We start from the raw sequence: 55275 nt of genomic DNA on the forward strand, positions 1-55275 counted from the left end.
GCACCGCCTCGACATCCGCCGCATCGCCGATGTCGCGGATCACCCGGTATTCGGCGGCAAGCCGGTCGGCCATGTCCTGCGGCTTCAGCTCGGCCAGGGCCAGGATGCGCGGCCGGGTCATGCGATCTGGCCCAGGAAGTTCTGCAACCGCTCGTTCTGGGGATTGCCAAAGAACTGGTCGGGCGCGTTCTCCTCGACGATCACGCCCTTGTCCATGAAGATCACCCGGTCGGCCACGGCGCGGGCGAACTCCATCTCATGGGTGACGCAAAGCATGGTCATCCCCTCGCGCGCGAGGTCGATCATGGTGTCCAGCACCTCCTTGACCATTTCCGGGTCCAGCGCCGAGGTCGGTTCGTCGAACAGCATGATGCGCGGCTTCATGCACAGCGCGCGGGCGATGGCGACGCGCTGCTGCTGGCCGCCGGAAAGCTGGGCCGGATATTTGTCGGCCTGTTCGGGAATGCGCACCCGCTCCAGGTATTTGCGCGCCGTCGCCTCGGCCTCGGCGCGCGGGATCTTGCGGGTTTTCATCGGCGCCAGGACGCAGTTCTCCAGCACGGTCATGTGCGGGAACAGGTTGAAGGACTGGAAGACCATGCCGACATCCTGCCGCACCCGGGCCACGTTCTCGCCGCCGGCGGTCAGCTCCACCCCGTCCACGATGATGGTGCCGGATTCGATGGGCTCCAGCTGGTTGATGGTGCGGATCAGCGTCGATTTGCCCGAGCCCGAGGGCCCGCAGATGACGATGCGCTCGCCCCGCGTCACGGTCAGGTCGATGTCGACCAGGGCGTGATAGGCACCGTAATACTTGTTCACGGCACGCATGATGATGGCATGTTCGGTCATGTGGCTTTCCCCTGGGATGGCACGCGGCCGGGGCACGGCCGCGCGGCGCGCGTCACTGGGCGTTCTTGACGAAATCGGGCAGCGGCTCGCCCAGCCATTTCTGATGGATCTGGTCCAGCGTGCCGTCGGATTTCGCCTGGTCCACGAAGGCGTTGACCTGTTCCAGCAGCGCATCCGACCCCGGCGCAACGGCGATGCCCTGCACCTGGCTCGACAGGTCGAACTTCTTGTCGAAACGGTCGCCCGCGACGGTCGAGACCTGCGAGAACACCACGTTCGACAGCCCGATCAGCCTGACCTGCCCCGACATCAGCGCCTGCACCGCGCTGGCGTCGTCGTCAAAGCGGCGGATGTCGGTGCCCTGCGGCGCAACCGCGCTGACGCCGGTGTCCTGGGTCGAGGCGCGGGCGACGGCGAGGGACTGGCCCGCCAGCCCCTCGGGCGCGGCGATCTCCAGCCCGCTGTCGCCATAGACGGCGATGCTGATCCCGGCATAGGGTTTCGAGAAGTCGACCTTCTCTGCCCGCTCCTCGGTGATGCCCAGCGAGGCGACCAGTACATCGACCTGGCCCGAAAGCAGATAGGGGATGCGGTTCGGCCCGGTCACCGGAACGATCTGCGCCTGCACGCCCAGGAATTCGCCAAGCGCCTTGGCCACGTCGGCATCATAGCCATCGGGCTTGCCCGAGGCGTCCTGGATGCCGAAGGGCGGGAAATCGACCAGCATGCCCACCCTGACGGTGCCGGCATTCTTGACCGCGTCAAGATCGGCGGCGCTTGCGGGCGGGGCCAGCCCCATGGCCAGCGCGCCGGCGGCCAGGGCGGTAAAGATGCGACGGTTCAGTTTCATGGTTTCCTCCTCCGTGAAATCCTCTGCGCGGGGCTCTAGCGGGTGATCGCCAGCCGCATGCGCGCCTCCATGTGCCGGGCCAGAAGCGACAGGGGCCAGCACAGGACGAAATAAAGCGCGGCCACCGTGCCGAAGACCAGGAACGGCTTGAAGGTCGCGTTGTTGATGATCTGCCCGGCGCGGGTCAGCTCGGTGAAGCCGATGATCGAGGCCAGCGAGGTGCCCTTGATCAGCTGCACCAGGAAGCCCACGGTCGGCGCGGTCGCCAGCCGCAGCGCCTGCGGCAGGACGACATGGCGCATCCGGTCCCGGTAGGACAGCGACAGCGCCACCGCCGCCTCGGTCTGGCCCGGCGGCACCGCCTCGATGGCGCCGCGCCAGATCTCGCCCAGGTAGGCGCTGGCATGCAGCGTCAGCGCGACGGCGGCGGCCAGCAGCGGGTCGATGGGCAGGCCAAGGACGGCAAGGCCGAAATAGACCAGGAACAGCTGCATCAGCAGCGGCGTGCCCTGGAAGACCTGGATGAAGCCCGCCGCGATCCGGCGCGGCAGCCGGCCCTGCGCGGTCCGCGCCAGCGCGACGGCCAGCCCGCCGATAGCACCGCCAAGAAAGGCGATGGCCGAGAGGATCAGCGTCCAGCGGACGGCCGAGACGATGAACAGGATGTCGGCAGAGGAAAATTCGCGGATCATCTCAGCGGCTCGCAGGATAGGTGAAGAAGGCGCGGCGGATGGCGGCGAACAGGGTCGAGAACCCCAGCGCCAGCAGGAAATACAGGATCGTCAGCACCAGGTAGATCTCGAAGCTGGCGAAGGTGCGGGCGTTCAGGTCCGCCCCGGCCGAGGCAAGGTCGTTGGCCGAGATGACCGAGACCACGCTGGAGGTCAGCATCAGGTAGATGAACTGGCTGGTCAGCGAGGGGTAGATGTTGCGCAGCGCCGGGATCATCACGACATAGCGAAAGATCTGGGCGGGGCCGAGGCCAAGCGCGCGGCCGGCCTCGATCTGGCCGCGGGGGATCGATTCGATGCCGGCCCGGATGATCTCGGTGCCATAGGCGCCGACATTGACCACCAGCGCCACCAGCGCGGCGGTGTTCGGCGACAGGCTGATACCGGCAGCGGGCAGGCCGAAGAAGATGAAGAAGATCTGCACCAGGAACGGCGTGTTGCGGATCACCTCGACATAGACATCGGTCAGCCAGCGCAGCGGCCGGATGCCCGAGGTCTTGGCCACCGCGCCCAGGACCGAGACGACCAGCCCCAGCACCATGGCCATCAGCGACAGCCGCACCGTCAGCCAGGCGCCGTAAAGCAGCAGGTCGAGATTGCCGAAAACCGGCTGGAAATTGAACTGATACATCTGCCCTCCCCTGCGGATGCGTCGATTCCTGTTATTTAGAACGATCTAAAAGAAGCAAATGCAAAAGTCAACCCGCTTCCCGCCCGCTGCTTTCCCGGATCACCAGCCGCGGCGCCAGGATCGCGCGCTCGACCGGCGCGCCGGCATCGGCCAGCCGCCGGGCCAGCAGGCGCGCGGCGGCAGCGCCGATCCCGGCCGGGTCCATGGCGACGCTGGTCAGCGGCGGATAGGTCAGCTCGGCCAGCGGCAGGTCGTCCAGGCCGACCACGCCCAGGTCGCGCCCCGGTTCCAGCCCGGCGCGGCGCAGGCCCAGCATCAGACCGGCGGCAAGGACATCGTTGAAGCACAGCACCGCCTCGGGCCGGCTTTGCAGCGCCAGCACCTCGGCGGCCGAGCGCGCCGCGCCCTCCCAGGTCAGGTCGGCCTCGACGATACCGGCATCCTCGGCGCCGGTCTCGGCCAGGGCGCGGGCAAAGCCGGCCAGCCGCTCCTCGCGCGCCGAGGTGCGGGCGCCGACCGACAGGAAGGCAATGCGGCGACGGCCGAGGCCGACCAGGTGCTGCACCGCCAGCCGCACCCCCTCGATATAGTCGGCGCCGGCGTAATCGGTGGCACCCCGGTCGATCTCGCGCAGCGACTGCACCATCGGCAGGCCCCAGCGGCGCATGCGCGCGGGCAGGCCCGGATCGGTCCCCGCCGCCGGGCACAGGATCACCCCATCGACACCATGGCCGCGAAAGCGTTGCAGGATGCCCTCCTGGCGCCGGGGATCGTCCTGGCTGTTGGCCAGCAGCACGACCCGGTCGTCCTCGCCCATCACCCGCTCGACCCCGGCCAGGAACTCGGTGAAGAACGCGTTCACCAGATTCGGCACGATCACCCCAACGGTGCGGCTGCTGTTGTTGCGCAGCCGCGCGGCGCCGATGTCGCGGACATAGTCCAGGTCTGCCATGACCTGCTCGACCTTTTCGCGGGTGTGATCGGCGACCAGGGGCGATTTGCGCACCACCAGCGACACGGTGGCGCGCGACACGCCGGCGATCCGCGCGACCTCGTCCAGCGTGACCCGTTTGCGCTGCATGGCGATCCCCCTCTCTCATGGCTCTCTCATGGCATTCGTGCCGGGGGGCGGGATGTCAAGCCCGCAGCGGATCGCCCCTCAGCGCGGCGGGCCGGCGAACCGCTGGATCGCGGCCAGGATCGCCTGGAAGCTGCGCCGCGCGCGGTCGCTGTGGCGGCGGGCCCGCAGATAGCCGTGGGGCAGTTCCGGCTCGTTGCGCCAATGCGCCGCGACGCCCTCGGCCCGCAGCCGCCGCACATAGTCGCGCCCGTCGTCGCGCAGCGGATCGACATCGGCGGTGACGACGAAGGCCGGCGCCAGCCCGGCCAGGCTGTCGGCCTGCAAGGGATGCGCCAGCGGATCGGCCGGCCCCTCGCCATGCAGCGCGGCGTGATAGCCGGCCAGATCCTCGGTGCGCAGCAGGGGCGCCTCGGCATTCTCGCGATAGGAGGGCGCGCTGCCGTCGCCGCCCAGGCCGGGATAGACCAGCACCTGCCCCAATGGCTGCCGCGCCCCGCGCCGCGACAGGCAAAGCGCGGCGGCCAGCAGCCCGCCCGCGCTGTCGCCCGCGATGACGGCGGGACGGTCCAGCGCGTCCCAGACCGCCTGCACATCCGCGATCTGCGCCGGCCAGCGATGCTCGGGCGCCAGCCGGTAATCGACCGCGACGACCTGCAACCCGGTGGCATCGGCGATCTCGGCGCAGACATCGTCATGGCTGTCGAGCCCGCCGACCACGAAACCGCCGCCATGCACATAGGCCACGGCCACGGGGGTCTCGGGGCCATAGACCCGGCAGGGCACGCCGCCGATGCGGCGATCCTCGACCTTCAGGCCCGGCGGGCGCGGGGCGCGAAAGACGGCGCACATCGCATCGTAGAAGCGGCGGTTGTCGGCGGCGCTGGCGCCGTTCGCCTCGGGCGGATAGGCGGCCTCGGTCCGGGCGATGAAGTCCAGCACCTGCGGATCGCGGATCATGCCGCGCCCTCGGCGATGCGGCCCTCGGCGATACGACGCGTCAGCCAGTCCGGGTCCATCTGCGGCACCGAGGCCAGCAATTCCCGCGTATAGGCATGGCGCGGCGGGTCCAGCACCTCGGCCTTCAGGCCCTTGTCCATGACCCGTCCGCCCCTCATCACCACCACCTCGTCGGCGATGGCGCGGACGGTGGCGATGTCATGGGTGATGAACATGTAGCTGACGCCGGTTTCGTCCTGCACCTTGCTGAGCAGCCGCAGGATGCCCTCGGCCACCAGTTGGTCCAGCGCGCTGGTCACCTCGTCGCAGATGATGAATTCGGGATCGGCGGCCAGCGCCCGGGCGATGCCGATGCGCTGCTTCTGTCCGCCCGACAGCTCGCCCGGCAGGCGGTCGAGAAACCGCGCCGGCTCCAGCTCGATCTGCTCCATCAGCGCGTTGAGCCGCGCCTCGCGCGCCCGGCCGGTCAGGCCCAGGTAGAATTGCAGCGGCCGCGACAGGATCTGCCGGATGGTCTGGCGCGGGTTCAGCGCCGTGTCGGCCATCTGGTAGATCATCTGCACCGCCCGCTTCTGTTCCAGCCCGCGCTGCGCCAAGCGCGGCGGCAGGGGCGTGCCGTTCAGCGCGATGCTGCCCGCGCGCGGCGGCAGCAGCCCGGTGATCGCCCGCGCCGTGGTGGACTTGCCCGAGCCGGATTCGCCCACCACCGCCACGGTGGCGCCGCGCGGGATGTCGAAGCTGACCTCGCTGAGCACGTCCAGCGCGGAATAGCCCGCCGTCACCTCGCGGATGCTGATCGTCGGCGCGCTGGCCTGCGGCAGGGCGCGCGGCGGCCGGCGGAACGCGCGCACCGCCCAGAGCGAGCGGGTGTAGTCCTGCGCCGGCGCCTCGATCATCCGGCGGGTCGGCGCATCCTCGACCTCGCGGCCGTGGCGCATGACCTTGATGCGGTCGGCCATCTGGGCGACCACGGCCAGGTCGTGGGTGATGTAGATCGCCGCCGTGCCGGTGGTCTCGACCGCCTGCCGGATCGCCGCCAGCACGCCGATCTGCGTGGTCACGTCCAGCGCCGTCGTCGGCTCGTCAAAGACGATCAGGTCGGGCTTGCAGGCCATGGCCATGGCGACCATGGCCCGCTGCAACTGCCCGCCCGAGACCTGATGCGGAAAGCGCAACCCGAAATTCTCCGGGTCGGGCAGGTGCATGGCGGCGTAGAGCTGGCGCGCGAAGGCTTCGGATTCCGCGCGGTCCGCCGTGTGGTGGATCGCCGGCCCCTCGCAGAACTGGTCCAGAAGCCGCCATGCCGGGTTGAAGCTTGCCGCCGCCGATTGCGCGACATAGGCGACGCGGCGGCCGCGAAAGGCGCGGCGCTGGCGCTCGGGCAATTGCAGCAGGTCGGTGCCGTCGAAGATCACCCGCCCGCCGGCAAAGCGCAGCCCGCCCTGGGCGAAACCCAGCGCCGCAAGGCCCAGCGTGGATTTCCCGGCCCCGGATTCGCCGATCAGCCCGACGACTTCGCCCCGGGCGACCTGCAGGTCGACGCCGTGCAGGATCGGGGTCCAGCCTTCCTCGCCCCGCGCCTCGACCTTCAGCTTCTCGATGTTCAGCAGCATGGTTCAGTCCTTCAGACCCGAGGCGCGGTGCAGCATCCAGTCCACCACGAAATTGACCGAGACCGTCAGCACCGCGATGCAGGCGGCGGGCATAAGCGGCGTGATGTCGCCGAAGGTGATCAGCGCCGCATTGTCGCGCACCATCGCGCCCCAGTCCGCCATCGGCGGCGGCAGGCCGAGGCCCAGGAAGCTGAGCGCCGAGATGGTCAGGAACACGAAGCAGAAGCGCAGCCCGAACTCGGCGATCAGCGGCGCCGAGATGTTCGGCAGCACCTCGCGGCTGATGATCCACCAGGTGCCCTCGCCGCGCAGCTGCGCCGCCTCGACATAGTCCATCACCATGACGTTCATCGCCGTGGCGCGGGCCAGGCGAAAGACCCGGGTGGAATCGAGGATCGCCACCACGACGACCAGGTTCGCCACCCCCGGTCCCAGCGCCGACAAGGCCAGCAGCGTCAGGATCAGCGCCGGCACCGCCATCAGCACATCGACCAGCCGCGACAGCGCCAGATCGACCCAGCCGCCAAGCGCCGCCGCCAGCAGTCCGGAAATGGCGCCGATGCCGAAGGCCAGCGCCGTGGTGACCAGCGCCACGCCCACGGTATTGCGCGCGCCCCAGATCAGCCGCGACAGCATGTCCCGGCCCAGCGTGTCGGTGCCAAGGGGATAGGCGGCGCTCCACGGCTCGAACTGGGCGCCGACGATCTGCGCCTCGGCATGGGGCGCCAGCAGCGGCGCGAAGAGCGCGATCACCGCATAGGCGGCGATGACCAGAACCCCAAGGATCGCGGTCGACGGCATGGTTTTCAGCATCCGGATCATGGCCTTACCTCGGATGCAGCAGGCGGGGGTTCGTGGCGATCGCCAGAACGTCGGCCAGCAGGTTCAGCAGGATATAGACCGCGGCAAAGATCAGCGCGCAGGCCTGCACCACCGGAATGTCGCGATTGGTGACGCTGTCCACCATCAGCTGGCCGAGGCCGGGATAGACGAAGACAACCTCGACGATGACGACGCCGGTGATCAGCCAGGCCACGTTCAGCGCCACCACGTTGACGATGGGCGCCAGCGCGTTCGGCAGGGCGTGGCGGGTGACGACGCGCCAGCGCGACACGCCCTTCAGCCGCGCCATGGTGACATAGGGCGCGCCCAGCACGTTGACGACCGCCGCCCGCGTCATCCGCATCATGTGGGCGGTGACTACCAGGACCAGGGTGATCGCGGGCAGGAAGGCGCGGCCCAGCATCTCGCCCAACCGCGGCGCGGCGCCGGGATCGGCGATCGAGGGAAACCAGCCCATCCTGACCGACAGCCAGAACATCAGGATATAGGCGATGAAAAACTCGGGGAAGGAAATCGCCGACAGCGTCGCCACATTGGCGATGCGGTCGAACCAGCTGCCGCGCCACAGGGCGGCGAGCAGGCCCAGCCCCACCGCCAGCGGCACCGCGATCACCGCCGCATAGGCGGCCAGGAACATGGTGTTGCCCAGGCGCGCGGCCAGCAGATCCGCCACCGGCCGGCCATTGGCCAGCGAGCGGCCGAAATCGCCCGACAGCACCCCGCCGACCCAGTCGAGATAGCGCCAGGCCAGCGGCTGATCCAGCCCAAGCTCGCGCCGGAAGGCCGCGACGGTCTCGGGCGTGGCGGACTGGCCCAGCACCTGCTGGGCGATGTCGCCGGGCAGCAGGCTGACGGCCAGGAAGATCAGCACCGAGATGACGAAGAGCGTAAAGACCCCGATGCCCAGCCGGCCCGCGATCATCCGCAGGATGGGCCGCCGCCGGGCCTCGGCGGCGCTCATGCGGTGGCCTCCTTCTGGCGGATCGGGCGGATGCCGGCGCCGGCATGATCAGGATGCGGCGCGCCGTCCTGCGCGGCCACCCGGTCCAGCGCCTCCAGCAGCGCGGACGGCATCGGGATGGCGCGCCCCTCGCCGGTATCGACATGCAGCAGCATATGCTCGCCGGTCGCGACCTCGCTGCCGTCCTCGCGCAGGATGGCGTGATGCAGGCGGAAGCGTTTCGCGTCATGGCCCAGCAGCCGGGTCTCGACGGTCAGCAATTCGCCCGCCCTCACCTCGGCCAGGTGGCGGATATGGGTCTCGACCGTATAGGCCGAGCGGCCCTGCGCCCGGTAATCGGCATCCAGCCCGATATGGATCAGGAAGGCGTCGGTCGCATCGCCCAGCACCTGCAGATAGCGGAACTCGGTCATGTGGCCGTTGTAATCGACCCAGCCGCCGGTCACGCAGGCCTGATGGATGCGCAGCGGATAGCCCGTCGCAGGCGTGGGCGCGCGGGCATAGAAGCCGTCCTCCTGCGCGCGCACGGTCTGGCCGACGCCCCAGTCGTTTGCCTTGAGCGCCTGGAAGATGCCGACCAGGTTGTCGTCGCGGATCCGCTCCAGCTCGCGGATCGAATGCCGGCCCGACTGCGCGTCGGACTGGCCGGCGATACGGTCGATCAGCGCCTCGTCGAGGTCGGGCACCTCCATCAGCTTGGTCCAGGGCCATTTCAGCGCCGGGCCGAACTGACCCAGGAAATGCCGCATCCCGGCCTCGCCGCCGGCGATGCGATAGGTCTCGAACAGGCCCATCTGCGCCCAACGCAGGCCGAAGCCGAAGCGGATGATGTCGTCGATCTCCTCGGTGGTGGCGATGCCGTCATGGACCAGCCACAGCGCCTCGCGCCAGACGGCTTCCAGCAGGCGGTCGCCGATATGGGCGTCGATCTCGCGCGCGATCCGGACCGGCTTCATGCCGACCGCCGCCAGGATCTCGCAGGCGCGATCCGCCGCCTCGCCGCCGCCCACGACCTCGACCACGGGCAGAAGGTAGACCGGGTTGAAGGGATGGGCGACGAGGATGCGGGCGGGATGCCGCGCCCCCTGCCGCAACTCAGACGGCTTGAAGCCCGAGGTCGAGGAGCCGATCAGCGCCGTCCCGGGCGCGGCGGCCTCGATCTCGGCGATGATGCGGTGCTTCAGCTCCAGCCGCTCGGGCACGCTTTCCTGGATATAGTCGGCGTCCCGGACCGCCTCGGCCAGCGAGCCGGCCCAGAGGATGCGCCCCGGCCGGGGCAGCGGCGCCTGGAACAGCTTTTCCCAGGCGCGGGTGGCATTCGCCAGCACCTCGCCGACGATGCGCTGCGCCTCGGGGTGGGGGTCGTGGACCGCCACGTCATGCCCCGAGAGGATGAAGCGGGCGATCCAGCCGCCGCCGATGACCCCGCCGCCGATTGCCGCGATCTTCATGCCTGCCACCACCGTTCCACGATCTTCCAGCCGTCGAGGAAGCGGTTCGACGCCACCTCGCCATGCGCCACCTTGTCATTGGCCACGTCGATATAGTTCACGAAAATGGGGATGATCGTGCCGCCATCCTCGGAGACCAGCCCCTGCATCTCGCGATACATCTCGGCGCGCAGGCCGTCGTCCAGCTCGGCCCGCGCCTTCAGCAGCAACTCGTTGAAGCGCTCGTTGTCCCAGTGGCTCTCGTTCCACTCGGCGCCACGGGCATAGACCAGGCTGAACATGTCGTCCTCGGTCGGGCGGCCGTTCCAGTAGCTGACGCAGAAGGGCTTCTTCAGCCAGACATTGGACCAATAGCCGTCGTCCGGCTCGCGCTTGACGGTCAGCTCGATCCCGGCCGCCTTGGCCGATTGCTGGAACAGCTGCACCATGTCGAGCGCCCCGACCGAGGCCGCGTCCGAGGCGGAAATCTCGACCTTCAGCCCCTCCATGCCGGCCTGTTTCAGGTAATGTTTCGCCTTGTCCGGGTCATAGGCCCGCTGCGGCAGGTCGGCGGCAAAGAAGCGGTTCGCCGGCGCGATCGGACTGTCATTGGCGATCTGGCCATGGCCGCGCAGCACCTTGTCCAGCACCTCCTGCCGGTCGATGGCGTATTTCAGCGCCAGCCGCAGGTTCGGATCGGTAAAGGGCGCCTGGTCGCAGAACATCGGCATGGTGTAATGCGCGGTCCCCGTCACCTCGACCAGTTGCAGGCCCGGACGGCGCTGCAACAGGTGCAACGTAGCGAGGTCGGGCGAGTTGATGACATCGACCTCGCCGGTCATCAGCGCATTCTGCCGGGCGGTGGCGTCGTTGATGGTCAGCAGCACCGCCTCGTCGAACCAGGCGCGGTCGGGCTTCCAGTAATCGTCGCGGCGCTTGAGCGTGATGCGCACGCCCGGCTCGAAATTCTCCAGCACATAGCCGCCGGTGCCCAGGCCCGACTGCCAGTCCAGCGTGCCGTCCTCGTTCGCCGGCATGATGACGAAGTGATAGTCCGAAGTCAGATAGGCGAAATCGGCATTGCCCGAGGTCAGCTCGAACACCACCACATTGTCGCCATCGGCGCGGATCTCCTTGACCTGTTCCAGCGAGCCCTTGGCGCCGGACTTGGTATCGGCGCCGCGATGGTGGTCGAAGGAGGCGATCACATCCCGCGCCGTGACCTTGCGCCCGTCCGAGAAGGTGACGCCATCCTTCAGGCGGAAGGTCCAGATCCGGGCCTCGGCATCGGGCTCGAACTCGGCCAGTTCGGGCACGGCCTGGCCCTTGGCGTCGATCTCGACCAGGTTGTTGCAGACCGCCAGCATCGCCGTCACCACCGGGCCGGCAGCATAGGTCGCCGGGTCCAGCGTGTCCGAGGTCGCCCCGCCCAGATGGCCGATGCGCAGCCTGCCGCCGCGCCTGGCCTCTTGCGCCCGCGCGCCGCGCGGCAGGATCAGCCCCGCCGCCGCCACGCCCGCCGCGCCGGCCAGCAAGCCCCGCCTCGTCAGCCCCCGACTCGTCAGATTGATGCTCATGGTGGACCCCCTGTCTTGTGTTATGGATTGGTTCGGCCTGCGGCTCAGCGCCGGGTCAGCTTCAGCTTGTCGCGCACCTCCTGCGGACCGAGGATGCGGCAGCCCATCGCATTCAGGATCGTCGCCGCCCGCTCGACCAGATCGCCGTTGCGGGCCGGCACGCCCTTGTCCAGCCAGATGTTGTCCTCAAGCCCGACGCGCACATTGCCGCCGGCCAGCGCCGCCTGCGCGACATAGGGAAGCTGCATCCGCCCGATCGAGAACATGGAATAGACCCAGCCGGGCGGGATGTTGTTCACCATCGCCATCAGGCTGTTCGGATCGGCCGGCGCACCATAGGGGATGCCCATGCACAGCTGGATCATCACCGGATCGTCGATCAGCCCCTCCTCCACCAGCGTCTTGGCCAGCCACAGATGGCCGGTGTCGAAGACCTCGATCTCGGGCCGCACCCCCGCCGCCTGGATGCGTGCCGCCATGGCGCGCAGCGTACCGGGGGTGTTGGTCATGACGTAATCGGCCTCGGCGAAGTTCATCGTGCCGCAATCGAGGGTGCAGATCTCGGGCAGCAGTTCCTCGACATGTACCAGCCGCTCGCTGGCGCCGATCAGGTCGGATTGCGGCGACAGCGGCAGCGGCGCCTCGGCCGAGCCCAGCACGATGTCGCCGCCCATGCCCGCCGTCAGGTTCAGCACCACGTCGGTGCCCGCGGAGCGCACCCGCTCCACCACCTCGCGATACAGCGCCGGATCGCGCGATGGGGCGCCGGTATCGGGATCGCGCACATGCACATGGGCGATGGCCGCACCCGCCTTCGCCGCCTCGATGCAGGCTTCGGCGATCTGGCGGGGCGTGATCGGCACCAGGTCGGACTTCTTGTGGCTCTGCCCCGATCCGGTCACCGCGCAGGTGATGAAGACGTCACGGTTCATTCATGGCTCCGGCAATGTGTGATTTCACCGCAGCCTGACAGCTATTTGGCTGGCATGATGTGCAGTTTACGCCATAATCTTTGCCCATGTCGCCAAAATCGCCGCTGCACCTGACCTTCCTGCTGTTCGACGGCTTCTCGAACATGGTGCTGGCCAGCGCCATCGAGCCCCTGCGGGCGGCCCGCGACCTGTCGGGGCGGCGGCTGTTTTCCTGGCAGGTCAGCTCGCTGGACGGCGGGGCGGTCACCAGCTCGTCGCGGCTGGCGATCGCGGTCGATCTGCCGCTGGAACGGGTGGGGGCGACGGATGCGCTGATCCTGGTCTCGGGCTACGGCATGCGCGACCATTTGCAGCGCGACTCGATGCGGGCGGTGCTGCGCAAGGCGCGCGGGCTGCCGGTGTTGGGCGGCCTCGACACCGGGGCGTGGCTGCTGGCGCAGATGGGCCTGCTGGCCGGGCGCCGTGCCGCGATCCACTGGATGGAGCGCGAGGCGCTGGCCGAGGCCTTTCCGGAAATCACCGTGGTGCCCGACCCCTATGTCGCGGACGGCAATATCGTCACCTGCGGCGGCGCGCAAAGCGTACTCAGCTGGTCGCTGGACCTGATCGGCGCACAGGCAGGCGAGGCGCTGCGCTTCGACGTGGCCAACATGTTCGGCCGGGTCATGGGCCGCAGCACCGATCCGGTGGAATGGCAATTGCCCAGCCGCATGACCGACAGCGCCCTGCCACCGGCGCTGCAGCGCGCCATCGTCGCCATGCGCGAAACCGCCGAACAGCCCTTGCCCCTGCCCCGCATCGCCGAGCGCGCGGCGCTGTCGCCGCGCAGCATGGACCGGCTGTTCCATGCCCATCTGGGCCTGTCGGCCGGCGGCTATTACCGGCAGATCCGGCTGTCCCATGCCCGGGCGCTGGCGCTGGAAACCAAGCTGTCGCTGGGCGAGATCGCCTCGCGTACCGGGTTCTCGTCGCCCGCCACGCTGGCACGCGCCTATCGCCGCGCTTTCGGGGAAACCGTGCGGAAAACCGGGACGCGATAGCGGTCAAAGCCGCGATATGCGGCGATGCGGGGGATTTCCGTCGATCGGCCCGCTGCCCTGGCCCATCCCGTGATCGCGCTGCCTCGAAGCGATCGCGCCTTCGCTGCCCACATGATGCATCTTTTTTATTTACTAGTATGCAAGTATGCAATACATCCGGCCCAGGGGGAAGAATCATGTCCATGCAGCCCAATATCGACTTCACGCTTTCAACCGCGCCGCAGGTCTATGACTGGCTGCGGGACGCGATCCTGCGCGGCGCGCTGCCGCCCGGCACCCGGCTGAGCGAAACCGAGATCGCCACCCAGGTCGGCGTCAGCCGCCAGCCGGTGCGCGAGGCCTTCATCCGCCTGACCGCCGACGGGCTGGCCGAGGTCCGGCCCCAGCGCGGCACCTATATTCGCCGCATCTCGGTTTCGGCGGTGCTGTCGGCGCGGCTGATCCGCGAGGCGGTCGAGAGCGATCTGATCCGCATGCTGGCCAAGCAGGCCGACGACCGGCTGCTGGCCCATCTGGACCGCGAGATCGAGGAACAGGCCCAGGCCGTCGCCCGCAACGATGCCGAAACCTTCGTGCGGCTGGACGACCGCTTCCACCGGCTGCTGGCCGTGGCCGCCGGGCAGGAGGCGGTCTGGGAGGTGCTGGAGGGGCTGAAATCGCAGATGAACCGCCTGCGCTACATCACCGCGCGCACCTTCGACATCCAGAAGCTGATCGGCCAGCACGCCGAGATCGTCGAGGGCCTGCGCAACCACGATCCCGGCCTGGCCGAAGCCGCCATGCGCCGCCACCTGCGCGAATTGCTCAACGACCTGCCCGAGATCGCGCGCGCGCGCCCCGAACTTTTCATACCCTGACCCCGCATCATCCCGGAGGAGAACCATGATCACCCTGAACCGTCGCCGCTTCGCGGCGCTGGCCGTGGCCTGCATGACCGCCGCTTCCGCCATGGGCGCCTCGGCCGCAGAACTGACGCTGAAGCTCGGCCATCTGGCGAACGAGCAGAACTCCTGGCACAAGGCGTCGCTGAAATTCGCCGAGGAGCTTGACCGCCTGACCGAGGGCCGCATCGCCGTCGAGGTCTTCCCGAACGACTCGCTGGGCCGCGAGATGGACCTGATCAACGGCATGCAGCTCGGCACGGTCGAGATGACCATCACCGGCGAAAGCCTTCAGAACTGGGCGCCCATGGCGGCCCTGCTGGCCATTCCCTATGCCTATCAGTCGCTTGAACACATGGACGCGGTCGCCGGCGGCGAGATCGGCCAGCAGATCGAGGCGCAGATCATCGAGCGCGCGCAGGTCAGGCCCATCGCCTATTTCGCCCGCGGCCCGCGCAACCTGACCGCGAACCACCCCATCACCACCCCGGCCGAGCTGAACCGCATGCGGCTGCGGGTGCCCAACGTGCCGCTCTTCGTCGACACCTGGACCGCGCTCGGCGCCCAGCCGACGCCGATGGCTTTCTCGGAAGTCTTCACCTCGCTGCAGAACGGCACCATCGGCGGGCAGGAAAACCCGCTGGCGCTGATCCAGGCCGCCTCGCTGAACGAGGTGCAGAGCCATGTGAACCAGACCGAGCATGTGCGCAGCTGGATCTACCTGACCATCGCCGAGCAGGTCTGGCAGCGCCTGTCCGAAGAGGACCAGGCCCATGTGCTGGAGGCCGCCCGCATCGCGCAAGAGTTCGAGCGCGAGCAGTTCCTGCAGGACGAGGACGCCATCCGCGCCGATCTGGAGGCCAAGGGCATGACCTTCGTCGAGGTCGACCAGCAGGCATTCGCCGAGGGCTCGCGCGATGCGGTGATCAAAAGCGTCGACGAAAGCATCAGGCCCATCGTCGAGGATCTGTTCAACCACTGAACGGCAACGGGACGGAGCCGGCGCGCAGCCCGCGCCGGGGCCTTCCCCAAGGGTTTGGAACCATGAAAAACCTGGCACTCTTGCAACGCGGCGTCGCGGCGGCCAGCCGGTTTGCGGTGGGCATCGCCTTCTTCGCGCTGATCGTGGTGGTCACGCTTCAGATCGCCACCCGGACCTTCGGCCTGCCCTCGCCGGTCTGGACCGAGGAACTGTCGCGCTATCTGCTGCTCTACATGACCGCCTTCGGCATCGGCCTGTCGCTGATGACGGGCGAGCTGGTGAACGTGGACCTGCTGCAGGAAACCGTCTCGGAGGCCCGCGCCTGGTGGATGCGGCTGATCGCGGCGATCTGCACCGCGGCGCTTGGCGCGGTGATGGTCTGGCCGGCCTGGAAATTCACCACCATCGGCGCCTTCCAGCGCTCGCCCAGCCTGCGCTGGCCGATGGACATCATCCACGCTTCGGTTCTGGTGCTGTCGGTCCTGCTGTTCCTGTTCGCGCTTTTGCGGGTGATCGGCATGATCGCCGGCACCGATGACGGGCGGCCCCACCTTGCCGAGGAAGCCTGATCCATGGACCTTTTCCTGCTTCTAACCACCTTCATCGTGACGCTGGCGCTTGGCGTGCCGGTCGCGGTCTGCCTGGGGCTGGCCTCGCTGGCCTATATCCTGTCAGCGGGGCTGCCGGTCGTCATCATCCCGCAGCGCATGTATGCGGGCATGGACGTCTTCGTGCTGCTGTGCATTCCCGGCTTCATCCTGGCCGGCAACCTGATGAACTTCGGCGGCATCACCGAACGCATCATCCGCCTGGCCAATGCCATGGTGGGCTGGATGCGCGGCGGGCTGGCCATGGCCAATGTCGCGGATTCGATGATGTTCGGCGGCGTCTCGGGCACGGCGGTCGCCGATGTCGCCGCGACCGGCGGGGTGATGATCCCCGGCATGAAGAAATCCGGCTATCCCGGCGATTTCGCCGCCGCGATCACCGCCGCCTCGGCGACGGTTGGACCGATGCTGCCGCCCAGCGTGCCGATGATCATCGTCGGCGCCCTGTCGGGCATCTCGGTCGGGCAGCTGTTCCTGGCCGGTGCGGTGCCGGGCGTTCTGATGGGCATCGGCATGGCGATCACCTGCTATATCCTTGCCGTGCGCCGCAACTATCCGCGCCAGCAATGGCAGGGCTTCGGCGAGCTGGTCGCGGCCTTCCTCGCCGCCTTCTGGGCGCTGGCCATGACCGGGCTGATCATCGGCGGGCTGCTGACCGGCATCGCGACGCCGACCGAGACCGCCATCGTCGCCTGCCTCTACGCCTTTGTCGTCGGCGCCTTCGTCTATCGCGAGTTGCCGATCCGCGCGGTGCCGCGCATCGTCGTCAACAGCGCGATCTCCTCGGCCGGCATCCTGGCGCTGGTGGGCTTCGCCAATGTCTTCGGCTCGATCCTGGCCTCCGAGCGCATCCCGCAGATGCTGGTCAGCAGCGTGCTGGCGATCACCGACAACCCGATCCTGGTCATCCTGCTGATCAACGTGCTGCTGCTGTGCATCGGCATGTTCATGGAAACCATCGCGGCCCTCATCATCCTGTTCGTGCCCCTGCTTGGGCTGGCGACCAGCGTCGGCATCGAGCCGCTGCATTTCGCCACCTTCGCGGTCTTGAACCTGATGATCGGCCTGACCACGCCGCCGGTGGGGGTCTGCCTGTTCGTCGCCTGCAACATCGCCCGCGAGCCCTTGGCCAAGGTGATCAGCGCGGTCATTCCCTTCCTGATCTCGAACATCGTGGTGCTGCTGCTGGTCTCCTATTACCCGCCCTTCGCCACCTGGCTGCCGACGACGCTGATGGGGAACTGACATGACACGCGACATCGCCTGCCGCCTGCACGCGGCCCACGACCTGCGGATCGAGCCCCTGGCCGAACCGCAACCCGCCCCAGGCACCGCCCTGATCCGCGTGCTGCGCGGCGGCATCTGCGGCTCGGACCTGCATTACTATCACGATGGCGACTTCGGCCCGGTCCGGGTGCGCCAACCCATCGTGCTGGGCCACGAAGCCGCCGGCGTGGTGGAAAGCGCGCCCGAGGGGTCCGGTCTGGTGCCGGGCCAACTGGTGGCGCTGTCGCCCTCGCGCCCCTGCGGCGAATGCGACTATTGCCGCGCGGGGACCGAGCGGCATTGCCTGGCCATGCGCTTCAACGGCTCGGCCATGCGGATGCCGCATGAGGACGGCTTCTTCCGCAACCGGCTGTATCACCCGCTGGGCCAATGCCTGCCGCTGCCCGAAGGAACCAGCGCCGAAGCCGCCGCCGGGGCCGAGCCGCTGGCCGTCTGCCTGCACGCCCTGACCATGGCGCCCGACCTGTCCGGCCAGCGGGTGCTGATCACCGGCGCCGGTCCCATCGGCGCCATCTGCACCGCGCTGGCCCGCCTGCGCGGCGCGGCCGAGATCGTGGTGACGGATGTGCAGGACTTCACGCTGGAGATCGCCCGCCGCATGGGCGCCGACCGGGCGGTGAACGTGGCCGAAGATCCCGACGCCCTGGCCGACCTGGCCCAGGGCAAGGGCCGCATCGACGTGGTGCTGGAATGCTCGGCCAATCCCCATGCCATCGCGCAGGCCATCGGCTTGGCGCGGCCGCAGGCCACCATGGTCCAGATCGGCGTCGGCGGCACCCTGCCCCTGCCCTTGAACCTGATCGTCGCCAAGGAGTTGCGCCTTTTCGGCACGCACCGCTTCGACCGCGAATTTGCCGAGGCCGCGCACATGATCGGCGCGGGCCAGATCGACCTGTCGCCCATGGTCACGCAAGTCCTGCCCGCGGCCGAGGCGCAGCGGGCCTTCGACCTGGCCGGCGACCGGGCGCAGGCGGTCAAGGTACAGCTGGATTTCGGGGACTGAATCATGCCGGTCATCACCGAGATCGAGGATCTGCGCCGCCTGCACCGGCGGCGCGTCCCGCGCATGTTCTACGATTACGTCGATGTCGGCGCCTGGACCGGCAGCACCTATCGCGCCAACCGCGCCGATTTCGAACGCATCCTGCTGCGCCAGCGCGTCGCCCGCAACATCGAGGCCCGCAGCCTTGCCACCACCATGCTGGGCCAGCCGGTCTCGATGCCGCTGGCTCTGGCCCCGGTGGGGCTCTTGGGCATGCAGCACCCGGATGGCGAGATCCTCGCCGCCCGCGCCGCGCATTCCGCCGGCGTGCCCTTCACGCTGTCGACCATGTCGATGTGCTCGCTGGAGGACGTGGCGGCAGCGACGGGGGCGCCGTTCTGGTTCCAGCTCTATACCCTGCGGGACGAGGAGTTCCTTGACAATATCCTGGACCGCGCCCGCCGCGCCGGGGTCACGGCGCTGGTGCTGACGCTGGACCTGACCATTCAGGGCCAGCGCCACAAGGATCTGAAGAACCGCATGACCGCACCGCCGCGGCTGACGCTGCCGAACCTGATCGACATCGCGCTGCATCCCCGCTGGGCGCTGGGGATGCTGGGCACGCGCCGGCGCAGCTTCGGCAATATCGTCGGCCATGCCCGCGGCGTCGACAGCCTGGGCGACCTGATGGACTGGACCGCGCGCCAGTTCGACCAGCGGCTGGACTGGGCGCGGGTCGAACAGATCATCCGCAAATGGGGCGGGCCGGTGATCCTGAAAGGCATCAACGACCCCGAGGACGCGCGGCGCGCGCTGGATACCGGCTGCGACGCGATCCTGGTCTCGAACCATGGCGGGCGGCAGCTGGACGGCGCCCCCTCGACCATCCGCACGCTGCCCGCGATCCGCCGGGCGGTCGGCCCGGACTTTCCGCTTTATCTCGACGGCGGCATCCAGTCGGGACAGGAGGCGCTGAAGGCCATCGCCAGCGGCGCGAACGGCGTCTTTGTCGGCCGCGCCTTCACCTATGGGCTGGGCGCCATGGGGCAAAGGGGCGTCGAGACGGCGCTGGCCATCCTGCGCCGCGAAATGGACATCACCATGGCGCTATGCGGCGTCAACGACATCAAGGATTTCGGTTCCGGCTGCCTGTGGCCCGACGACCGCGGCAATGCCGCCTGAGGAACAAGGAAACGTGAAATGCGACATACCTGGCGCTGGTTCGGCCCCAAGGATCGGGTCTCGATCGACGACATGCTGCAGGCGGGGGTGCAGGGCGTTGTGACCTCCCTGCACCACGTCCCGACCGGAACCGTCTGGTCCCCCGGGGAAATCGCCCGCCGGCAGGCCGAACTGGCGCTGATGGCGGACGGCGCGCCCTCGGGCCTGAAATGGGAGGTGGTCGAAAGCCTGCCGGTCAGCGAGGCGATCAAGACCCAGACCGGCGACTGGCGGGCGCATGTCGAGAACTGGATCGCCTCGATGCGCAACCTGAAGGAGGCCGGGATCGAGGTCATCTGCTACAATTTCATGCCGGTGCTGGACTGGACCCGCACCGACCTGGCCTGGCGGCGCCCGAACGGCGCACGCTGCATGCGCTTCGACTTCACCGATTTCGCCGCCTTCGACATCCATATCCTGCAGCGCAAGGGCGCGGCCGAGGATTTCCCCGAGGAGGTGCGCGACGAGGCCGCCCGCCGCTTCGCCCAGATGGACGAGGCCCGGCGCGAAGAGCTGGCCGGCAACGTGGTCTTCGGCCTGCCCGGCGCGGCCGAGCATTTCACCCTGCAGGACGTGCGGGCGCTCCTGGACAGCTATGCCCCGGTGACGGACGCGGTGCTGCGCCGGCATTTCCACGATTTCCTGGAACAGGTCGTCCCGGTCGCGCAAGAGATCGGGGTGCGGCTCTGCTGCCATCCCGACGACCCGCCCTTCGGCCTTTTGGGCCTGCCGCGGGTGATGTCCACCGAGGCGGATTACGCCGAGCGCATGGCCGCCGTGGACCTGCCGGCAAACGGCATCACGCTCTGCTCGGGCTCGCTGGGGGCGCGGCCGGACAATGACCTGCCGGGCATGATGGCGCGGCTGGGCGACCGGGTGCATTTCCTGCACCTGCGCAACGTGCGCCGCGACACGGATGCGATCCGCGGCTCGTTCTTCGAGGACGAACATCTGGGCGGCCAGACCGACATGGTGGCGCTGGTCGCCGCGGTGCTGCGCGAGGAAGCCCGCCGCCGCGCCGCCGGCCGCGCCGATGCCGTGATCCCGATGCGCCCCGATCACGGCCAGGACATCCTGGACGATATCGGCCGCGGCGGCCAGCCCGGCTATCCCGCCATCGGCCGGCTCAAGGGCCTGGCCGAGCTGCGCGGCGTGGAACTGGCGCTGAGCCACGGGGCACGGACATGAGCGCGCCGCTGATCAGGCTGGCCGACCTGCCGCCCGGCGTCGCGCGGCCGCGCTATGACCGCGCGGCGCATGGCATGGGCATCCTGCATCTGGGGCTGGGCGCCTTTCACCGCGCGCATCAGGCGGTCCATACCGACGATGCGCTGGCGGCCGAGGGCGGCGACTGGCGCATCCTCGGCGCCAACCTGCGCAGCCGCGAGATCCCGGAGGCGCTGAACGCGCAGGACGGGCTTTTCACCGTGCTGGAGCGTTCGGACAGCGACCGGGCGCGGGTGATCGGCGCGCATGGCCCGGCCATCGGCGGCGACGCAGCCGCGATCCTGCGCGCCGCCTGCGATCCGGCGATCCGCATCCTGTCGCTGACCGTCTCGGAAAAGGCTTACGGCATCGACCGCGCCGCCATGGATGCCGATCCGGCCCATCCGGCGGTGGCCGCCGACCTGGCGCAGCCGCAGGCGCCGCAGGGTGTGCTGGGCATCATCACCGCGGCCCTGGCGGCGCGGCGCGAGGCCGGGGTCGCGCCCTTCACGGTGCTCAGCTGCGACAACCTGCCCGACAACGGCGCCTTGCTGCGCGCCGGGGTGCTGGGCTTTGCCCGCCGCCGCGACCCCGGTCTGGCCGGCTGGATCGCCGATCATGTCGCCTTTCCGGCGACCATGGTGGACCGCATCACCCCGGCTACGACCGAACGCACCCTGGCCGATGCCGAGGCGCTGACCGGGTATCGCGACCTGGCCGCGGTCGAGACCGAGCCCTTCAGCCAATGGGTGATCGAGGACCATTTCCCGCAGGGCCGCCCGGTATGGGAGGCCGGCGGCGCGCTGTTCGTCCAGGACGTGCGCCCGCATGAGGCGATGAAGCTGCGCATGCTGAACGGCAGCCATTCCCTGATCGCCTATGCCGGGCAGATGCTGGACCTGCCCCATGTCCGCGACGCCATGGCCGATCCGTCGCTGGTGGCGCTGGTCCGCCGCCACATGCGGGCAGCAGGCGCGACCCTGCCGCAGGGCGCCGGGCTCGACCCCGAAGCCTATGCCGCGGCGCTGCTGGCACGCTTTGCCAACCCCGCCATCGCCCACCAGACCCGGCAGATCGCCATGGACGGCACCGAGAAACTGCCGCAGCGCTGGTTCGCCCCCGCGGCCGAGGCGCTGCAAGCCGGCAACGACGCCCGCCCCTTCGCCTTCGCCACCGCGACCTGGCTGGCCTGGCTGACCACGCAGCAGCAGGCCCCGGATGATCCGCGCGGCGCGGCGCTGCTGGAGCTGGCCCGCAAGGCGGGCGAGGACGACGCGGCGCTGGTGCGCTCGGTCCTGGCGCTGCCGGGTCTGACACCGCCATCGCTGGTCGGCGATGCCGGTTTCACCCAGGCGGTGCGCCGGACCGTCAGCCATATCCGCCGCGACGGCTTGCGCGCGGCCATGGCGACGGAGTTGGCATCATGACCGGCAAGCCCATCCTTTCCATCGGCGAAGCGATGGTCGAGCTGTCGCCCTCGGGCCAGGACGGGCTGTGGCGGCTGGGCATCGCCGGCGACACGCTGAACACCGCCTGGTATCTGCGCCGCCTGCTGCCGGCCGACTGGCGCGTCGCCTATTGCAGCCGCGTGGGCCTGGGCGAGTTCTCGCAGCAGATGGTCGATTTCCTGGCCGCCGAGGGGATCGACGCGACCCATGTCACCCGCGACCCGCAGCGCGAGATCGCGCTCTATGCCATCTCGCTGAAGGATGGCGAGCGCAGCTTCAGCTATTGGCGCGACACCTCGGCGGCCAGGGGGCTGGCCGACGATCCGGCCGCGCTGGCCGCGGCACTGGCGGGCGCAGGCATCGCCTATTTCTCGGGCATCACCCTGGGCATCCTGCCCCCGGCCGGCCGCGCCGCGCTGATCGCGGCGCTGAAGGGCGCCCGCGACGCAGGCACGCAGGTGGTCTTCGACCCCAACCTGCGGCCCAAGCTCTGGCCGGACATTCCGACCATGTGCCGCGAGATCGAGGCGGCGGCGGCCGTGGCCGACCTGGTGCTGCCCAGCTTCGACGACGAGCGCGGCTTTTTCGGCGATGCCGATCCGCAGGCGACGGTGGCGCGCTATCTGGCGCGCGGGGCCGGGCAGGTCGTGGTCAAGGCGGGCGGCGACGCCATCCGCTATGGCGGGCGCGAGGGCGCGGGGCTGGTCGAGGGCCTGCCGCGCGAGGTGCCGGTGGACACCACCTCGGCCGGGGACAGCTTCAATGCCGGCTACCTGGCCGCGCGGCTGGACGGCGCCGACATCCCCGCCGCCATCCGCCGGGCACATGATCTCAGCCGCGTGGTGATCCGCCATCGCGGCGCCTTGGTGCGCGAGGCCGTCGCGCGGGGCTGACCTGCGCGCGGGCCGCATCCCATCACCCGCCCGGTGCGGCGGGCGGAGGCCCCGCCCCGCGCCCCTGCGGACTCGACTCCAAGCCGAAAATCCTGTATCAATCGATTGATTGATTGACCTCTGGCAGGATCGGCATGGACGCGCACCCGACCTGCATTTCCCTGATCCAGGCCGCGATACGGCAATTCGGCCGCGGCGGGTTCGAGGCCGCATCGACGCGGACCATCGCCGCGCAGGCTGGGACCAACATCTCCTCGATCGCCTATCACTTCGGCGGCAAGGACGGGCTGCGCATCGCCTGCGCCGATGCGGTGGCCGAACGGGTGGCGCAGGTCGCCCGGCCCCTGCCCGGCTTGCAGGACCGGCCGGACCCGCGCCACGCCCGGCTGCTGCTGCGGCGGCTGGTGCGCCGGATCGTCACCTTCATGATCGTCAGCCCCGGAGCCAGCGACGCGGTGGCCTTCGTGCTGCGCGAGCTGGCCGAGCCGGACAGCCCGGTGCTGGACCGGCTCTATGCGACGCTGATCGAACCGCGCCACCGGGCGCTTTGCGCGCTCTGGTCCGCCGCCACCGGCGCGCCGGCAGAGGCCGAGGAGGTAAAGCTGGCCGTGTTTTCCCTGGTCGGCCAGGCGGTCTATTTCCGCGTCGCCGCGCCCATCGTCCAGCGCCGCATGGGCTGGCGGCATTACGGGCGGGCCGAGGCGCGGGCGATCACGCGCCGGATGCTGGCCAACCTGGACCGGATGATCGGGGACGGGGATGGCTGATTTCCTGTGTTCTCTGGGCTTTCTGGCCGCGCTGTTTTCCCATTGCGGCCCGCCGCCGCCGCTGGGCGCCGGCTATGCCGAGGGCGAATATGTCCAGATCGCCCCCCTGGCGACGGCACGGGTCGAGGCGCTGGCGGTGCAGCGCGGCGACCGGGTCGAGGCCGGGCAACCCGTGGCGACGCTGGAGAGCCGCGACGCCGCGCTGGCGCTGGCCGCGGCCGAGGCCGCCCATGCCCGCGCCGCCAGCACCCTGGCCGACCTGGAGAAAGGCGGCCGCGCCCCCGAAATCGCCGCCATCGAGGCGACGCTGGCCTCGGCCCGCGCCCATGCCGAGCATGCGGCGCGCGAGGCGGCGCGGCAGGAGCGGCTGCTGGCGCAGCGCGTCAGCGCGCCCGCGCAACTGGAAGACGCCCGCGCCGCCGCCGAGATGGCCGAGGCGGCGGTGCGCGAGGCCGAGGCGCGGCTAGCCGTCGCCCGCCTGCCCGCCCGCCCCGATGCCATCGCCGCCGCCCGCGCCGCCCTGGCCCAGGCCGAGGCCGACCGGCAGGCGATGGAATGGCAGCTCCAGCAGCGCCGGCTGACCGCCCCCACGCCCGGCACCGTGACCGACATCCTGCGGCATGAGGGCGAGATCGCCGGCCCCTCGGCGCCGGTCCTGACCTATCTGCCGGACGGCGCGGTCACGCTGCGCTTCTATGTCGCCGAGGCCGACCTGGCCGCGCTTGCCCGAGGAACCAGGCTGACGGTCGGCTGCGACGGCTGCGCGCCGGCCGGCGCCACGGTCTCCTTCATCGCCGACGAGGCCGAGTTCACCCCGCCGGTCATCTATGCCCGCGACACGCGGCAGAAGCTGGTCTATCTGGTCGAGGCCCGCCCCGAGCCCGGCAGCCCGCTGAAGCCCGGCCAGATCGTCGAGGTCTGGAAGGCGCCATGACCCAAGCCACCGCCATCGACGTGACCGGGCTGACGAAATCCTTCGGCGGCAGGCGGGTGGTCGATGAGGTCGCGCTGCAAGTGGCCGAGGGCGAGATCGCCGGCTTCCTGGGCCCGAACGGCTCGGGCAAGACCACCTGCATCCGCATGATCTGCGGCTTGCTGACGCCCGACGCGGGCAGCGGCCGCGTGCTGGGCCTGGACCTGCGCCGCCAGCAGCGCGCGATCCGGCGGCAGGTCGGCTACATGACGCAGAAATTCTCGTTCTACGAAGACCTGTCCATCCAGGAGAACCTGGCCTTCGTCGCCGGACTCTACGGCCTGCCGCGGCAGGCGGTGCGCGACACGCTTGAGGATCTGGGCCTGACCTCGCGCCGGACCCAGCTCGCCGGCAGCCTCTCGGGCGGCTGGAAGCAGCGGCTGGCGCTGGCCGCCTGCATCATGCACCAGCCGCGCCTTCTGCTGCTGGACGAGCCGACCGCCGGCGTCGATCCCAAGGCCCGGCGGCAGTTCTGGGACGAGATCCACGCCCGCGCATTGGGCGGCATGACGGTGCTGGTCTCGACCCATTACATGGACGAGGCCGAGCGTTGCCACCGCATCAACTACATCGCCTATGGCCGGCTGGTGGTCTCGGGCACCGTGGCCGAGGTGATCGCAGGCGCGCGGCTGGTGACGCTGACCGTGCAATCGGCGCAGCCGGGCGAGCTGGCCGAGCGCCTGCGCCGGGCACCGGGCGTCGGGCAGGTCGAGCCCTTCGGCACCGCGCTGCACGTGACCGGCACCGACCGCGCACAGCTCGAAGCCGCGCTGGCCGCCGAGGGCGTGACGGGCCGGCCGGCCGAGACCAGCCTCGAGGACGTGTTCATCCGGCTGATGGAGCTCTCCGAGGACAACATGCGATGAGCTTTTCCCCGACACGGCTGCGGGCGCTGCTGCGCAAGGAGTTCATCCAGATGCGCCGCGACCGCGTGACCTTCGCCATGATGCTGGGGGTGCCGATCATGCAGCTTCTGCTGTTCGGCTATGCGATCAACAGCGACCCGCGCGACATGCCCACGGCCCTGGTCGCGCCGGTGCAGGATCGGTTCGGCCGCAGCTTTGCCGCGGCGCTGGAGAACAGCGGCTACTATCGCATCACCCACCCCCTTGCCACCGCCGACCAGGCCGAGCGGCTGATGACCCGCGGCGAGGTTGCCTTTGTCGTGACCGTGCCCGCCGATTTCGGCCGGCGGATGGAACGCGGCGACCGGCCGCAGATCCTGGTCGAGGCGGACGGCTCGGACCCCTCGGCGACCAGCGGCGCCGTCGCCGCGCTTCCCGGCATCGCCGAAAGCGCCTTTCGCCGCGACCTGCCGGCCGGGCCGGCGCGGACCGCGCCCGAGATCGTCACCCATCGCCGCTACAACCCCGAGGCGGTCACGCAATACAACATCGTCCCCGGCCTTCTGGGGGTGATCCTGCAGATGACCATGGTGATGATGACCGCCATGGCCCTGACCCGCGAGATCGAGCGCGGCACCATGGAAAACCTGCTGGCCATGCCCGCCACCCCGGCCGAGATCATGATCGGCAAGATCACCCCCTTCCTGACCGTCGGCGCGGTGCAAGTCCTCGTCATCCTGGGCGCGGCCTGGGCGATCTTCGACGTGCCTTTCGCGGGTTCGCTGGGGCTGCTGCTGGCGGGGGTGATGGTCTTCGTGCTGGCGCTGGTGCTGCTGGGCTATCTGATCTCGACCGCGGCGCGCACGCAGATGCAGGCGATGCAGATCGCGATCTTCATCTTCCTGCCCTCGGTGCTGCTGTCGGGGTTCATGTTCCCGTTCCGCGGCATGCCGGGCTGGGCGCAGGCCCTGGGCGAGGTGCTGCCGGTGACGCATCTGCTGCGGCTGGTGCGCGGCATCATGCTGAAGGGCGCGGGCTGGGCCGATGTCGCGCCGCAATTCGCCGCGCTCGCGGCCATGGTGTCGGTGCTGGGCACGCTGGCCCTGCTGCGGTTCCGCCGGACGCTGGACTGACCGGCGCGCCCGTCAGGCCAGCCGCATCACCGTATCCGCCAGCCGCAGCAGCATCCGGTCGCGATACCAGGGCGCGCAAAGCTGCAAGGCCACCGGCAGCCCCGCGCGGGTCCGCCCCCAGGGCAGCGAGATCGCCGGATGGCCGGTCAGGTTCTGCGGATAGGTGAACGGATACCAGGCCCCGCGGATGGTGCCGGCGGGCTGGCCGTCGATCTCGATCTCGCCCATCGGGTCATAGCCCAGGGCCAGCGGTGGCGCGGTCAGCACCGGCGAAACCAAGAGGTCGAAGCGGGCGAAATGCGCCTGCATCATCTGGAACAGCCGCGTCCGCGCCGCCGAGGCCTCGGCCAGATCCACTGCGGAATAGCCCTGCCCCAGCCGCGCCGTCTCGACCAGCGAGGGGGCGACCAGATCCTCGCGGCCGGCAAAGGCGGGGGCGGCGCGGGCGGCCAGCCCCACCCGCAAAAGGGTCAGGAACACCGGCTCGAAACTGCGGAAATCCAGATCGGCTTCTTCGACGACGGCGCCCTCGGCCTCGATGCGGCGCAGGGCGGCCTGGGTGATCTCGGCCGTCTCGCGCTCGACCCGCGCGCCGGCGGTGGGGATCCAGCCGATGCGCAGCCCCCTGAGCCCGCGCCCGTCGTCGGGATGGAGTTGCACGGCCGCCTGGCCATAGGGGTCGCGGGGGTCGGGGCCGGCCATGGCCTGAAAGAACAGCGCCGCATCCGCCACGGTGCGCGCCATCGGCCCGGCAAAGGAATTGGCGGCGAACAGGTCGGGCAGCGCCAGATGCGGGATGACGCCCAGCGTCGGCTTCATGCCGACGATGCCGCAGCAGGCGGCCGGGATGCGGATCGAGCCGCCGCCGTCGGTGCCGATGGACAAGGGGCCCATGCCCGCCGCCACCGCCACCGCCGAGCCGGAGCTGGACGCGCCCGCCGTCACGCCGGGGTCGATCGGGTTCAGCGTCAGCCCGGTCAGCGGCGAGCTGGCGGTCTGGGCATGGCCGAATTCCGGCGTCGTAGTCTTGCCGATCATGATGCCGCCGGCGGCGCGGGCGCGGGCGACCGAGACCGCATCCTCGGCCGGCACGCTTTCTGCGAACAGGCGCGAGCCCATGGTGGTGCGCACGCCAGCCGTGGCCAGCAGATCCTTGACCGAATAGGGCACGCCATGCAGCAGCCCCAATTCGTCGCCGCGCATCACCGCCGCCTCGGCCGCCCGCGCCTCGGCCCGCGCCGCATCGGCGGCGACGGTGACGAAGGCGTTGAGGTCGCGGCGCGCCTCGATCCGCTCCAGCGCCGCCTCGGTCGCCTCGACGGGCGAGATGGCGCGGCGGCGGATGGCCTTGGCCAGGTCAACGGCGCTCAGGTCGGCGATCTCGGTCATCGCGGGCTCCTTTCAGATCATCCAATGGCCGCCATCGACCAGCAGCGTCTGGCCGGTGATGAAACGCGCCTCGTCGCTGGCCAGGAAGGCGACGGCGGCGGCCACGTCCTCGACCGCGCCGACGAAGCCGACCGGGGTCTTGTCGACGATCTGCTGGATCACCTGCGCCGGCACGCGGTCATGCGCGGCGGTGCGGATGGCGCCGGGCGCCACCGCGTTCACCGTCACGCCATGCGGCGCCAGTTCGCGGGCCAGGCCGCGGGTCAGCCCGATCACCCCCATCTTGGCGGCGGCGTAATCGGCCAACCCCGGCTCGCCGGTAAAGGCGGCAAGGCTCGACATGTTGACGATGCGCCCGGCACCGCGCTCGCGCATCGCCGGCGCCACCAGCCGGGCCATGCGCATGGCGCTGACCAGCGAGATCTCCAGCACGAAGCGCCAGACCTCCTCGCGCGAGTCGCAAAAGGGCGCGCTGCGCTCGCGGCCGCTTTGGCCCAGGTTGTTCACCAGCACGTCCACCGGGCCGAGTTCGGCCAGGAAACGGTCGTGGAAGCCGGCCAGGGCGGCGGCGTCCGTGCAATCGCCCTGGACCAGCAGCAGCCGCCCGCCCGCCTCGGCGGCGAGCGGCGCGGTGTCGAGGTCCATGACCCCGACCCGCGCGCCCTCGGCCAGCATGCGGCGGGCGATGCCGCCGCCGATGCCCGCCGCGCCGCCCGTCACCAGCACGGTCTTGTCCCTGAACCGCATGCATCCCGTCATGGCCGGCCTCAATGAAAGGTGCGGCCGCCATCGACCGCCAGGGCAACGCCGGTGACATAGGAGGACTCGCCGCTCGTCAGCCACAGGATCGCCGCGGCGATCTCGGCCGGATCGGCGATGCGGCGCAGGGCATAGCGGTCGCGCACCGCCTGCAACTGCGCCTCGGCATCGCCCGCCGGGTCGATCGAGCTGCGCAGCAGCGGCGTGTCGACGGCGCCGGGGCAGACCACGTTCACGCGGATGCCGCTGTCCGCCAGCTCCAGCGCCAGCGATTTCGAGAACATCTGCAACCCCGCCTTGGAGGCGGCATAGCCGCTGCGCAGCCGCAAAGGCACCAGACCCGCACCCGAGGACAGGTGGACGATGGTGCCGCCCCCCGCCTGCCGCAGATGCGGCACCGCAGCCCGGCACAGCTTCATCGCGCCGGTCAGGTTCACGGCGATCAGCCGGTCCCAGGCCTCGTCGGTGATCTGCTCCAGCGCCGCGACCAGATCCAGGCCCGCGCAATTGACCAGCCCGTCCAGCCCGCCCAGCGCCCCGGCCAGCCGCGTCACCGCCGCCGCAAGCGCGGCGCTGTCGGTGATGTCGGCCACCGCGGCCGGCACCTGCAACCCATCCAGCGCCGCCCCGTCGCGGTCGATCACCGCGACGCGGGCGCCCTCGGCCAGGAAGCGCGCGACAGTGGCCCGGCCGATGCCCTGCGCGCCGCCGGCGATCAGGATGCGGCGGCCGGCCAGCGCCCCGCTCATGCCGCAGCGCCCTCCAGGCGCGGGCGCATGTCGGCGACCATCTCGTCGCAGCGGCCCATCCACACGTCGCCCTTGTCCAGCGCGCGCCGGATCAGCTGCTCAAGCACCCACAGGCGCGAGGGCTGGCCGATGATCTGCGGATGCATGCCGACCATCATCATCCGCCGCTCGGCATGCAGCATGTCCAGCTCCAGCGTCCACGCCTCCAGCAGGGCCGAGGGCGCCTGCATGGTCCGGCCCGGCAGCACGATGGAATATTGGAAGAAGGGCGCGTCATCCAGCACCCAGCGGAAGGGCAGTTCGACCAGCCGGGTCCGCTGCCCCTCGACCTCGTGCAGATAGGGCGAATCGTCGTCGAAGAAGTTCGAGGAATAGTCGAAGCCGTATTCCAGCATCAGCTGCATGGAAATGTCGCTGAGTTCGGCCGCGGGCGAGCGCCAGCCGCGCGGCGCCTGCCCGGTGGCGCGCCTGATCGCCTCGAAGCCGCGCTCCATCTCCTCGCGCTCTTCCTCGTGGCTGAGGTTCAGGATCCAGCGGTGCGAATAGCTGTGATGGGCGATCTCGTGCCCGCCTTGCAGGATGCGCTCGACCAACTCGGGGCGCTGGTCCACGACCAGGCCGGGGATGAAGAAGGTGCTGCGCAGGCCGTAGCGGCGCAGCAGGTCCAGCACGCGGTCGGTGCCGACCTTCCAGCCATAGGCGCCCTGCGACATCAGGATCGGGCGCCTGGCATAGGCGGGATCGCGCGCCGTCCACATCGTCTCGGCATCGAGGTCGAAGGTCAGAAACAGCGGAAAGCCCTTGCTGGTCAGATGCATGGCTGGTCCTTTCAGACGAATTTGTGAAAGCCGGTCCAGCGCTCGGCCAGCAGCAGCACGATCACGGTGGCGACGATCAGCAGGGTCGAGATGGCGGCGACGCCCGGATTGACCCCCATCTCGACCGAGCTGAAGATCAGGATGGGCAGCGTGGTCTGCCGGGCGCTGGCCAGGAAGATCGTGACCGGCACGTTCTCCATCGAGGTGACGAAGGCGAACAGCGCCCCGGCGACCAGGCCGGGCTTGATCAGCGGCAGCGTGACCAGCCGGAAGGCGGTGAAGCCGTCCGCGCCCAGCACCCGCGCCGCCTCTTCGACCGAGACGTCGAGGCCCGAGAGGCTGGCCAGCGCCGAGCGCAGGATATAGGGCACGGTGATGACGACATGGGCGACGATCAGCACCAGGAAGCTGCCGCGCAGGCCGACCAGCGTCACATATTGCAGCATCGCCACCCCGATCACCACCGAGGGCACGATCAGCGGCGCCATCAGCAGCGCGGTGATCGCCTCGGAGCCGGGGATGGCCTTGCGAAACAGCGCATAGGCCGCCGCGACGCCCAGGACCAGCGACAGAAGCGTCGAGCTGACCGCCAGGATCAGGCTGTTGCGGATCGCCCGGATATAGACCGGATCGCTCAGCACCTCGGCGAACCATTTCAGCGTCCAGCCCTGCGGCGGGATGGTCAGGTAGGAGGTCTCGCTGAACGAGGTCAGCACGACCACCAGCACCGGCACCTGCAGGAAGGCCACGACCAGCAGCGCGACGATGGAAATGGGCAGGGTGGGTTTCATGTCGCTCATGCCATGCCCGCCCATCTTCTGGTCATGCGGCTAGAGAGCCAGATGATGACCAGCGTCGAGGCCGCCAGCGCAAAGGACAGCGCCGAGCCGCTGGGCCAGTCCAGAAGCTGCATGTATTCGTCATAGATCAGCGTCGCCATCACCTGATAGGTCGGCCCGCCCAGCATCCTTGGCGTGACCAGCGCCGAGATGGTCAGCACGAAGACCAGGATCGAGCCGCCGATGATGCCCGGCGCCGTCAGCGGCAGGGTGACGGACCAGAACACATGCGTCCGGCTGGAGCCCAGCGTCGCGGCCGCCGCCTCGACGTCGCGGGGCACGTTTTGCAACGCCGCGACCAGCATCAGCACCATGAAGGGCAGGTAGATATGGGTCAGCCCGATCAGCAGGCCGGTCATGTTGAACATCAGCTTCAGCGGCCGCTCGATCAGGCCCAGGTCGATCAGCAGGTTGTTGACCACGCCGCGATTGGTCAGCAGCACGATCCAGCCAAAGGAGCGCACCACCAGGTTCAGCATCAGCGGAAAGATCACCAGAAGCGTCAGCGGCAGCCGCCAGCGCGGATGGCCGCGCACGATCAGATAGGCGACCGGATAGCCGGTCAGCAGGCACAGCACGGTGACGCCCAGCCCCAGCGCCAGCGTGCGCAGCACCACCTCGCGGTAATAGCCGTCGGTGGCGATGCGCAGGTAGTTTTCCCAGGTGAAGCTGCCCGCGACCATGCCCTGCCCCGGCTGGTATTCCTGGAAGCTGGTCGGCAGCAGCAGCACCAGCGGCACCACGAAGGACAAAAGCAGCACCAGCAGAAGCGGCGCGATCAGCAGCCATGCACTGCGCTGGCCGGTCATGACGCGGCCCCCTGCGGCAGCACGATGATGTCGCGCGGCCGGATCGCCAGATGCACCGGCTCGCCCGGCGCGAGATTGGCGGTATCCTCGGCCGAGGGCACCTCGACCACGATCTCGGCGCCATGGGCCAGCCGCACCACCAGCTGCACCTGCGGCCCCGAGAAGGCGCGCAGCGCCACGGTGCCCGCCAGCGCGCCCGGCTCGGGCGTGCGCAGGACGCGGATCGCCTCTTGCCGCAGAAAGACCTCGGCCTCGCTGCCCTCGGGCAGGTCCAGCCGCTCGGGGCGCAGCGCCAGCCCGGCGCCAAGCGCGACGGTGCCGGCCTCGATGCGGCCTTGCAGCCGGTTCGGCTTGCCGATGAAGCTGGCGACAAAGGCGTTCGCCGGCCGGTGATAGATCTCCTCGGGCCTGTCCAACTGCTGGATCACGCCGCCATGCATGACGCCGACGCGGTCCGACAGGCTCAGCGCCTCGGCCTGGTCATGGGTGACGAACAGCGTGGTGATGCGCAGTTCCTGCTGCAACCGCTTCAGCTCGATCTGCATCTCGTCGCGCAGCTTGGCGTCGAGGTTGGACAGCGGCTCGTCGAACAGCAGGATGCTGGGCCGGGGCGCAATGGCGCGGGCCATCGAGACGCGCTGCTGCTGGCCACCGGAAAGCTGGCGCGGGAAACGCGCGCCATAGCCGCCCAGCCGGACCATCTCCAGCGCGGCATTCACCCGCTCTTCCAGCGGCTTGCCGGATTCGCCCTTGCGGCGCAGGCCGAAGGCGACGTTCTCGAAAACCGTCATATGCGGAAACAGCGCATAGGACTGGAACACCAGCCCGATGTTGCGCTTGTTGGGCGGCAGGCGCGTCACGTCGCGCTCGCCGATCATGATCTGCCCCTCGGTCGGCTCCAGCAAGCCGGCGACCATGCGCAGGATCGTGGTCTTGCCGCAGCCCGAAGGCCCGAGGAGCGAGACGAACTCGCCCTCGGCGATCTGGAACGAGGCGTTCCTGACCACTTCCGTCTTGCCATAGCGCTTGACGATGTTGCGCAGGGAAAGGTTGCTCATCTCACCTCGTCGGGGCTTTGGGTGGGTTGCGGTCGGTCCCGGCAGGAAACCCGCCGGGATCGGCTCAGCGCAGCACTTCGCGCTGCCAGCGGCGGGTCCAGTCGGGCATGACCACGGCCATCTCGGCCGGGTCCAGGAACAGCATCTGCCCGGCCTGCTCGGCACTGGGCAGGATGGTCGCCAGGTCGTCCGACAGCACCACCTTGCTGTTGACCGGGCCGATCACCTGCGCTTCCGAGAAGCATTTCTGCGCCTCGACCGACAGCACGGTGTCGATGAATTTCAGCGCCAGCTCCTGCTGCTGGGCACCCTTGGGGATCGAGATGGTCGGGCGGATGCCCACCGCGCCTTCCTGCGGATAGGCGACGGCCAGCGGCAGCCCGCCCTTGATCGCCACGCCGGCGCGGTCGGGATACCAGACCGCGATGTCGATCTCGCCCCGCTCGAACAGCGAGACCACCTGGTCGGCCTGGGTGTGCAAGAGCACCGCCGATTGCGCCAGCGGCTTGATCTTGGCCAGGCCGGGGCCTGGGTCTTGCAGCGTGCCGCCCTCCATCTGGTTCAGCGCGGCCAGGAATTGCCAGCCCGCGGTGGCCGAGACGTCGCCGATGGTGATCCGGCCTTCGTATTTCGGATCGAACAGGTCGTTCCACGAACTCGGCGGCGTGGCCACGGTGTCCTTGTTGTAGACGATGGTCGTCGCGCCCAGCATGGCGGCGACATAGGCGTCGCCCTTGCCCCAGGCGCCCTCGATGATGTCGGGTGCATTCGCCAGCGTGGCGCGGTCCAGCGGCACCAGCAGCCCTTCGTTCGCCATCTGCACCGCGAAAGCGTCGTCGGCAAAGACCACGTCCATGTCCGACTGCCCGGCGGTCGCCCTGACCGAGGCCGCGTGCTGCGCCGAACTGGCCGGCTTCAGCAGCACCGAGGCCCCGGTGGCCTGGGTAAAGGGCTGGACATAGCAGGTCTCGACGTTGTCGGCGAAAGAGCCGCCGAAGGCGCCGACGACCAGCTCCTGCGCGGATGCGGCCGCGATCGGGCCAAGCGCGGCAGCCGCCGCGACCGTCGTCGTCAATGCGAATTTTCTGAACACAAGCAAACCTCCCCGCCTGGTTGTTCTGGCCGGTCGCCGCAGGCGCTCGACAGGAACCGACTCTGCCAGTCTGGCATATGTCTTTCAGTAAAGATACCAGAAAGCCACTTGAAAGATACAATTCCAATGCCGTCGCGGATGGGGTAATGACGAAGGGCATGCGCATCATTCAGCGGCAAGGGCACAGCTTGGACGAGGAACCGATAAGATACTGGGAAAACGACCGGATCGGCCGCGGCATGCGGCAATGGCGACGCGAGGTGCCGCAGATCGACAGCAGCGGCAAGGCGGTGGTCGGCCGCGTCCTGCACCTGCAAGAGGTCATCATCGACAAGGTGAACCGCAACCTGGCGCGATTCGGCCTGAAGTTCCCGACCTATGCCATCCTGGCCACGATCCGCGTCAGCGGCCCGCCCTATCGCATGACGCCGAGCGAGCTGCTTGCCGCCATCGTCATCTCTTCGGGCGGGCTTTCCAACCTGCTGCGCAAGCTGGAAAAGGACGGGCTGGTGCAGCGCAGCGCCGACAAGCGCGACGGCCGCGGCGTCATCGTCGAGTTGACCGGCAAGGGCATCGCCCTGACCGATGAGAGCATGGCCGCCCATGCCGCGCTGGAGCGCGAGCTGATCGCCGCATTGTCGCCGCAGGACCGCGAGAACATGGCGCGGATGCTGAGCATCCTGATCGCCACCAACAGCGCGGGATAGCGGATGGACCGCACCCGCCACGCCGTCAACATCGACGAGATCGAACAGGCGGCGCGACGCTACCTGCCGGGTTTCCTGTTCGATTTCATCGCCGGCGGCGTCGATGGCGAGGCGGGGCTGGACCGCAACCGGCAGGCATTCGCCCGCCACCGGCTGGTGCCGCGCTATCTGCGCGACGTCTCGCGCCGGTCGCTGGCGACGCGCATCCTGGGCCGCGACTACGCGATGCCCCTGGGCATCTCGCCCACCGGCCCGGCGCAGCTGTTTCGCCGCGATGCCGACCGGATGCTGGCCCGCGCCGCGCGCGAGGCCGACATTCCCTTCATCCTGTCCGGCGCCGCCGGCGCCTCGCTGGAAGAGATCGCCCGCATCGCGCCGGATCACGGCTGGTTCCAGCTTTATCCGGCCCGCGACCGGGCAATCACCCGCGACCAGATCCGCCGCGCCGCCGATGCAGGCACCCCGGCGCTGGTGCTGACCGTCGATACGCCGGTGACGCCCAAGCGCGAACGCCACCTGCGCAACCGCATCTCGGTCCCCTTCCGGCCCGGCCCGGCGCTGTGGCCGCGGCTGGCGAAAGAGGTGCTGCTGCACCCCGAATGGTTCCTGCGCTTCCTGCTGGGCGGCGGGATGGAGACGATGGGCAACTGGGCGCCCTATGCCCCCAAGGGCGCCGGTGCCTCGGACGTGGCGGCCTTCTTCTTCGACCAGGCCTTCGTGCCGGGCGACAGCGGCACGCTGTGCTGGCGCGACCTGGAAACCTGCCGCGCGCTCTGGCCCGGCCCGCTGGTGGTCAAGGGCATCCTGCACCCCGAGGATGCCCGCCGCGCGGCCTCGCTTGGCGCGGATGCGATCCTGGTCTCGAACCACGGCGGCAAGGCGCTGGACGCGGCGCCCGCGGCACTGGACATGCTGCCGGCGATCCGGCGCGCGGTCGGCCCGGATTATCCGCTGTTCCTGGACAGCGGCGTCCGGCGCGGCTCGGATGTGGTCATCGCCTTGTGCCTGGGCGCGGATTTCGTCTTTGCCGGCCGGCCGACGCTTTACGGCACCGCCGCCGGGGCCGAGGCGGGCGCGCGCAAGGCGCTTGCCATCCTGCGGCAGGAAACCGACCTGGTCATGGCCGGGATCGGCTGCGTCTCGCCGGCGGAACTGGGTGCGGACTGCCTGGCAGGCGGGGCCGGCAATGAAGAGGCGACGTCCTGACCGGACGGTCCCGCCCGTGGTTGTCCGGCGGCAGCCCTTCGGACCGCAGGTCGGGCGGGTCGTGAAGACCCCGGAACGCTGGCCCGCCTGAACGCCGCCGCCCGGTCCGGTCGCCCCGCAACCGCAGCTGGAGATCGGTGTCGGGGGCACCCGGCATCGGCAAGGCCCGTCCGCCGTTGCGGCGCGGGCGGGCCCGGTGCGATCAGCCCTCGCCCATGCCCTCGGCCGGCTTGGTGGCGACCCCGCCGCGCACCTTTTGCTCGATGCGCCGGCCGGTTTCGGGGTCGATGCTTTTCCAATAGTCGAAGGCACGGCTCAGCACCGGCTCGCGCACCCCGCCCAGCAGGCTGCCGGCCACCGTCTCGACCAGGGCGGCACGCTGCGCATCGTCCATGACCTCGCGCACAAGGGTGCCCGGCTGGGTGAAATCGTCGTCGTCAGCACGCAGCGTATAGGCGCTGCGGACCATGGCGCCGTCGGCCTCCCATCCCTCGGGCACCGGGCCTGTCGCATCGGCCCAGGGGCGGCCGACGCTGTTCGGGGCATAGGTCGGGGCGCTGCCGCTGTGGTGATAGGCCATCTGCCCGTCGAACATGTAGCTGTTCACCGGCACCTTGGGCTGGTTCACCGGCAGCTGGTGGAAATTGGTGCCGATGCGGTTCCTTTGCGCGTCGTTATAGGCGAATGCGCGGCCCAGCAGCATCTTGTCGGGCGACAGGCCGATGCCCGGAACCGTATTGCCGGGCGAGAAGGCCGCCTGCTCGATCTGGGCAAAGAAGTTCTCGGGGTTGCGGTTCAGGGTCATCCGGCCAACGCGGACCAGCGGATAATCGGCATGCGGCCAGGTCTTGGTCAGGTCGAACGGGTTGATGCGATAGGTCCTGGCCTCCTCATAGGGCATGATCTGCACCGACAGGATCCAGCTGGGATGATCGCCGCGGGCGATGGCGTCGAAAAGGTCGCGGCGGTGGAAATCGGCATCCGCGCCGGCCATGGCCGCGGCCTCGGCATTGGTAAAGAAGGCCATGCCCTGTTCGGTGTGGAAGTGGTACTTGACCCAGAACCGCTCGCCCGCCGCATTCACCCACATATAGGTATGCGAGCCATAGCCGTTCATGTTGCGCCAGGTGCGGGGCAGCCCGCGCGCGCCCATCAGATAGGTGACCTGATGCGCGCTTTCGGGATTGTTGGTCCAGAAGTCCCATTGCATGTGGTTGTCGCGCAGGCCGGAATCGGCAAGCCGCTTCTGGCTGCGGATGAAATGGGGAAACTTCATCGGATCGCGCACGAAGAAGATCGGCGTGTTGTTGCCCACCAGGTCGTAGTTGCCCTCGGCGGTATAGAATTTCAGCGAGAAGCCGCGCACGTCGCGCCAGGTATCGGGGCTGCCCATCTCGCCCGCGACGGTAGAGAACCGCGCCAGCATCTCGGTCGTGGCGCCCTTCTGGAACAGCGCCGCGCGGGTATAGGCCGAGACGTCCTCGGTGGTCTCGAACAGGCCGAAGGCGCCGGCGCCCTTGGCATGAGGCTGGCGCTCGGGCACCTTCTCGCGGTTGAAATGCGCCATCTGTTCCAGGAAATGCACGTCATGCAGCAGGATGGGGCCGTCGGCGCCGATGGTCAGCGAATTGCGGTCGCTGGGCGCGGGCGCGCCGGCGCCGGTGGTGGATTGCACGGCGTTGATGTTTTCGGGTTTGCCTTGATCTGACATGGGTGCCTCCTGACAGGTCTGGGAAAAAGCCGGGTCGCGGAAGGGGCGGCACCCGAACCGGCACCGCTCGCCCGCAGCTTGCCTGCCAGCCTAGCGGGGCTTGGCGCGGAAGTCTCGCCCCATGGTGGGGGTCGGTGGCATAATCCGCCGGGCGCCTGCAGCGCGGGGTTTCCGCGCCGCGCCGGCTTCCAGCGGCCCGCCGGGCCGCCGCCGACGATCACAACGTCGTATTCCATCGACTCGCGTTCAATTCCGGACATGGCTCGGCCTCCCTGGCTGGCTGGTGGCGGTTGCGGGGCGCTCCCCCCGGAGTATTTGCGGAACAGAGAAGTTCAGAGCTTGCCGGTCAGTTCCGGCACCAGGCCGAACAGGTCGCCCACCAACCCGTAATCGGCGACCTGGAAGATCGGCGCCTCCTCGTCCTTGTTGATCGCAACGATCACCTTGCTGTCCTTCATCCCCGCCAAGTGCTGGATCGCCCCCGAGATGCCCACCGCCACGTAGAGCTCGGGCGCCACCACCTTGCCGGTCTGGCCGACCTGCCAGTCGTTCGGCGCATAGCCCGAGTCCACCGCCGCGCGGCTTGCCCCCACCGCGGCGCCGAGCTTGTCGGCAAGCGCCTCGATGATGGCAAAGCTCTCCTTCGAGCCCAGGCCGCGGCCGCCCGAGACCACCCGCTTGGCCGAGGTCAGCTCGGGGCGGTCGCTCTCGGCCACCTCGTCGGCAACCCAGGCCGACAGGCCCGGATCGGCGGCGGCGGCGGTCTCCGCCACGCTGGCCGAACCGCCGATCCCCGCCGCGTCGAAGCTCGCGGTGCGGATGGTGAAGACCTTCCTGGCGTCCTTCGAGCGCACCACCTGGATGGCGTTGCCGGCATAGATCGGGCGCTCGAACGTATCCGCATCGATCACCGCCGAGACGTCCGACAGCACCATCACGTCCAGAAGCGCCGCGACGCGCGGCATCACGTTCTTGGCATCCGTCGTCGCCGGCGCCGCGATGTGGTCGTAATCGCCGGCAAGGCCCACGATCAGCGCCGCCGTCGGCTCGGCCAGCCGGTGGCCATAGAGCGGGGCTTCCGCCACCAGAACCTTGGCGACGCCGGCGATCTTCGCCGCCTCCTCGCCCGCGGCCTTGGCCTGCGCGCCGGCGCAGAGCACCGTCACCTCGCCCAAGGACCCGACCGCGCCCACCGCCTTCGCCGTCGCGTCGCGGTTCAGCACCCCGTTCGTCACTTCCCCAAGCAGCAGAACAGCCATCAGATCACCCCCGCTTCCTTCAACTTGCCGACCAGCTCGTCCACCGAGCCGACCTTGATGCCGGCCTTGCGGCCCTCGGGCTCGCGCACCGAGACCACCTCCAGCCGCGGCGCGACGTCGACGCCGTAATCGGCTGCGGTCTTTTCCTCCAAGGGCTTCTTCTTGGCCTTCATGATGTTCGGAAGGCTCGCATAGCGCGGCTCGTTCAGCCGCAGGTCGGCGGTGACCACCGCCGGCAGCGCCACCGCGATGGCCTGCAGCCCGCCGTCGACCTCGCGGGTGACTTTCGCTTTGCCCCCGTCGATCTCGAGTTTCGAGGCGAAGGTCGCCTGCGCCCAGCCCAGCAGCGCCGCCAGCATCTGCCCGGTCGCGTTCATGTCGTTGTCGATGGCCTGCTTGCCGGCGATGACCAGCTCGGTGCCTTCCGCCTTGGCCACCGCGGCGAGGATCTTCGCCACCGCCAGGGGCTCGATGTCCTGCTGCACGTCGTCCGTAGCGGTGACGAGAATGGCCCGGTCGGCGCCCATCGCCAAGGCCGTGCGCAGCGTCTCGGCCGCCTGCTTGACGCCGATCGAGACGGCGATGACCTCGGAGGCCTGGCCCTTTTCCTTCAGCCGGATCGCCTCTTCCACCGCGATCTCGTCGAACGGGTTCATCGACATCTTCACATTCGCAAGATCGACACCAGACCCGTCGCTCTTCACGCGCGCCTTCACGTTGTAGTCGATCACCCGCTTCACGGGGACGAGGATCTTCATGGTTTTTCCCTTCCTTGTTCGCATGCCGTCGCGGATCAGTTCCGCAGCGGCTTGCCGGTCCCGAGCATGTGTTCCATCCGCGCCCGCGTCTCGGGCCGGTCGACCAGCTCGAACAGCACCTGCCGCTCGATCGCCATGTTCTCGGCATCGCTGCGGCTGCCGCCGCCGCCCAGGATGCGGGCCAGGCCCCGCAGCACATGGCGGTCGTAATCCGAACCCTCGCCGGCCAGGTCGGAAAGATCGAGCCCGTCCGGCGGCGTCACCGCCAGTCCTGCGGGCGGAGCATAGCCCTGCCGGGCCATTTCGACCGCTATCCGGTGCGCGCTGGCCAGCAGCAGGTCGCGGTTCATCACCAGCCGGTCCTGTGGCAGCAGGATGCCCGCCGCAAGCGCCTCTTCGGCCGAGCCGGATTGGGATGCCGCAAAGATCGTCGCGGCCGCACGCCGCGCCGCATCGTCGGGAGCCAAGCCGGCCTGCAATCCGCGCGCCAGCAGGCTGGTGCAGCCGCCCCAGGCCGGGATCAGGCCGACCAGCACCTCGGGCAGGCCCATATGCACCTCGGCATGGGCGACGATGCAGTCGGCGTGCAGCGCCAACTCGCAACCGCCGCCCAGCGCAAAGCCGTGGACCGCCGCGACGACCGGCGCGGGTGCATGGCGCAGGCCCAGGAACAGGCGCTGGCCGCGGTCGATGAAGGCTTCCAGTTCGTCGCGGCGCCCGCCCTCGATCAGCGAGAGGATGAAGCGCAGGTCCGCCCCGGCCGAAAAGGCGCGGGGATCGTCATTGCCGATCACCAGCCCCTGCAGTCGCGCGCCCAGCAGGGGCAGCGTCTCTTCGATCACATCCAGCACCTCGGGGTGCAGGCTGTTCATCTTGGTGTGGACCTGCAACAGGCCGATGCCGCCGCCCGCATCCAGCAGCGAAGCCGAACCGTTGCCCAGGATGGTCCTGCCCTGCGCCCGCAGCCCGGCGGCCGTCAGCGGCACATCCCGCGCCGCGCCCGCGGCGGGTGCGGCAAGGAAATGCCCGTCGCGATAAAAGCCGCCCTTCTCGGCCGCCTGCGCCAGCAGCGTGGGAACAGGCAGGCCGGCCGAATGCAGATGCGCCGCCACCCGATCCAGCCCCCACCTGTCGGCCAGCACGAAGGGGCCCTGCCGCCAAGCATAGCCCAGCTGCATGCCGGCATCGACATCCGACGGGTCGGCGGCGATTTCGGAGGCGTGATCGGCGGCATAGGCCACCACCTCGCCCAGCACGGCGCGGGCATAGCCGCCATGCCGGCCGGGATCGGCCAGCAGCGCCGCCAGGTCCTTGCCGCCGCCGGGCAGCTTGCCCGGCGCGACGGGCGCGGCGGGACGCCAGTCGCCGGTCGCAAGGTCGCTGGCCTCGAGCCCCGCCTCGGTCTTGCGAAAGAAACCGCCGCCCGACTTGCGGCCGAAGCGGCCCTGCCCGACCAGGGTGCGAAACAGCGGATCGGCCGCGATGTCATAGCGGTGGAAACGGTCCGTCGCCGGCAGTCCATCGACCAGGCTGCGCCAGACCTGCGGCACCAGGTCGATGCCGATCAGGTCGAACAACCCGAAGACGCCGGTGCGGGGGATACCCATCGCCTGGTGGACGGCATCCGCCTGTTCCATGGTCAGGCCGTGTTCGCGCGCCAGCAGCGCGGCGGCGGCCATCCAGAAGCAGCCGATGCGATTGGCCACGAAACCGGGCGTGTCGCGGCAGTCGATGACGGTCTTGCCCAGCAGTTGCCGGGCCGCCTGCCGCGCGCGCTGCAGCAGCGCCGGGTCGGTTTCCGGGGTCGAGACGATCTCGAGCAGCGGCATCAGCCGGGGCGGGTTGAAGAAATGCGTGATCAGGAAGGCGCGGCGGAAGGCGTCGGACATGCCCTCGACCAGTTGCGAATGCAGCAGGGTCGAGGTGTTCGAGGACACGATCGACCCCGGTTTGCGCAGCGCGTCGATGCGCGCGTAAAGGTCGCGCTTGATGTCCAGGCGCTCGACCACCGCCTCGACGATCCAGTCGGCCTCGGCCAGAAGCGGCAGGTCGCGGACGACATTGCCGGTGACGACGCGGCCCGGACCGGCCGGCCCCATGAAGCCCTGGATCCTGACCTGCCGGGCCAGCCCCGCCTGCGCGGGGGCATCCGGCGCGCCACCTTCGGGCCCCGGCATGTCCAGCAATATGACCTTCAGCCCGGCATTGGCGAATTGCGCGGCGATGCCGCCCCCCATCGCCCCGGCGCCGATCACCGCGACGCAGGCGATGTCGCGCGGCAACCCGGCCCAGAATGCCTGGCTGGCCATCATCTTGGTCATGTCTGTTTCCCCCTCAGTTGCCGGTGAACCGGGCCGGCCGTTTCTCGAAAAAGGCAGAAAGCGCCTCGGCGAAATCCGCGGTTGCGGCACAGGTCTTGAAGGCCTGCTTCTCGGCCTCCAGCGTCGCGGCGTAATCCCGCCCGAAACTGTCGCGCAGCAGATGCTTGAGCGCGCCCGAGGCACCGGGGGCAAGGCCGGCGAGGCGCGCGGCAAGCCTTGCACCTTCTTCTTGCAGCGCCGCGTCGGGGACGACGCGGTTCACCAGCCCCCAGTCCAGCGCCTGCCCGGCCGGCACGGCGCTGCCTTCCAAGGCGATCCAGGCGGCGCGGCGCAGCCCGACGATGCGGGGCAAGGCCCAGGTGATGCCGCAATCCGCCGGCGCGCCGACCCCCAGATAGGCAAAGCTCAGCACCGCCGATTCGGCGGCCAGCGCAAGATCGGCCGCCAGGGCCAGGGACAGGCCCGCCCCCGCGACCGGCCCGTGCAGAAGCGCGACGGTCAGCGCATCCGATCCGGCCAGCCGCGCCAGGGCGCGGTTCATCGGCGCGATGATCGCCTCGGCCTCGGCGGCGCGATCCTCGGCCCGGCGGAAGGCGGCAAGATCACCCCCCGCCATGAAGGCCCGGCCGTTGCCCGAAAGCGTCAGCACCCGCACCCCCGCGTCCAGGGCCTGGGCGACGGCGGCCTCGAAGGCGCGCGCGGTGGCCTGGTCGATGGCATTGAGCGCCTGGGGCCGGTCGAAGACGATGCGCCCCAGCGCGGCGTCGAGATGCAGTCGAAGAGGTTCGGTCATCGCAACTCCTTGCAAAAGCCCGCAATGGCGGCGGGCTGGAAAGCCCCTCCTGCCGCGCCCTGATTGCCATGGCCGGCGCGGCTGGGCAAGGTAAATATATACAATCATCTCCTATAAAAATACAATTATCGGAGCGATCCTGCAGCAACAGCAGCTTCTGCGCCGCAGCTGTATAATATTTTTCATTGATTCTATGTATTCATATGATAGTTGATACATACACAATTGCTGCCAGCCGGCCCTGCTGCATCGTCGCAGAAGGGTCGCAACAAGGGATCATCCATGAACGACATCGTCATCCTGTCCGGGGTTCGGACCGCCATCGGCGGCTTCGGCGGAGCGCTTTCGGGGCTTGCGCCGCACACCTTGGGCGTCATCGCCGCCCGCGCCGCCATCGAGCGCGCCGGCATCGAGCCCGCCCGGATCGGCACGACCGTCTTCGGCCATGTCATCAATACCGAGCCGAAGGACATGTACCTGTCCCGCCTTGCCGCCATCGGCGCGGGCGTGCCCGACACCACCCCGGCCCTGAACGTGAACCGGCTTTGCGGCTCGGGTGTGCAAGCGGTGATCTCGGCCACGCTGGCCCTGCGCCATGGCGAGGCGGATTTCGCGCTGGCCGGCGGCGCCGAATGCATGTCGCGGGCGCCCTATGCCGTGCAGGCGGCACGCTTTGGGCAAAAGATGGGCGATGCGGCGATGGTGGACATGCTGGTCGGCACGCTCAGCTGCCCCTTCGGCACCGGCCATATGGGCGTCACCGCCGAGAACGTCGCGGCCGAGCATGGCGTCTCGCGCGCCGATCAGGACGCTTTCGCGCTGGAAAGCCAGCAGCGCGCGGCACGGGCCATCGCCGCAGGCTATTTCAGGGACCAGATCGTGCCCGTCGAGCTGCAGAGCCGGCGCGGGGTGGAGCTGTTCGACCGCGACGAACACCCCAAGGAAACCTCGCTGGCCGCGCTGGAGCAGCTGAAGCCGGTGTTCCGCAAGGACGGTTCGGTCACGGCCGGCAATGCCTCGGGCATCAACGACGGCGCGGCGGCCTTGATTCTGGCCCGCGCGGATGCGGCCGAAAGGCTGGGCCTGACGCCGATCGCGCGCATCCTGGACCATGCGATCGCCGGGGTGCGGCCCGAGGTGATGGGCATCGGCCCGGTCCCGGCGGTCCGGCAATTGCTTGAGCGCACCGGGCTGAAGGCCGCGGATTTCGACGTGATCGAATCGAACGAAGCCTTTGCCGCCCAGGCGGTTGCGGTGACGCGGGCGCTGGACCTGGACCCGGCCCGCGTCAATCCCAACGGCGGCGCCATCGCCCTGGGCCATCCGGTCGGCGCGACGGGCAGCATCCTGCTGGTGAAGGCGATCAACGAACTCAAGCGCATCGGCGGGCGCCGCGGCCTGGTGACGATGTGCATCGGCGGCGGACAGGGCATCGCCCTGGCCATCGAGATGAACTGAAGGGTCCGAAACCGGACCCTGGAACTTGATGCAGGCTGCGTGGAAACGCGGCCTGCCTGGTCGTTCCATTTCACTCAACCAATTGAAATAACATCAATAATTCTTATTCGTCCTGCAAATAATCCTTGCCCGTTGAACACATTTTTGTCAGTTTCAGTATGCGCAATATGAATATTTGTATGCGTAACTGAGCAGATTCGACAAAGGACCGCCGCCCGCAATCCGGGCGTGACCGTTCCAGCGGATCGACGACACCGCCATGTCCAGGCAAGGACGGTTTGGGAGGAATGGAATGAAAATCAAGGCAAAGATCGGCTCCGTCAGCCAGATGGCCGCGGCAGTCCTGATCGGAGGGACAGGCGCGGCAGCCGCGCAGGATCTGACGGTTCTGGAGGCACGCATTGCCGCGCTGGAGAACCGGCAGGCCGAAAGCGGCCAGTTGACCCTGGCGCCCGGTGTAAAACTGACGTTTTACGGGTATACAAAACTCGACCTCATCACGGACAACAACTACGATCTGGGCGCGACCACCGGGGCCATGGCCGGGGTGACGGCCGGCAGCCCGCTGGAGGGTTCGGGCTCGAATGCCCATGCCTATGAAAGCCGGCTGGGCCTGCGCGCCAGCATCGACACCGACATCGGCGAGGTAAAGCTGACGCTCGAAGGGGACTTCTTCGGCAGCGGCGGCAATTTCCGCCTGCGCCACGCCTATGGCGAGGTCGGGCCGCTGCTGGCGGGCCAGACCTGGACCAACTGGGTGCCCGCCGAAGGTGGCCCCGCCGCGGTGCAGGACTTCAACGGCCTGGCGGGCGGCAGCTATTACCGCACGCCGCAGGTCCGCTATACCTTCCGGCCCAACGACCAGTGGCGCTTCGCCGTCGCTCTGGAAGAGGATTACGCGCCCGGCACCGCCTCGCGCGTCGCCGTGTCCGGTTTCGCGGGCTATGCCAACGGACCGCTGAAGATCGGCATGGGCGCGATCTCGCGCGGGCTGGAGACCAGCAGCTTCGGCGACGTCACCGGCTTCGGCTATGCCATCGGCGCCGATTACGAGGCCTGGCAGGGCGGCAAGCTGCATGCGCAATATATCGGCGGCAAGGGGATCTCGACCCTGCTGAACAACGCCGGCTTCTCGGGGCTGGAAGTGGGCACCGCGGGCAAATACGCCTTTGACGTCGATGCCGCGGGCGACCCGGTCAAGGCCAAGGGCGTGAAGCTGGGCGTCACCCAGAAGCTGGGCGAGAAAAGCGACCTTTCGCTGGCGCATGGCTTCCAGCGGTTCGACGATTTTGCCGGCGCCCTGGGCAGCCATACCAAGGAAATCAACTCGACCCACGTGACCTATCGCTATTTCGCGACGAAATCCGTGATGCTGGCGGCCGAGGCCGCCTATGTCGAGCGCGAGCAGTTCGACGGGGCGAGCTTCGACAATACCCGCCTGCAGGGCGTGGTGAAGTTCACCTTCTGAAACACCAAGGCCCGCCATGCCGGCGGGCCTTGTCCTTTCGCGAGGGTCCTTTCGCCTGGGCCGAGCGGGCTCAGACCGTATCCATGCTGCCCAGGATGACGCTGGTCTGCGAGGACAGCACCCCGCCATTGCCGTGGCACAGCGCAAGATCGGCCGCCGCCAGCTGGCGCTCGCCCGCCTCGCCGCGGATCTGGCGCACGGCCTCGACCAGCGTGAACAGCCCATACATGCCCGGATGCACGCAGGACAGCCCGCCGCCATTGGTGTTGACCGGCAGCGCGCCGCCTGGCGCGATGGCCCCGTCCTGCACGAAGCGGCCGCCCTCGCCCTTGGGGCAAAAGCCCAGGTCTTCGAGGAACAGGATCGTGTTGATGGTAAAGGCGTCGTAAAGCTGCACCATGTCCATGTCGGCGGGGCCGTAGCCCGCGGCGGCATAGGCGCGCTGGCCTGACAGCTTGGCGCCGGTGACGCAAAGATCCGGCATGGCGGCGATTTCCTTGTGCGTGGTCTCGGCCCCGGCGCCCAGCACCGCCACCGGCTTCTTGCGCAGGTCGCGGGCGCGGGCTCGCGAGGTCACGACCACCGCCGCCGCCCCGTCCGTGACCAGGCAGCAGTCCAGGGCCCCCAGCGGCGAAGAGACGATACGCGCGGCCAGGTATTCCTGCATGTCCAGCGGCTCGCGCCGGAATGCCTCGGGGTTCAGCTGCGCCCAGGCGCGCGCGGCCAGCGCCACCGCGCCCAATTGCTCCCTGGTGGTGCCATAATCGTGCATGTGGCGGCTGGCGGCCAGCGCATAGCCGCCGATGGGCATGCGCGCGCCATGCGGCGCCTCGTAGACCGAGCCGCGCAGGGCCGAGACCAGCCGCCCCGCCGCCGACCGCTGGTTCGAGCCATAGCAGATCAGCGCCGTGTCCATGTATCCGGCCGAGATCATGAAGCAGGCCGTCATCAGATGGTTCAGAAAGGACGAGCCGCCGGTGCGGTTGTTGTCCACGAACCGGGCCTTGACGCCCAGGTATTCCGCCACCGCCAGCCCACCCAGCAGATCCTCGGGCAGGCAGGTGAAAAGCCCGTCCACATCGGCAAGGCCGAGGCCCGCATCCTCAAGCGCCAGAAGCCCGGCCCTGGCGGTCATCTCGAGTGCGCTGTGGCCCTCGCACAGGCCGATGCCGAAGGTGGCGGCGCCGGCGATGGCGCAGGCGGCGCGCGGAAAGGCGTCATCCCTGGTCATGGTCGCTTTCCGGCACGAAGAAGACATGCGGCGGATCGCTTTCGCCGGCGATCACCGCGCGCAGGCGCTGGCCGATCCTGACCGGCGCCCCGGCCTCGATCCGCGACAGCAGGCGGAAACCCTCGTCCATCTCGACGATGGCGATGATGCGGCTGGGCGCGGGCGGCTTTTGCGGCTGCTCGGTCACGGCATGGACCCGGCCCCGGCCCGAGGATTGCGCCCATTCCAGAACCGCCCCGTCGCCGGGCGCGGCCAGGCGGGGCGGAAAGACCGCCCGCCCCTCGGCCGTGCGCTGATAGCAGAAGCGACCGTCGCGCAGGGCTTGCAAATATTCGGCCTCGGGGCCCAAAGACGCTGTGGATGATGCTGCCATGCCCGGCCCCTCAGATGATCGCTTCGTCGCGCAGCTTCTCCAACTCCTCGACGGAAAGCGAGAGGCATTGCCGCAGCACCTCGTCGCTATGCTCGCCGGCAAGCGGCGGGGCCGAGCGATAGATCACCGGCGTCTCGGACAGCCGCAGCGGGCTGCCGACCAGGCGCACGGTGCCGGTGACGGGATGCTCCATGGTCACGAACATGCCGCGCGCCTGAAGCTGGGGATCCTCTTCGATGTCGGGCATCTCGTTGATCGGCCCGCAAGAGACCTTGGCGGCCAGGATCCTCTCCATCCAATGCGCGCGCAGGTTGGTGGACAGCACGGCGTTCATCTCGGCCGTCAGCGCCACGCGGTTCTCCAGCCGGTCGCGCGAGCGCAGGAAGCGCGGATCTTCGGCCCATTCCGGGTGGCCCAATGCGCCGGCCAGCCGGGCGAACTCGCGGTCGTTGAAGGTCGCGATCAGGACGAAGCCGTCCGCGCATTCGAAGACGCCGTTCGGCACCGCGGTCGGATGTTCGTTGCCGGTGCGCGGCAGCGGCGCGCGCGCGTTCAGCCACGAGCCGATATTGTTCATCAGCAGCGCCACCTGGCTGTCGAACAGCGCGATGTCGATATGCTGACCCTGCCCGCCGTTCTGGCGATGCAGCAAGGCCGCCAGGATGGCGATGGCGGCATTGTTGCCGGCGGTGATGTCGGCGATGGGCACGCCCACGCGGGTCGGGATGCCGCCATCCGCCTCGGGCTGGCCGGTGACGGCCATCTGCCCGCCCATGGCCTGCACCAGGTAATCGTAGCCCGAGCGGTCGTTATAGGGCCCGGTCTGCCCGAAACCGGTGATCGAGCAATAGATCAGCCGCGGATTGATCTTGCGCAGATCCTCATAGCCCAGCCCATATCGCGCCAGGGTTCCGGTGCGGAAGTTCTCGATGAAAACATCCGATTCGGCGGCAAGCCGGCGCAGAAGCTCGGCCCCTTGCGGACGCGAGAAGTCCAGCCCGATCGAACGCTTGTTGCGGTTGACCATCTGGAAATAGGTCGATTGCTCGGGCGCGCCGGGCCGGCCCTCGACCCAGGGCGGGCCCAGGCTGCGCAGGTCGTCGCCATCGCCCACGCGCTCGACCTTGATGACATCGGCGCCCAGGTCGGCCAGGGTCTGCGCCGCCAACGGTCCGGCCACGACCCGCGTCAGGTCCAGCACCCGGATGCCCGAAAGAACGCCCCGGCAGTCGATCCGGCCCTGGCCGCCCGCCGCATCCGTGGCGCCTATGTCGAGTTCTTGCATGTCTGTCTGTAGGGTCATGGTTCCTCTGCCTAAGGCTGATGCCAAGCAACTCCGCTTGGTTGAATATACAATAACAATGATTCATTATACAAGAAAAGTATTGTTATTGTTTTTCTCTTGCGGGCGTGTAATATTCCGGCAGCAAGCGAAGAACGTCAGCGGAGAGCACGATGGATCTGCGGTTGAGGGGCCTGAAGGCGGCGGTGACCGGGGGAACGCGGGGAATCGGCAATGCCATCGTGCATGTCCTGGCCGAGGAAGGCTGCGCCCTTGCCACCTGCGGCCGCGCGCCCGAGCGCATCGAATCGCTGCGCCGGCAGATGGATGACGCCGGGGTCCGCTTTCATGGCGAAACCGTCCAGGGGCGCGACGGCGCGGCCGTGCGCAACTGGATGCGGAACTCGATCGAGGCCCTGGACGGGCTCGACATCTTCATCGCCTCGCTGTCCGCCGGCGGCGGCACGGACGAAGAGCGCTACTGGTACCGCAATTTCGAGATCGACCTGATGTCCGCCGTCCGCGGCGTCGAGGAGGCGCTGCCCGCCCTGCGCCGGTCGCAAAGCCCCTCGATCCTGATCCTGGCGACCATGGCCGCCTCCGAAACCTTCGTCGCGCCCATGGCCTATAACGCCATCAAGGCGGCGCTCGTCACCTGGTCCAAGCAGCTTTCCCAGCAGCTTTCCCCCGAGGGCATCCGGGTCAACTGCCTGTCGCCCGGCCCGACCATGTTCAAGGGCTCGAACTGGGAAATGATCCGCGTCGCGCGATCGCGCATCTATGACAACGCCGTCCGCCAGCAGCCCACCCGCCGCATGGGCACCGCCGAGGAGATCGCGCGCTCGGCCGTGTTCCTGGCAAGCCCGGCCGCGTCCTGGTGCAACGGATCGCATCTGCTGGTGGACGGCGGCTTTTCCAAGCGCGTCCCGTTTTGAATCTCAGGAAGGTTCCTTTCATGGCCATCGAACGCATCAAGCCGACCGATTTCACCCGTACGCCGGCCGCCCCGGCCGCGAAGCCCGATTTCGGGACGGCGATGATCCCCAAGGAACGCTATACCTCGGCCGAATACATGCGCCTGGAATGGGAGCGCATGTGGACCAAGGTCTGGCTCTTGGGCTGCCGGACGGACGACATCCCGAATCCCGGCGACTATCACGTCACCACCATCGGCAAGGAAGAGATCATCCTGGTCCGGCAAAAGGACATGTCGGTGCGCGGCTTCTACAATGTCTGCCTGCACCGCGGGAACCGCATCATGGTCGGCGAGGGCAACGCGACCAGCTTCAAGTGCCAGTATCACTTCTGGGAATACGGGCTGGACGGCGCCTTCGAGAACATCCCCGACCTCGAGACCTTCCCGCAGGGCGCGCCGCCCTGCAAGGGCCTGCGCGAGGTGAAATGCGACAGCTGGAACAGCTTCGTCTGGTTCTCGATGAACCCCGAGGCCGAGCCGCTGCTGGACTATCTTGCGCCCCTGCCCGAGCATCTGGAGCCCTATCACTTCGAGCGCATGGTCAAGGTGACGGACCTGACCGTGGAATGGGATTGCAACTGGAAGACCTCGGTCGATGCCTTCAACGAATCCTACCATGTGCAGGGCATCCACCCGGAACTGCTGTATTTCATCGAGGACAAGGACGTCCAGATCGACTGCTACGGCCGGCACAACCGCTATCTGGTGCCCTTCTCGACCATCTCGCACCGGGTCGAGGAAACCACCGAGATCCCGCATCTCATCAAGCACGCGATGAAAGAGGCGGGGATGAACCCGGCTGATTTCGACGGCCGCGTGACCGAGGTGCGCAAGGCGCTGCAGGCCTTCAAGCGCAAGCACGGCCCCGAGATGGGGCTGGATTACAGCGACCTGAACGACGACCAGCTGACGGATGATTACCACTACAACATCTTCCCGAACCTGACGCTGAACACCCATGCCGACGATCTGATGCTGTTCCGCCAGCGCCCGCATCCGACCGATCCCAACAAGATGTTCTTCGACCTGTTCATCTTCAAACTGCTGAAGAAGGACGAGCCGCGCCCGAAAAAGCCGCGCCACGAACAGTTCAGGCATGGCGAGAAATCGCTGGGCCTGGTGCTGGACCAGGACGCCTACAACCTGCCGGGGGTGCAGGCGGGGATGAACTCGGACAGTTTCGGCGGGCTATGGATCGGCGATCAGGAATTGCGCATCCGCCATTTCCATCACGTGCTGGAATCCTATGTCGGATCGTGACGCAAAACCGCCCCGCCGCTGGGAAGACCTGGCCCTGGGCGAGGAAACCCGCTCGCGCGAGATGCTGGTGGAAGAACAGCCGATGATCGCATTCGCCACCCGCTACGACCCGCAATTCTTCCACATGAACCCGGAAACCGCGGATCAGTCGCTGTTCGGCGGCGTGATCGCCAGCGGGCTTTACACCGCCTGCATGTGGCGCATCCTGGATCACGAGGTGAATGGCGACATCGCCTGGGTCTGCGGCGTCGCCTGGGACGATGTGCGCTGGTCGCGCGCGGTGCGGCCGGGCGACCGGATCGTGGCACATTCCCGCATCGAGGCGCTGCGCCCCTCGGCCTCGCGGCCCGCGGTGGGGCTGGCGACGCTGCGCCACGCGCTGACCAACCAGGACGGCGAGACGGTATTTTCCTTTGTCTCGACCGACATGGTCTATCGGCGGGGGGCTTAGGCGATGCGCCCCATGCGCCGGGTTCTGCTGGTGGTCGGCGGGCTTTACCACGATTTCGACTTCGTCCGGCTGGAACTGCTGGCGCATCTGGCCCGGCGCGAGCATCTGCGCGTCGATCTGCGCCACGATTATTCCGACCTGGCCGCGCTGGAGCGTTGCGATGCGCTGATCACCTATACCGCCGCACTTTTGCCCGATGCGGCGCAGACCGCGGCGCTGGCCGACTGGGTCGGGCGCGGCGGGCGCTGGTTCGCGCTGCACGGCACGAACTCGGCGATCCGGATCCGGCCCGACGGCAAGGTGCTGACCCCGGCGATGGAGCCGCTGCTGTTCGACCTGCTGGGCAGCCAGTTCCTGGCCCATCCCGTGCCCGGCCGCTATCGCATCCGCCCGGTCGAGGCCCATGCGCTGACCGAAGGGGTCGAGGCATTCTTCCTGGAGGACGAGCATTATCTCCAGCGCCATGCCGAGGGGAACCTGGTCCTGCTGGCCTCGGAATTCCAGGGCGAGACGGCGCTGTTTCAGACCCGCGACTGGCCCAAGGGGCAGCATCAGAGCTTTTACCTGCGCCCGCGCGGCCAGGGCGGGGTTCTGTATCTGACCCCCGGCCATGCCAGGGGGCGCTATGACATGCAGCCCCTGACCGAGACTTATCCCTTCGTCGAGCGCGGCGCCTGGATCCTGCCGGTATTCCACCAGCTGATCCGGCGCGGCATCGCCTGGCTCGACCGCGACCTGCCGGAGGCCCTGCCATGACAAAGCCCGAGATCCTCGAGTTCCGCACCTCGGACGGGCTGCGCCTGGAGGCGGAAAGCTATGGCGCGGGGCCCACCATCCTGCTGGCCCATGGCGGCGGGCAGACTCGCTATTCCTGGCGCGGCGTCGCGCAGGCGCAGGCGGAAAAGGGCTGGCGCACCGTGGCGCTGGACCTGCGCGGGCATGGCGCCAGCGACTGGGATCCGGCCGGCGACTACGGCCTGGAACGCTATGGCCGCGATATTGCCGAGGTCGCGCGGCAATTGGGCGGCGGCATCCATCACGTCGGCGCCTCGCTGGGCGGAAACGCGGCGCTGGCCGCGGTCGGCCGCTATGCGCCCGAACTGTTCCGCGCGCTGGTGCTGGTCGACGTGGTGCCGCAGGTGGACAAGGCCGGCGTGGCCGAGGTGCTGGGCTTCATGGGCAGCCACCTGGACCAGGGTTTCGCCGACCTGGACGAGGCATCGCGCGCCGTCTCGGCCTATCGCAAGCAGGCGCCGCGCCCGGCCGGCCAGGCCACGGGGCTGGCACGCTATCTGCGCAGGCGCGACGACGGCCGGCTGGTCTGGCATTGGGATCCGGCCTTCGTGCGCGGCCGGCGCCACGGGCGGCTGACGCCGGATCTGGCGCAGCGGCTGGACCGCGACCTGCGCAACATCACCTGCCCGGTCCTGCTGCTGCGCGGGCTGGACAGCAACCTGGTCACGGACGAGGCCGAGGCCGCCTTTCGCCGCAGCGCGCCTCGGGCGCTGGTCTGGCATGTCGAGGATGCCGGGCACATGGTCGTCGGCGACAACAACTCGCAATTCGCGGGCGATCTGGACCGTTTCCTGAATCTGGTCCGCAATCGCGAAACAGCCATCGCAAATCAGGGGAGAGCGAATGCCTAGACTCGAGGGAAAGCGCGCCGTCATCATCGGCGCCGCCGGCAAGGGCAATCTGGGCCAGGTGCTGGCCCGCCGCTTTGCCGCCGAGGGCGCGCAAGTCACCGTCGCCGGCCGCCATCAGGACGTGCTGGCGGAACTGGCGGCCGAGATCGGCGGCCATGCCGTCACCGCCGACATCACCCGGACCGAGGATAACGAGGCCCTGGCCGAGGCGGCCCTGGCGCGGATGGGCGGCATCGACATCGCCGTGAACTGCACCGGCTGGGGGCTCTTGGTGCCGTTCCTCGACACCACCCGCGACGAGCTTGAGCGAATGACGCGGCTGCAATTCATCGGCCCGTTCGAGTTCTTCCAGTCCATGCTGCGGCGCATGGCCGACGGCGGGTCGATCGTGCAGGTGTCGTCGGCCACGGCGCGGATCATGATGGACGACCACGCCGCCTATATGGGCACCAAGGCCGGCATGGACCACGTCATCCGCTGCATCGCCAACGAGTTCGGCACGCGCGGCATCCGGGCCAATTCGGTCTCGCCGGGCTTTACCGCCTCGCCCATGACCGGGCGCGCGGCAAGGAATGATGCGGTGGTCGGTGCATTCGCGCGGGAATACCCGCTGGGCCGCGTGGGCACGCTGGAGGACACGGCCGAGGCGATCACCTGGCTTTGCACCGATGCCTGTTTCCTGACCGGCGAGAACCTTCAGGTCAATGGCGGGCTGACGCTGCGGCGAAACCCCACCAATGCCGAGATCGCCGAGGCCGTGCGGGCCGCGAAAGCCGCCCGCGCCGCGGCGCAATAGTTCCCTCCGCCGGCGGGGCGCACATCGCGCCCGACGGCACTTCAAGGCCCCGGTCCAGCGGATCGGGGCCTTTTTTAATGCACGGGAACAGGGCGGCATCAGCCGGCGGCGCAGACCGCCCGGCGCTTGGCCATCATCTGCTTGATGTCGAAATATTCCTCGGCCGCGAATTCGCGCGACAGCCGGAACTTCTGGATCTTGGTGGTGGACATCGGCCATTCGGTGACGAAGCGCACATAGCGCGGCACCTTGTAGCTGGCGATGCGGCCCAGGCAGTAATCCACCACCTCCGCCGCCGTCAGCCGCGCGCCCGGCCGCAGCTCGACATAGGCCGCCGCCACCTCGAACAGATGGCCGTCGGGCACGGCGATGACCTGCGCCAGCTCGATGTCCGGGTGGGTGCAGAGATAGCTTTCGATCTCCAGCGCCGCGACATTCTCGCCGCCGATCTTCAGCATGTCCTTGAGCCGGCCGTCATAGGTGACGATCCCCCCGGCATCGACATAGCCAAGATCGCCGGTGCAAAGCCAGCCGTCCGCGCGCAGCACCTGCGCCGTCGCCGCCTCGTCCTTGAGATAGCCGCTGAACCGGCAAAAGCCGCGCAGCCGCAATTCGCCGCGGGTGTCGGGCGGCAGGCGCCGGTCGGTCTCGGGGTCGAAGGCGGCGATCTCGAGCCCGTCGAAGGCCTTGCCGGAATGGGTGAAGGGATCGTCCGCCGGATCCCAGGGATCGGACCAGACCGGAACGCCGCTGCCCTCGGTCAGCCCGTAGGCATTGACGAAACGCACCCCCGGCAGGCTTTCGCTGTAGCGCCGCAGCAGGTCCGCCGGCCCCACGCAATGCAGCAGCCGGACCGAGGACAGGTCGGCCTCGGCAAAACCCGGATCGTTCAGGATGCCGCCGACGATGGTCGGGAAGGACACATAGGCGAATGTCGCCCGCTCGTCCTGCATCTGGCGCAGCGCCTCCTGCGGCTTGAAATGGCCGGTACAGATCTGCATCGCACCCGCGGCCCGGCAGGCCGCCATCGGCAGCATCGAGGACATGTGGAAGAACGGCATCGGGTTGTAGACCACGTCCTCGGGGCCCAGCCGGAAGCGCCGGGCAAAGGACATGCCGATCTGCGACAGGTTGCGGTGGCTGAGGATGCAGGCCTTGGGATGCGCCGTCGTGCCCGAGGAATAGATGATCAGCGCATCGCTTTGCGACGGGATCTCGTCGCGCAGCCGCCGGGCCTGGTCCAGATGCGTGGGCGTCGCGGCCGCCAGGAAGGCGGCCTCGTCGGGCCAGACCGTCTCGTCGGGGTCGCCAAAGTTGAACAGGCGGCGCAGATGCGGCGCG

The 55275-nt window shown here is 68.9% G+C and carries 54 protein-coding genes (2 of these 54 running past the window's edge); 24 read left to right on the top strand and 30 right to left on the bottom strand.

The features are described from left to right. From ACDP63_RS01700 to ACDP63_RS01760, 13 genes are all read right to left on the bottom strand, one after another. A protein-coding gene (locus ACDP63_RS01700) for an NAD(P)-dependent oxidoreductase (protein ID WP_028710259.1) crosses the window boundary here: on the bottom strand, nt 1-121 show its 5' end (the start). 800 nt of this gene lie to the left of the window's left edge; only the first 121 of its 921 coding nucleotides appear in the window; its start codon is at nt 119-121; its stop codon lies beyond the left edge, outside the window. Beyond that, nucleotides 118-852, bottom strand: a complete 735-nt coding sequence (locus ACDP63_RS01705) for an amino acid ABC transporter ATP-binding protein (protein ID WP_114669251.1) — start codon at nt 850-852, stop codon at nt 118-120. The genes ACDP63_RS01700 and ACDP63_RS01705 overlap by 4 nt, the downstream gene beginning before the upstream one ends. A 52-nt stretch (nt 853-904) precedes the next feature. Beyond that, nucleotides 905-1702 carry a transporter substrate-binding domain-containing protein gene (locus ACDP63_RS01710; protein WP_024843781.1) on the bottom strand — a complete coding sequence of 266 codons (798 nt, stop codon included), beginning with the start codon at nt 1700-1702 and terminating at the stop codon, nt 905-907. A gap of 35 nt (nt 1703-1737) precedes the next feature. Beyond that, entirely contained in the window at nt 1738-2391 is a 654-nt protein-coding gene (locus tag ACDP63_RS01715) for an amino acid ABC transporter permease (protein ID WP_369007990.1), read from the bottom strand. A gap of 4 nt (nt 2392-2395) precedes the next feature. Then, a complete protein-coding gene (locus tag ACDP63_RS01720; protein WP_024843783.1) occupies nt 2396-3064 on the bottom strand; it encodes an amino acid ABC transporter permease in 669 nt (222 codons plus the stop codon). 67 nt (nt 3065-3131) lie between these two features. Beyond that, nucleotides 3132-4145, bottom strand: coding sequence for a LacI family DNA-binding transcriptional regulator (locus ACDP63_RS01725; protein ID WP_051419605.1), 1014 nt, complete (start codon nt 4143-4145; stop codon nt 3132-3134). Nucleotides 4146-4223: 78 nt separating this feature from the next. Continuing rightward, nucleotides 4224-5102, bottom strand: coding sequence for an alpha/beta hydrolase (locus ACDP63_RS01730; RefSeq protein ID WP_024843785.1), 879 nt, complete (start codon nt 5100-5102; stop codon nt 4224-4226). Continuing rightward, a complete protein-coding gene (locus tag ACDP63_RS01735) occupies nt 5099-6715 on the bottom strand; it encodes an ABC transporter ATP-binding protein (RefSeq protein WP_028710256.1) in 1617 nt (538 codons plus the stop codon). Before ACDP63_RS01735 ends, ACDP63_RS01730 begins: the two co-directional genes overlap by 4 nt. A gap of 3 nt (nt 6716-6718) precedes the next feature. Further along, nucleotides 6719-7537, bottom strand: a complete 819-nt coding sequence (locus ACDP63_RS01740) for an ABC transporter permease (protein WP_024843787.1) — start codon at nt 7535-7537, stop codon at nt 6719-6721. Nucleotides 7538-7541: 4 nt separating this feature from the next. After that, the gene (locus ACDP63_RS01745) at nt 7542-8519 is read right to left on the bottom strand and encodes an ABC transporter permease (RefSeq protein WP_024843788.1); all 978 of its coding nucleotides are present in this window, start codon (nt 8517-8519) and stop codon (nt 7542-7544) included. Further along, a complete protein-coding gene (locus tag ACDP63_RS01750) occupies nt 8516-9970 on the bottom strand; it encodes a carnitine 3-dehydrogenase (RefSeq protein WP_028710255.1) in 1455 nt (484 codons plus the stop codon). Before ACDP63_RS01750 ends, ACDP63_RS01745 begins: the two co-directional genes overlap by 4 nt. Then, on the bottom strand, nt 9967-11526 hold the full coding sequence (locus ACDP63_RS01755; protein ID WP_028710254.1) for an ABC transporter substrate-binding protein: 1560 nt from the start codon (nt 11524-11526) through the stop codon (nt 9967-9969). Before ACDP63_RS01755 ends, ACDP63_RS01750 begins: the two co-directional genes overlap by 4 nt. Nucleotides 11527-11570: 44 nt before the next feature. Beyond that, entirely contained in the window at nt 11571-12458 is an 888-nt protein-coding gene (locus ACDP63_RS01760; RefSeq protein WP_024843791.1) for a 3-keto-5-aminohexanoate cleavage protein, read from the bottom strand. 86 nt (nt 12459-12544) lie between these two features. Between ACDP63_RS01760 and ACDP63_RS01765 the strand changes: the two genes are divergently transcribed. The 14 genes from ACDP63_RS01765 (at nt 12545) to ACDP63_RS01830 (ending at nt 26724) form a co-directional block, all read left to right on the top strand. Then, nucleotides 12545-13498, top strand: coding sequence for a GlxA family transcriptional regulator (locus ACDP63_RS01765; protein WP_024843792.1), 954 nt, complete (start codon nt 12545-12547; stop codon nt 13496-13498). A 176-nt stretch (nt 13499-13674) separates the two neighbouring features. Further along, complete coding sequence (locus ACDP63_RS01770; RefSeq protein WP_051419604.1) at nt 13675-14355, top strand: GntR family transcriptional regulator; 681 nt, start codon at nt 13675-13677, stop codon at nt 14353-14355. Nucleotides 14356-14380: 25 nt separating this feature from the next. Beyond that, a complete protein-coding gene (locus tag ACDP63_RS01775) occupies nt 14381-15361 on the top strand; it encodes a TRAP transporter substrate-binding protein (protein ID WP_024843794.1) in 981 nt (326 codons plus the stop codon). Nucleotides 15362-15423: 62 nt separating this feature from the next. Continuing rightward, nucleotides 15424-15930: a TRAP transporter small permease gene (locus ACDP63_RS01780; protein ID WP_024843795.1), complete on the top strand. Its 507-nt coding sequence runs from the start codon at nt 15424-15426 to the stop codon at nt 15928-15930. Between the two features lie 3 nt (nt 15931-15933). Continuing rightward, nucleotides 15934-17214, top strand: a complete 1281-nt coding sequence (locus ACDP63_RS01785; protein WP_024843796.1) for a TRAP transporter large permease — start codon at nt 15934-15936, stop codon at nt 17212-17214. A 1-nt stretch (nt 17215) separates the two neighbouring features. Next, a complete protein-coding gene (locus tag ACDP63_RS01790) occupies nt 17216-18259 on the top strand; it encodes an L-idonate 5-dehydrogenase (protein ID WP_028710252.1) in 1044 nt (347 codons plus the stop codon). A gap of 3 nt (nt 18260-18262) precedes the next feature. Continuing rightward, a complete protein-coding gene (locus ACDP63_RS01795) occupies nt 18263-19420 on the top strand; it encodes an alpha-hydroxy acid oxidase (protein WP_024843798.1) in 1158 nt (385 codons plus the stop codon). Nucleotides 19421-19438: 18 nt separating this feature from the next. After that, nucleotides 19439-20647 (top strand): mannonate dehydratase, encoded by a 1209-nt coding sequence (gene uxuA, locus ACDP63_RS01800; protein WP_409927643.1) that lies wholly within the window; start codon nt 19439-19441, stop codon nt 20645-20647. Further along, on the top strand, nt 20644-22092 hold the full coding sequence (locus tag ACDP63_RS01805) for a mannitol dehydrogenase family protein (protein ID WP_024843800.1): 1449 nt from the start codon (nt 20644-20646) through the stop codon (nt 22090-22092). Before uxuA ends, ACDP63_RS01805 begins: the two co-directional genes overlap by 4 nt. Continuing rightward, nucleotides 22089-23006 (top strand): sugar kinase, encoded by a 918-nt coding sequence (locus tag ACDP63_RS01810; RefSeq protein ID WP_024843801.1) that lies wholly within the window; start codon nt 22089-22091, stop codon nt 23004-23006. The genes ACDP63_RS01805 and ACDP63_RS01810 overlap by 4 nt, the downstream gene beginning before the upstream one ends. A 134-nt stretch (nt 23007-23140) precedes the next feature. Continuing rightward, nucleotides 23141-23773: a CerR family C-terminal domain-containing protein gene (locus ACDP63_RS01815; RefSeq protein WP_036747290.1), complete on the top strand. Its 633-nt coding sequence runs from the start codon at nt 23141-23143 to the stop codon at nt 23771-23773. Then, nucleotides 23766-24707, top strand: a complete 942-nt coding sequence (locus ACDP63_RS01820; RefSeq protein ID WP_028710251.1) for an HlyD family secretion protein — start codon at nt 23766-23768, stop codon at nt 24705-24707. The genes ACDP63_RS01815 and ACDP63_RS01820 overlap by 8 nt, the downstream gene beginning before the upstream one ends. Beyond that, a complete protein-coding gene (locus ACDP63_RS01825) occupies nt 24704-25612 on the top strand; it encodes an ABC transporter ATP-binding protein (protein WP_409927644.1) in 909 nt (302 codons plus the stop codon). The genes ACDP63_RS01820 and ACDP63_RS01825 overlap by 4 nt, the downstream gene beginning before the upstream one ends. Then, complete coding sequence (locus ACDP63_RS01830) at nt 25609-26724, top strand: ABC transporter permease (RefSeq protein ID WP_028710250.1); 1116 nt, start codon at nt 25609-25611, stop codon at nt 26722-26724. The genes ACDP63_RS01825 and ACDP63_RS01830 overlap by 4 nt, the downstream gene beginning before the upstream one ends. Nucleotides 26725-26736: 12 nt before the next feature. Here the strand turns inward: ACDP63_RS01830 and ACDP63_RS01835 are convergent, their stop codons facing one another. The 8 genes from ACDP63_RS01835 to ACDP63_RS01870 form a co-directional block, all read right to left on the bottom strand. Beyond that, nucleotides 26737-28113, bottom strand: coding sequence for an amidase (locus ACDP63_RS01835; protein ID WP_024843806.1), 1377 nt, complete (start codon nt 28111-28113; stop codon nt 26737-26739). A gap of 12 nt (nt 28114-28125) precedes the next feature. Then, the gene (locus ACDP63_RS01840; protein WP_028710249.1) at nt 28126-28872 is read right to left on the bottom strand and encodes an SDR family NAD(P)-dependent oxidoreductase; all 747 of its coding nucleotides are present in this window, start codon (nt 28870-28872) and stop codon (nt 28126-28128) included. Nucleotides 28873-28880: 8 nt separating this feature from the next. Beyond that, nucleotides 28881-29621, bottom strand: a complete 741-nt coding sequence (locus tag ACDP63_RS01845; protein ID WP_024843808.1) for an SDR family NAD(P)-dependent oxidoreductase — start codon at nt 29619-29621, stop codon at nt 28881-28883. Next, nucleotides 29618-30439 (bottom strand): polysaccharide deacetylase family protein, encoded by an 822-nt coding sequence (locus ACDP63_RS01850; RefSeq protein WP_024843809.1) that lies wholly within the window; start codon nt 30437-30439, stop codon nt 29618-29620. The genes ACDP63_RS01845 and ACDP63_RS01850 overlap by 4 nt, the downstream gene beginning before the upstream one ends. Before the next feature lie 11 nt (nt 30440-30450). Then, a complete protein-coding gene (locus ACDP63_RS01855; RefSeq protein WP_024843810.1) occupies nt 30451-31239 on the bottom strand; it encodes an ABC transporter permease in 789 nt (262 codons plus the stop codon). Beyond that, nucleotides 31236-32087, bottom strand: a complete 852-nt coding sequence (locus ACDP63_RS01860; RefSeq protein WP_024843811.1) for an ABC transporter permease — start codon at nt 32085-32087, stop codon at nt 31236-31238. Before ACDP63_RS01860 ends, ACDP63_RS01855 begins: the two co-directional genes overlap by 4 nt. Further along, nucleotides 32084-33145, bottom strand: a complete 1062-nt coding sequence (locus tag ACDP63_RS01865; RefSeq protein ID WP_024843812.1) for an ABC transporter ATP-binding protein — start codon at nt 33143-33145, stop codon at nt 32084-32086. Before ACDP63_RS01865 ends, ACDP63_RS01860 begins: the two co-directional genes overlap by 4 nt. Nucleotides 33146-33209: 64 nt before the next feature. Beyond that, nucleotides 33210-34220 carry an ABC transporter substrate-binding protein gene (locus ACDP63_RS01870; RefSeq protein WP_231486648.1) on the bottom strand — a complete coding sequence of 337 codons (1011 nt, stop codon included), beginning with the start codon at nt 34218-34220 and terminating at the stop codon, nt 33210-33212. A gap of 206 nt (nt 34221-34426) precedes the next feature. Between ACDP63_RS01870 and ACDP63_RS01875 the strand changes: the two genes are divergently transcribed. Both ACDP63_RS01875 and ACDP63_RS01880 read left to right on the top strand, forming a co-directional pair. Further along, nucleotides 34427-34945 (top strand): MarR family winged helix-turn-helix transcriptional regulator, encoded by a 519-nt coding sequence (locus ACDP63_RS01875; protein ID WP_024843814.1) that lies wholly within the window; start codon nt 34427-34429, stop codon nt 34943-34945. Nucleotides 34946-34948: 3 nt separating this feature from the next. Beyond that, a complete protein-coding gene (locus tag ACDP63_RS01880; RefSeq protein ID WP_024843815.1) occupies nt 34949-36151 on the top strand; it encodes an alpha-hydroxy acid oxidase in 1203 nt (400 codons plus the stop codon). 202 nt (nt 36152-36353) lie between these two features. Here the strand turns inward: ACDP63_RS01880 and ACDP63_RS01885 are convergent, their stop codons facing one another. From ACDP63_RS01885 to ACDP63_RS01905, 5 genes are all read right to left on the bottom strand, one after another. Beyond that, nucleotides 36354-37862, bottom strand: coding sequence for a catalase (locus tag ACDP63_RS01885; protein ID WP_024843816.1), 1509 nt, complete (start codon nt 37860-37862; stop codon nt 36354-36356). A gap of 332 nt (nt 37863-38194) precedes the next feature. After that, nucleotides 38195-39121 (bottom strand): electron transfer flavoprotein subunit alpha/FixB family protein, encoded by a 927-nt coding sequence (locus tag ACDP63_RS01890; protein ID WP_024843817.1) that lies wholly within the window; start codon nt 39119-39121, stop codon nt 38195-38197. Continuing rightward, entirely contained in the window at nt 39121-39879 is a 759-nt protein-coding gene (locus ACDP63_RS01895; RefSeq protein ID WP_409927645.1) for an electron transfer flavoprotein subunit beta/FixA family protein, read from the bottom strand. Before ACDP63_RS01895 ends, ACDP63_RS01890 begins: the two co-directional genes overlap by 1 nt. Nucleotides 39880-39914: 35 nt before the next feature. Next, nucleotides 39915-42200: a 3-hydroxyacyl-CoA dehydrogenase/enoyl-CoA hydratase family protein gene (locus ACDP63_RS01900; protein ID WP_051419589.1), complete on the bottom strand. Its 2286-nt coding sequence runs from the start codon at nt 42198-42200 to the stop codon at nt 39915-39917. Nucleotides 42201-42213: 13 nt separating this feature from the next. Further along, entirely contained in the window at nt 42214-42993 is a 780-nt protein-coding gene (locus ACDP63_RS01905) for an enoyl-CoA hydratase/isomerase family protein (protein ID WP_024844859.1), read from the bottom strand. Nucleotides 42994-43275: 282 nt separating this feature from the next. Between ACDP63_RS01905 and bktB the strand changes: the two genes are divergently transcribed. Together bktB and ACDP63_RS01915 are read left to right on the top strand one after the other, a co-directional pair. Next, nucleotides 43276-44451 (top strand): beta-ketothiolase BktB, encoded by a 1176-nt coding sequence (gene bktB, locus ACDP63_RS01910; RefSeq protein ID WP_024844858.1) that lies wholly within the window; start codon nt 43276-43278, stop codon nt 44449-44451. 292 nt (nt 44452-44743) lie between these two features. After that, on the top strand, nt 44744-45919 hold the full coding sequence (locus tag ACDP63_RS01915) for a DcaP family trimeric outer membrane transporter (RefSeq protein ID WP_024844857.1): 1176 nt from the start codon (nt 44744-44746) through the stop codon (nt 45917-45919). Nucleotides 45920-45989: 70 nt separating this feature from the next. Here the strand turns inward: ACDP63_RS01915 and ACDP63_RS01920 are convergent, their stop codons facing one another. The 3 genes from ACDP63_RS01920 to ACDP63_RS01930 are packed head-to-tail and all read right to left on the bottom strand — an operon-like array spanning nt 45990 to nt 48826. After that, a complete protein-coding gene (locus ACDP63_RS01920; protein ID WP_409927646.1) occupies nt 45990-47150 on the bottom strand; it encodes an acetyl-CoA acetyltransferase in 1161 nt (386 codons plus the stop codon). After that, nucleotides 47137-47523, bottom strand: coding sequence for a Zn-ribbon domain-containing OB-fold protein (locus ACDP63_RS01925; protein WP_074990691.1), 387 nt, complete (start codon nt 47521-47523; stop codon nt 47137-47139). Before ACDP63_RS01925 ends, ACDP63_RS01920 begins: the two co-directional genes overlap by 14 nt. Before the next feature lie 10 nt (nt 47524-47533). Further along, complete coding sequence (locus tag ACDP63_RS01930) at nt 47534-48826, bottom strand: CaiB/BaiF CoA transferase family protein (protein ID WP_231486801.1); 1293 nt, start codon at nt 48824-48826, stop codon at nt 47534-47536. A 152-nt stretch (nt 48827-48978) separates the two neighbouring features. On the opposite strand from ACDP63_RS01930, the gene ACDP63_RS01935 reads away from it, so the two are divergent. Genes ACDP63_RS01935 through ACDP63_RS01960 form a run of 6 tightly spaced genes read left to right on the top strand, consistent with a single transcriptional unit; the run spans nt 48979 to nt 53934 of the window. Further along, on the top strand, nt 48979-49740 hold the full coding sequence (locus ACDP63_RS01935; protein WP_409927647.1) for an SDR family NAD(P)-dependent oxidoreductase: 762 nt from the start codon (nt 48979-48981) through the stop codon (nt 49738-49740). Between the two features lie 20 nt (nt 49741-49760). Beyond that, a complete protein-coding gene (locus ACDP63_RS01940) occupies nt 49761-51041 on the top strand; it encodes an aromatic ring-hydroxylating oxygenase subunit alpha (RefSeq protein ID WP_177209331.1) in 1281 nt (426 codons plus the stop codon). Beyond that, nucleotides 51028-51492 carry a MaoC/PaaZ C-terminal domain-containing protein gene (locus tag ACDP63_RS01945; RefSeq protein ID WP_409927648.1) on the top strand — a complete coding sequence of 155 codons (465 nt, stop codon included), beginning with the start codon at nt 51028-51030 and terminating at the stop codon, nt 51490-51492. Before ACDP63_RS01940 ends, ACDP63_RS01945 begins: the two co-directional genes overlap by 14 nt. Before the next feature lie 12 nt (nt 51493-51504). Further along, nucleotides 51505-52248: a ThuA domain-containing protein gene (locus ACDP63_RS01950; RefSeq protein WP_409927649.1), complete on the top strand. Its 744-nt coding sequence runs from the start codon at nt 51505-51507 to the stop codon at nt 52246-52248. Continuing rightward, on the top strand, nt 52245-53138 hold the full coding sequence (locus ACDP63_RS01955) for an alpha/beta fold hydrolase (RefSeq protein WP_409927650.1): 894 nt from the start codon (nt 52245-52247) through the stop codon (nt 53136-53138). Before ACDP63_RS01950 ends, ACDP63_RS01955 begins: the two co-directional genes overlap by 4 nt. Then, entirely contained in the window at nt 53131-53934 is an 804-nt protein-coding gene (locus ACDP63_RS01960; RefSeq protein WP_409927651.1) for an SDR family NAD(P)-dependent oxidoreductase, read from the top strand. Before ACDP63_RS01955 ends, ACDP63_RS01960 begins: the two co-directional genes overlap by 8 nt. Before the next feature lie 98 nt (nt 53935-54032). Here the strand turns inward: ACDP63_RS01960 and ACDP63_RS01965 are convergent, their stop codons facing one another. After that, a protein-coding gene (locus ACDP63_RS01965; RefSeq protein ID WP_409927652.1) for a class I adenylate-forming enzyme family protein crosses the window boundary here: on the bottom strand, nt 54033-55275 show its 3' portion. The gene runs 470 nt beyond the window's last position; the window shows 1243 of its 1713 coding nt (coding positions 471-1713); its start codon lies off the right edge, out of view; it ends in the stop codon at nt 54033-54035.

The organism is Paracoccus sp. P2, assembly GCF_046335115.1.
GTDB lineage: Bacteria > Pseudomonadota > Alphaproteobacteria > Rhodobacterales > Rhodobacteraceae > Paracoccus > Paracoccus pantotrophus.

Excerpts from the sequence above, each read along its gene's own strand:
- ACDP63_RS01705 (WP_114669251.1), bottom strand. The coding sequence starts at position 852 with ATGACCGAACATGCCATCATCATGCGTGCCGTGAACAAGTATTACGGT.
- ACDP63_RS01710 (WP_024843781.1), bottom strand. The coding sequence starts at position 1,702 with ATGAAACTGAACCGTCGCATCTTTACCGCCCTGGCCGCCGGCGCGCTG.
- ACDP63_RS01720 (WP_024843783.1), bottom strand. The coding sequence starts at position 3,064 with ATGTATCAGTTCAATTTCCAGCCGGTTTTCGGCAATCTCGACCTGCTG.
- ACDP63_RS01725 (WP_051419605.1), bottom strand. The coding sequence starts at position 4,145 with ATGCAGCGCAAACGGGTCACGCTGGACGAGGTCGCGCGGATCGCCGGC.
- ACDP63_RS01730 (WP_024843785.1), bottom strand. The coding sequence starts at position 5,102 with ATGATCCGCGATCCGCAGGTGCTGGACTTCATCGCCCGGACCGAGGCC.
- ACDP63_RS01735 (WP_028710256.1), bottom strand. The coding sequence starts at position 6,715 with ATGCTGCTGAACATCGAGAAGCTGAAGGTCGAGGCGCGGGGCGAGGAA.
- ACDP63_RS01740 (WP_024843787.1), bottom strand. The coding sequence starts at position 7,537 with ATGATCCGGATGCTGAAAACCATGCCGTCGACCGCGATCCTTGGGGTT.
- ACDP63_RS01745 (WP_024843788.1), bottom strand. The coding sequence starts at position 8,519 with ATGAGCGCCGCCGAGGCCCGGCGGCGGCCCATCCTGCGGATGATCGCG.
- ACDP63_RS01750 (WP_028710255.1), bottom strand. The coding sequence starts at position 9,970 with ATGAAGATCGCGGCAATCGGCGGCGGGGTCATCGGCGGCGGCTGGATC.
- ACDP63_RS01755 (WP_028710254.1), bottom strand. The coding sequence starts at position 11,526 with ATGAGCATCAATCTGACGAGTCGGGGGCTGACGAGGCGGGGCTTGCTG.
- ACDP63_RS01760 (WP_024843791.1), bottom strand. The coding sequence starts at position 12,458 with ATGAACCGTGACGTCTTCATCACCTGCGCGGTGACCGGATCGGGGCAG.
- ACDP63_RS01765 (WP_024843792.1), top strand. The coding sequence starts at position 12,545 with ATGTCGCCAAAATCGCCGCTGCACCTGACCTTCCTGCTGTTCGACGGC.
- ACDP63_RS01770 (WP_051419604.1), top strand. The coding sequence starts at position 13,675 with ATGTCCATGCAGCCCAATATCGACTTCACGCTTTCAACCGCGCCGCAG.
- ACDP63_RS01775 (WP_024843794.1), top strand. The coding sequence starts at position 14,381 with ATGATCACCCTGAACCGTCGCCGCTTCGCGGCGCTGGCCGTGGCCTGC.
- ACDP63_RS01780 (WP_024843795.1), top strand. The coding sequence starts at position 15,424 with ATGAAAAACCTGGCACTCTTGCAACGCGGCGTCGCGGCGGCCAGCCGG.
- ACDP63_RS01785 (WP_024843796.1), top strand. The coding sequence starts at position 15,934 with ATGGACCTTTTCCTGCTTCTAACCACCTTCATCGTGACGCTGGCGCTT.
- ACDP63_RS01790 (WP_028710252.1), top strand. The coding sequence starts at position 17,216 with ATGACACGCGACATCGCCTGCCGCCTGCACGCGGCCCACGACCTGCGG.
- ACDP63_RS01795 (WP_024843798.1), top strand. The coding sequence starts at position 18,263 with ATGCCGGTCATCACCGAGATCGAGGATCTGCGCCGCCTGCACCGGCGG.
- uxuA (WP_409927643.1), top strand. The coding sequence starts at position 19,439 with ATGCGACATACCTGGCGCTGGTTCGGCCCCAAGGATCGGGTCTCGATC.
- ACDP63_RS01805 (WP_024843800.1), top strand. The coding sequence starts at position 20,644 with ATGAGCGCGCCGCTGATCAGGCTGGCCGACCTGCCGCCCGGCGTCGCG.
- ACDP63_RS01810 (WP_024843801.1), top strand. The coding sequence starts at position 22,089 with ATGACCGGCAAGCCCATCCTTTCCATCGGCGAAGCGATGGTCGAGCTG.
- ACDP63_RS01815 (WP_036747290.1), top strand. The coding sequence starts at position 23,141 with ATGGACGCGCACCCGACCTGCATTTCCCTGATCCAGGCCGCGATACGG.
- ACDP63_RS01820 (WP_028710251.1), top strand. The coding sequence starts at position 23,766 with ATGGCTGATTTCCTGTGTTCTCTGGGCTTTCTGGCCGCGCTGTTTTCC.
- ACDP63_RS01825 (WP_409927644.1), top strand. The coding sequence starts at position 24,704 with ATGACCCAAGCCACCGCCATCGACGTGACCGGGCTGACGAAATCCTTC.
- ACDP63_RS01830 (WP_028710250.1), top strand. The coding sequence starts at position 25,609 with ATGAGCTTTTCCCCGACACGGCTGCGGGCGCTGCTGCGCAAGGAGTTC.
- ACDP63_RS01835 (WP_024843806.1), bottom strand. The coding sequence starts at position 28,113 with ATGACCGAGATCGCCGACCTGAGCGCCGTTGACCTGGCCAAGGCCATC.
- ACDP63_RS01840 (WP_028710249.1), bottom strand. The coding sequence starts at position 28,872 with ATGACGGGATGCATGCGGTTCAGGGACAAGACCGTGCTGGTGACGGGC.
- ACDP63_RS01845 (WP_024843808.1), bottom strand. The coding sequence starts at position 29,621 with ATGAGCGGGGCGCTGGCCGGCCGCCGCATCCTGATCGCCGGCGGCGCG.
- ACDP63_RS01850 (WP_024843809.1), bottom strand. The coding sequence starts at position 30,439 with ATGCATCTGACCAGCAAGGGCTTTCCGCTGTTTCTGACCTTCGACCTC.
- ACDP63_RS01855 (WP_024843810.1), bottom strand. The coding sequence starts at position 31,239 with ATGAGCGACATGAAACCCACCCTGCCCATTTCCATCGTCGCGCTGCTG.
- ACDP63_RS01860 (WP_024843811.1), bottom strand. The coding sequence starts at position 32,087 with ATGACCGGCCAGCGCAGTGCATGGCTGCTGATCGCGCCGCTTCTGCTG.
- ACDP63_RS01865 (WP_024843812.1), bottom strand. The coding sequence starts at position 33,145 with ATGAGCAACCTTTCCCTGCGCAACATCGTCAAGCGCTATGGCAAGACG.
- ACDP63_RS01880 (WP_024843815.1), top strand. The coding sequence starts at position 34,949 with ATGGACCGCACCCGCCACGCCGTCAACATCGACGAGATCGAACAGGCG.
- ACDP63_RS01885 (WP_024843816.1), bottom strand. The coding sequence starts at position 37,862 with ATGTCAGATCAAGGCAAACCCGAAAACATCAACGCCGTGCAATCCACC.
- ACDP63_RS01890 (WP_024843817.1), bottom strand. The coding sequence starts at position 39,121 with ATGGCTGTTCTGCTGCTTGGGGAAGTGACGAACGGGGTGCTGAACCGC.
- ACDP63_RS01895 (WP_409927645.1), bottom strand. The coding sequence starts at position 39,879 with ATGAAGATCCTCGTCCCCGTGAAGCGGGTGATCGACTACAACGTGAAG.
- ACDP63_RS01900 (WP_051419589.1), bottom strand. The coding sequence starts at position 42,200 with ATGACCAAGATGATGGCCAGCCAGGCATTCTGGGCCGGGTTGCCGCGC.
- ACDP63_RS01905 (WP_024844859.1), bottom strand. The coding sequence starts at position 42,993 with ATGACCGAACCTCTTCGACTGCATCTCGACGCCGCGCTGGGGCGCATC.
- bktB (WP_024844858.1), top strand. The coding sequence starts at position 43,276 with ATGAACGACATCGTCATCCTGTCCGGGGTTCGGACCGCCATCGGCGGC.
- ACDP63_RS01915 (WP_024844857.1), top strand. The coding sequence starts at position 44,744 with ATGAAAATCAAGGCAAAGATCGGCTCCGTCAGCCAGATGGCCGCGGCA.
- ACDP63_RS01920 (WP_409927646.1), bottom strand. The coding sequence starts at position 47,150 with ATGACCAGGGATGACGCCTTTCCGCGCGCCGCCTGCGCCATCGCCGGC.
- ACDP63_RS01925 (WP_074990691.1), bottom strand. The coding sequence starts at position 47,523 with ATGGCAGCATCATCCACAGCGTCTTTGGGCCCCGAGGCCGAATATTTG.
- ACDP63_RS01930 (WP_231486801.1), bottom strand. The coding sequence starts at position 48,826 with ATGACCCTACAGACAGACATGCAAGAACTCGACATAGGCGCCACGGAT.
- ACDP63_RS01935 (WP_409927647.1), top strand. The coding sequence starts at position 48,979 with ATGGATCTGCGGTTGAGGGGCCTGAAGGCGGCGGTGACCGGGGGAACG.
- ACDP63_RS01940 (WP_177209331.1), top strand. The coding sequence starts at position 49,761 with ATGGCCATCGAACGCATCAAGCCGACCGATTTCACCCGTACGCCGGCC.
- ACDP63_RS01945 (WP_409927648.1), top strand. The coding sequence starts at position 51,028 with ATGTCGGATCGTGACGCAAAACCGCCCCGCCGCTGGGAAGACCTGGCC.
- ACDP63_RS01950 (WP_409927649.1), top strand. The coding sequence starts at position 51,505 with ATGCGCCGGGTTCTGCTGGTGGTCGGCGGGCTTTACCACGATTTCGAC.
- ACDP63_RS01955 (WP_409927650.1), top strand. The coding sequence starts at position 52,245 with ATGACAAAGCCCGAGATCCTCGAGTTCCGCACCTCGGACGGGCTGCGC.
- ACDP63_RS01960 (WP_409927651.1), top strand. The coding sequence starts at position 53,131 with ATGCCTAGACTCGAGGGAAAGCGCGCCGTCATCATCGGCGCCGCCGGC.